We start from the raw sequence: 57,671 nt of genomic DNA on the forward strand, positions 1-57,671 counted from the left end.
TGGGTTGGATGCCCTTTTCTCAACTTAGTTTTACATACTAAGTTCGGTAGACCCTCAAACTGAATATCAATTTGTTGGGTTTCATCTTCTAAAACGGAAAGGAGGACTTTTTGTTGTGCTTCTGCGCGATCGTCAGCCGTTAATCGCAGAGGATCGACTTGCGGCCAAATTTCCTCGAAGCGTTTAACATAAGCATCGACGGTGGTTTGATAATCTTGAGAGAGCTTTTCAATAGATTTTGCGGATCGTCCGGTGCGATCGCGAACCCGATCGAGTTCTGCGAGTAACTTTTCCACGAGATCGACATTAGCTTGAAATTCTCCTACTTCGTAGCGAAACCAGATCGGTTCTTCAATAGAAGCAATCAGCTTTTGAGGATGGGCGCGAATTTTCAGGATACAGGTTTCTAAATTATGAAGTAGTGTTTCTTGTTGAGTGGCGATCGCGAGATTTTCTCGGGCTTGGTTTTTGTGATAGTCACCGATCGCTAATCCTAACATCGTCCCAGAAATTGAAATGCCAATCGCCAAGGAATTAGCATAAACAATTTTTTTGGAAATACTAAAAAGTTTCCAGTGAGCAAACCATTTTTTCACTTGTTTTAGCTCCATTTTTGCCGATCGCGCGAGAATACTTCTCGATATTCTTTCTAGTAACGTTTTTTTATAAATAATTCTCTTCGCCGATCGCTTTATATCCCTCGCGAATGAGATCGTAATCTTCATCTTTTGCCGGAACCATTTCTGATTCTGCGTATTTCTGATTCGCAGGAGAGACTAAAATTGCATCCATCACTTTCTGTTCGTTCTCTACAATACGCGATCGCATTTCTTTAATACATTCAGTATCAAGGGAAGGATTAGCAACAAGAATATCGTTAGGAAGTTGTTCCCCTTGAGCAATAATGGCGAACTCGGATTCGCTGAGATTCTTTTCGCCTAAAACGCGCTGATAGCGAGTGCTGGCATCTGCCCAAGCGTCTAACTTACCTTCTTTAAGTTCGATCAAGCCGCTATCATCGCCAATAATTTTCGTGTTGAAATCTTGATTTAACTCAAATCCAGCCTCTTTTAACAGGCGCAAAACCCCTAAATGTCCGGCGGTAGAGCCTTCTTCGCGAATACCGATGGTTTTGCCTTTAAGGTCTTCGACACGCTTTATATCAGTGTCGGCGATGCCGAGAATGACAGTATGATAGCCCGGACGGGTAATTCCCACGAGGGGGACGGCGTTAGCTTTAGCATTCATCAGGACGTATTCCGAGGGACCGGCGAGGGCGAGATCGATGCGATCGAACATCAAAGCTGGAGCCGCCGCAACATGGGTACTGACGGGGAATAGTTCGATAGGAATGCCCAAAACTTCTCCAAGAGTCGTTTGAAATGCACCAAATTCATCTTTGAGGCGTTCTTCCCCGGGAATGTCCGTGACAGCGAATCTCAATTGTTCTGGACAACTTGCGATCGCTTCGGCAGAGTTTGCCACCGAGGAGGTTGAAGTAGAATCACCTCCAGTGGAACTACAAGCCATGACAAATAGTAAAGGCAGTACGAGTAAGTTTTTGCTTTTCATTGCTCATTTTCTTGACTGGATTGCTAGTATTTTTCACGTTGCGGTTTCCACAAGGAAGGAAAGCCTAGAGACAGAAGTTAACCCCTTATCCGTATTTTCCAATTTTTAAGGAGCTTGACCGATCGTTGTATGTTTAGCTTTATCAATTATAGCTTTTTGATTTAAAAGATGAATTAAGGGTTATTACGTAAATATCAATTTTATTGACAGCAATAAAGTTAGCCGCGATCGCAATCAAGCTCAACCCGATAAGAAGTCATTGGCGATCGCAACAGATCATTTTAATGACTTTTAAGCCTGTAAAACTTAGTGTATTTTTTAGGTTTCGATCCCGATGAATAAGATAATTTGAATAAATTCAGTGCTGGGAACTTGCCAGATGTTTCTCTTTCTCTCTAAATTTCTGCCTCTATTTTTCTATCCTTTAGGACTTTCGTGCCTTTTATTAATGATTGCTTTTATTTTGTCTTGGCGGCGATCGCGTTGGACTCCTTTACCGATCGCCTTGGCTTTGACTATTGCGATCGTTGCCAGTCATCCGAGTGTCAATGCTTTTCTGATTTATTCCCTCGAAGGTCGGCATATTCCCACCCAAGAACTGCCCCGAGTCGATGCGATCGTGGTCTTAGGGGGATGTATTAAGCCCGCTACTCCTCCTCGTCCGATGGTGGATTTAACCGAAAGCAGCGATCGCCTTCTCTATGCCGCACAACTCTACCGGCAAGAGAAAGCCCCGGTAATTATCGTGTCGGGAGGGCGGATCGGTTGGGGGGACAAAGTTCCCCCGGAGTCCGCAGATATGGCACTCTTGCTGGAATTTTTCGGGGTGCCGCGATCGGACATCATTGAAGAATCAGAATCTCTCAATACTTATCAGAATGCCGTCAATGTAAAGAAGATTCTCAAAAAAGAGAAACTCGATCGCATTTTATTAATCACGTCGGCAATGCACATGGCGCGATCGTATCTTATTTTCAAGCATCAAAATATTAATTTCATTCCTGCCCCCACTGATTTTTTGACGACGGAAAACCTCAAGATCGAAACAGATTTTAATTTACGGGTTTTCTTACTCTATTTAATCCCGAGTATCGATCGCATGGCCAATACCACTCAAGCCTTACGAGAATATATTGGTATTGTTGTCTATTGGTTGCGCGGCTGGTTGTAATTGAATGGGCGCTTTTTGCGAAACTGCCAGAAAGTCGCATATTTTTCAAGAGCAAAAATCTCTTCTTAAACTAAAAAGTCATCAACTTTCGTCCTCCCACAGATCTTTCATGTTTTCTTGTTCATTTTTTACATCCTTTAACGTTTCTACTTTCTCTTCTGGTGGAGAGGAATCTAAAACCTCTTCTTCCGTTGTCAATTCTAAAAACACGTCTTCTAAGGTGGGTTGAGTGCGACGCATTTCATATAAACCCAAACCATTTTTAACGATCGCCGTTGCCAAGTCGCGACCGAGTTCGGTATTGCTATCCATCGCAATTCGGAGTAAAGAACGATTGGGGCGTTCGGGAAAGGGTTTAATTTCTACCGATCGCACGCCAGAAATCGCTTTAAGAATTGGTTTCACTCTCAATACATTCCCTTCAACTTCCATCTCGTAGCCAGATTCTCCCGTTAATTCTGCCATTAAATTATCGGGAGTGTTGGTGACAACCACTCGACCGCGATTAATAATGGTAACGCGATCGCAGGTCATACTCGCTTCAGGGAGAATGTGAGTACAGAGTACAATCGTATGTTCCCCTGCCAAACTTTTGATCAGGTTGCGAACTTCAATGATTTGTAAGGGATCTAAACCGACGGTAGGTTCGTCGAGAATAATCACCGGGGGATTGTGAACGATCGCTTGGGCAATGCCCACCCGTTGGCGAAATCCCTTGGAAAGTTTGCGGATTAAAATCTTGCGCTTTTCTTCAATATTGCAGCGTTGAATGGCTAAATTAACGCGTTCGATGCGATCGCCTGCCGAAATGCCTTTAATTCGCGCCACGAAATGCAAAAACCCCTCTACTGTCATTTCCGAGTACAAAGGCGGCGTTTCGGGTAAATAACCGATGCGCTTGCGGATTTCCATCGATTGTTCGTGAACGTCGTAGCCCGCAATTCTCGCTGTTCCCGATGTCGCCGGCAAATATCCCGACAATATCCGCATGGTGGTCGTTTTCCCCGCCCCATTTGGACCGAGAAAGCCGAGAATTTCCCCGTCTTCCACAGAAAAATCGACATCTTGGATAGCGGGGGTGGTGTTATAGATTTTACTGAGATGCTCGACTTCTATCATGCCGCAACGGGTTATGGTGAATCTTGCCCATCAATCATAATACCAAAAGGGTTAAGGGGAAAGACAGGGCAGAATTGGGGATTGACTATCCATCTAACTCGTTTTCTAGGATTGTGGCAATAGCTTGTTTGGAAGTCGATTGAAATTCTTTGACATTAACGCGATCCAAAATAGCGATCGCGACGAACATTCCCACGGCTTGGAGAACAAAAACAGAACTATAAGCAAGGAAAGGGGTGGCAAAGAGCGATCGGCCCAAATCTAAGATATAGCCTCCCGACCAAATCGCGATCGCCCGGGCGAGGGCTTGGGCGAGTCCCCAAACGCCGATGAAGGTGCCGGCGGTTTCGGCGGCGGTCAGATCCAGCATGAGGCTAATGGCTCCAATCGTGGCAAAACCTGCCGCGATGCCAAAGGCAAACATTGCCCCTTTTAAAGCGAGAGGGTTTTGGGTAAATCCAGAGCCGATAATTGTGAGAAAACAGAGTGCAACTAAAAAACAACCGAGTTTGGTGGTATTTTTCTTGCCCAAACGCGGGACGACTAAAAAACCCGTAATACTGTAACCCAATAATATCCCCATGCCCCAAAAGGAATTGAGAGCCGTCGTTTCACCAATGGACATTCCGAAAACTTCGCCTCCGTAGGGTTCTAAGACCGCTTCTTGCAAAAATAAGCCGATGGTCATAATTAACAAAAAGGAGAAGAAAATACCCGTTTGACGGCTGGAAGTGAGGACTTGTATTGCTTTCTTTAAGGTAATTCCATCTGAGCGATCCCCCGAGGTCGAACGGGAGGCAAAAAGGGAATAGCGTTTTTCGACTCCCCAAGTGGCGATCGCGGCGAGTCCCCAAACGATGCAGGGAACGACGAGGAAGAGGGTATTAATGGGACCTTGTAGGGCTTCTAAGGGGGTACTCGTCCCCACTTGGTCGATTTTTCCCAGAAAAACTTTGCCGCTAATACCTCCGATGACAATGCCCACCATTAACATCGACCAAACAATGGAGACAATTTTCGAGCGATTATCTTCTTCGGAAATATCCACCAACATCGCTGTAAATGGGGTGGAACTGGCACTAATTGCTAAACCATAAATTGCAAAAATGACTGCCAATAATATTGTTAAAAATTGAGTTTGTTCGTTCCAGACCCAACCCCCAGTGGTTTCCATTACTTTAGCGAGTTGCCAGACAATCTGCACGGCGGTAAAGACCATGACCCCAAAAACCGCCGTTCCCATGAGAACATAGCTGGTGCGGTGGGTGCCAAAGAGAGGCTTAGAGTCGGAGAGTTGTCCGAACCAAACCCGTCCCGGGGCGACAAAATAGGGAGCCGCAATGACTCCAGCCGTCACACTTCCGGGGATGCCCAATTCGCTAATCATGACGCGGTTGAGGACGGCGACTGTGAGGACGGACATTAATCCCAGTCCGAGGTTAAAGAGTCCCAGACGGAAAATTGTCGGCAGTTCGACTCGAGGTTTGATGGGTTTGGGGGGAATGAATTCCGGGTGAAGTAAATCGTCGGTTGTCATCGGATTTTATGATTGCGATCGCGTTATTGAATTTTACTTTAAACCGAAAGTCGCCCCGAAAAATGCGATCGCGACTCAATCTCGACGCAAAAATATTATTTTTAAGATCGTTCTCTCAATCTTATTCAAGATAGGGTTTACACTATCACAATTCAAAATTAAAACCTTTTTGTTTGAGAGATTGATATTTCTTCTCATCAAATTGATAGAGTCGCGCTGCACGATGGGGAACATCTTTTTGTTTTTCGTCGAGTTCGATGAGTAAATCCATTTTCAGGATTTTCTTGCGAAAATTGCGCTTATCTAATTCTTGTCCCAAGACAATTTCATAGAGTTTTTGGAGTTGGGAGAGGGGAAATTTTGTCGGTAAGAGTTCAAAGCCGATGGGTTCGTAACGCAATTTCCCTTTTAAGCGTTTTAAGGCTGTCTGAAAAATCATCTCGTGATCGAAGGCGAGGGGAGGTAAGCGATCGCAAGCAAACCAAGCAGCTTCATCGGCATCTGTCGCGGCGGTAAGCTGATATTCTCCGAGATTCACTAAAGCATAATAGGTTACGGTAATGACGCGATCGCGGGGATCGCGATCGATCGCGCCAAACGTATACAACTGTTCCAAAAAGATATTTTTCACCCCCGTTTCTTCCCCCAATTCCCGCAAGGCAGCTTCTTCAAGGGTTTCGTGGATGCGGACGAACCCTCCCGGTAACGCCCATTGCCCTTTAAACGGGGATAAATTGCGCTGAATAAGCAAGACTTTGAGGATATGTTGTTCGTCCAAACCAAAAACAACGCAGTCTACAGTAATTGCTGGGCGAGGAAATTCGTAACAGTGAGCCATTCGCGATCGCGTTTCGATGTGTCTACACCTTAGAATACCAGTTTCCCAAACGCTTATTTTTCAAGAGGTGCGATCGCAATAACCAGAATATCTCATCGTTTGAAGGTGAGATAAGGCACTGACTCGCGACGTAATGGCGATCGCATCTCAAGTAATTACACTGACAATTGCGATCGCTTTGGGAATATCTCTTCACAAGTTCGAGCAATCGCTGTCAAGAATTTGAGAATTGTGAAAGCAAGCGATCGATATAAATGAGTTTATCTTCAAAAAAATCTCTGTTTTCAAGTAAAATAAGATTTCTTTTTCTCCTCTCTTTCCACATCTTTAACTCAACTTGCTAGTTATTGAGTCGATCCCCTAAAACCCATTATTAATTAGGTTTGGGGGAATTTAGGAGCATCGAACACATCCTATATGTAACTAGCAACTCGGGTATCTTTACAAAAAATTCATAGGTAATTTACAGTATTTTAACAATTTTTCTGTTACTTTCGTAAGTAATCATTCGTAAGTAATCATTCGTAAGTAATCATTCGTAAGTAATCATTCGAGAATGAAAAGACTGCGAACATAGACCGCAAGAAAAAAGTAACAGAAATTGGCAATGAATGCTTTACAATCCAACTCTTTCGGTATCTTGACTGCTTTTACAATGATTCTCAACTCAATTACTCAAGTGAAGTTTTCTTAATTATGCAACGTCTTGGTATTCTCATTTCGACAACAATCGCCTTACTTTTTACAGTTTCTTCCTCAGCAAAAGCAGGAACGATTACTTTTGAATCTGATATGGGGATTGCAGGTTATGTCCCTCAAGATGATTTGGCGATTAGCAATCAATTTGAAGCTGATTTTGGTGTCACTTTTGGTTTAGATGTTAATGGTGACGGTCTTGCCGATGCAGGGCAATTTCCCACTTTAGAAAAAATTGGAACGTATCCGGGCGATATTGTTGCATTTCATTCGAGCGCAGGAGTCGATCGTGCAGCACCTGGATTTGAAGACCAACTGGGAGAGTTTTTCCTGAAAATGCCCGGAGTTTCTGATAATCAACATCGATCTCTAATTATTAACTATTCCAATCCTACTACTGCTGCAAGTGGAGAAATTTGGGATATTGAAGGAGTAACCGGACTCGAACAGTGGAAGCTAGAAGCACTCGATCGAGATTTCTCTGTTATTGAGACTTTAATTAGTTTGAATACTTTAAATTTGGATGGACAGCCGTGGGAATGGTCGTTCGATCGCGGTGGTATCGCAGATATTTTTGCCATTCGCATCACTCCAGTTGGGGGAACCGTGGGTGGTTTTGCTTTGAATAACTTTTCACCTGCTGGCCAGCCATCCGAGAATGTTCCCGAACCTGCCAGCATCATCAGTTTATTGCTTTTTGGAGGTGCACTTGTCGGTCTGAAAAGAAGATTCAAAAATTAGCTCAACCTACTTTAACCAACAAAAATAAGGAAAGGCTGTTACCTAAAATAGCAAAAATGAAGGTAACAGCCTTTTATGATTATTTCAAGATCTTATTTGCCCAATGTTCCCGCATAAACGGCGCGATCGCCTAACTCTTCTTCGATTCGCAACAAGCGATTGTATTTCGCCACCCGTTCGCTGCGACAGAGAGAACCGGTTTTGATTTGTCCGGCGCGAGTCGCCACAGCCAGATCGGCGATCGTGGTATCTTCGGTTTCCCCGGATCGATGGGAAATCATGCAGGTAAACTTATTACGGGTTGCGAGGGCAATGGTTTCCAAGGTTTCTGTTAAACTGCCAATTTGATTGAGTTTAATCAAAATCGCATTGGCAGATTTTTCATTAATACCTTTTTGCAAGCGAGTGGGGTTGGTCACAAACAGATCGTCCCCGACTAACTGAATTTTATCCCCCAATTTCTCGGTTAATAACTTCCAGTTGTCCCAGTCTTCCTCATGCAGTCCATCTTCAATAGAAATAATGGGATATTTGTCCACTAATTCTGCTAAATAGTTGATGAAATCTTCGCCACTGTGAGGAGAACCATCATAAACGTATTGACCATTCTTATAAAACTCACTGGCGGCGACATCCATCGCGATCGCGACTTGTTCCCCGGCTTTATATCCCGCCTTGGCGATCGCACTCATCAGCAGTTCTAATGCCTGTTCGTTGGATTGCAAATTGGGGGCAAATCCGCCTTCATCTCCAACCCCACCGGAGAGGAGCTTTTCGGCCGCTAAAACGCTTCTCAACGAGGCAAAAACCTCCGCACCCCAGCGCAAGGCTTCGGCAAAAGTGGGGGCACCAACGGGGACGATCATGAACTCTTGGAAATCGACATTATTATCCGCGTGGGAACCGCCGTTAATCACATTCATAAAAGGGATAGGCAGCAAATTGGCTAAAGGTCCCCCCAAATAACGGTATAAGGGCAGCCCGAGTTCTGTCGCCGCCGCTTTGGCCACAGCGAGAGAAACGCCTAAAATTGCATTGGCCCCTAAATTAGATTTATTGGGAGACCCATCGCGATCGAGCATGATGCGATCGATTCCCATTTGATTGAGCGCATCTTGTTCGATCAGTTCTGGAGCAATTTTCTCAGTAACATTGCGGACGGCTTTGAGAACGCCCTTTCCACCATAGCGATTTTCTCCATCCCGCAGTTCGTGTGCCTCAAAAGTTCCTGTAGAGGCACCGCTTGGCACTTGTGCCAAACCGCTTGCGCCGCTTTCTAGGCGCACTTCAGCCTCTAATGTGGGTCGTCCCCGAGAGTCGAGGATTTCTCGGGCGGTAATTGCTTCGATGGTTGCCGGTTCGTTAAAAGCCATTGTTGTATTTGCCGTTGAAACTGTATCCGTATCACCGCTACTAATACCCGATCGCTTGTCGATCCTCGCACTTGTTTGCATTTAATTTAAGAATTGCCCTATCTTTGGGTTGGCTGTGACGTTTGAGTCAATGAGTATATTCTTTACCAGTACATCAGCACAATTAAAATCACTCTGAGTATCAAGACTCAAAGTGATTGAGGCGTTAGCGATCGCAATATGCTCGATCCTCAATAATTTCAACAGATTGCATTTTTAAATGGGCAAAGTGTTTTAGAGGATTCTGGATTTTGTTGCTAACGATATACAATCCATCTTGAGATAAAAGCTCATGATTTTTTATTTTCCTCATTTTTTCCGATTAATAAATAAGTTTTCATGTCTCCTTTTCCTTTGATAGAAACCAAACCTCTTTCTTTAAAAAGATACTGGATTTGTAGATACTGATAAGTTATTTCGCTGACTTGGATATGTCCCGGTATGCCGTGAGATTCCATCCGGCTTGCGGTGTTGACCGTATCACCCCAAAGATCGTAAGCAAACTTTTTGAGGCCAATGACTCCTGCCACTACTTCTCCGGTATGAATGCCAATCCGCAGATTTAAATTATACTGGCTGTGTTGATTAAATTGATTTAAAGCAATCTGCATATCGAGGGCCATATTCGCGATCGCATGAGCGTGATCGTCTCGTTCTTCAGGCAGTCCAGAAACTACCATATAAGCATCGCCAATGGTTTTTATTTTCTCTAAACTATGTTTTTCGGCAAGGCGATCGAATCGGGAGAAAATTTGATTGAGGAGTCCGACTAATTCTGTGGCCGAAATGCGGGCGGAAAACTCGGTAAATCCGACGATATCGGCAAATAAAACAGTAACATTACTAAAACTATCGGCGATGGTTTGACTTTCATGTTTGAGACGACAAGCGATCGAATCAGGAAGAATATTTCGTAATAGCTTTTCCGATCGCTCTTGTTCGGCTGCTAGTTTTGCTTGTTCTCGCTCTAATTTTTGATAGGCAATTTCTCTTTCTTGCCGTGCGGCAAATTCGGCCTTGGTTGTTTGTTCGTAAAAATAAACAGAAAGGGTCGCAACAAAGGCCATAATAAAGAGAGAGAGCGCCCAACCAAGAGGAGTCCAGAGATTGGGGATAAAACGTTGTCTTAAATAGACTTTAATGCCAAAATACGTCCCATAGGTGATAATTTGCGAGATAAGGTGCAATCGCCAGCGAACGGGAATTAAGGTGGATTGGATAAAGAATGTGAGCATCCAGCCAAAAAAATCGTCGAAGAGATCGAAATCTATTCCTCCCATTGCGGTCTCGGCAATTTGTTCGATGATATTGATCGAGCCGGTAATTCCCAAAAAACTGAGATTAGGATGACGGCGACCCCAAGGCGATCGCAGCCAAATCAAACAAATCCCTAACCCCAATTGAACATAGATATCGACGTGCCACCAAGTCGGTAGAGGTTGTCCGCGCCAAATATCGTAAAGGAGACGAGGAAAGGTAAAAGGTAAAAAGATAAATAAAGACAAACACAAAACAAAATGAAGCCGCCGGATGAAAAAGCCGCGTTGCCACGTTCTATAATTGGTTGTGGAAATTTTTGGAGTCCAAGTAAAGAGGGTCTGAAGTTTTTGTCTCCAATGCCAGAATTTTTGGACATTCATAGATTGCCGTGAAATGGGAGAAGGTATTTCTTCTTTCATCTATTTTGCGAGTCTTTCAGAAGATTGGCGAGAGAAAATTGGCAGATAAGGTTATTTTCTGTTAACAAATTATTTTTGATTGTTCTTATCAGTTCCAAAATTCAAAATCTTGAAGGAAAATATTAATATGATGATGAATTGTACCTTATCGATTATTTTCCTATTATTGTCCATTCAAAAATCTTATCTCTTGATGTTCCCGAACAATTCTCATGTTAATAGGTACATTTTCTCAGTGTTTTCTCGGAAAACCAAAAAACTTTACAAAAATAAAATAAATAGCTTTTGACTTTACCAAATCTTGTAAAAAATAACAGCGAAGGAAACTTATAATAATTTTGTAGGTTTTTTTGAGAACCTTTTCCGAATGTGGAAAACAGGAAAATTAAGGGTGTTGTGTGCCATGACATTAATAGAAGATATCAATAAACTACTGAGTGAATATTATGGTGAGATTGTTACTATAAATATTCGCAAACTACCAGAGAATAGCTCTCACGATCGCATTCCCTCGAAGACCAAGAACTTGAAGAGAGATCGTTTAACAAAGGCGAAAGAAGCGCTCGCACTTTCCTCAAATACGGTTCTGATTGGTATTGGCGAACAAAATATCTGTGCGGATCGAGGGTTTTCGATTTTCCAAGATACGACTTATTTTAATGTCGATCCCGAAGCGATGTTTTTGCTTGCTTAGAATTCTGATTGCTGAGTATCAATCCTCAATAGGGTCAAAAGTACCGGCTCGATTGAGGGCTTTTAGCACGGGACACTCAGGAAGTCAGATCGAAGCACAGGAAAACTGGATTGCTTAAGATGAAATTGTTAGTCAAATCAAGGAGATAGCGGCGATGAACCGACCTCTAATCTGTGCTTTAACGGCAACGGTATTTTTATTGCCTTTCAATGCTGATGCCAGTTCCTTCAATTCTATTGGCTTATTTGCCAATGATACAGCTTTTAAGGAGGCGATCGCTCAACGCCCGTCTAATGGGAATTCTGATAATAATCAACGACGACGGCCACCTCGCTTGGATTTAAACCGGGCGGCGGAAACCCTCGGTGTCACAAAAGAAGAACTGATCGAAGCCCTAGGATTGCCGGAGAAGCCACCGGAACGAGATTCTAATACCCGACCCCCTCGCCCGGATTTTGCGGGGGCTGCTGAGGAATTGGGAGTTAGCGAACAAGAGCTCAAGGATGCCCTCGGCCTTCAAGGCAGACCGCCAAGGCGCGAAGAAAATCAGTAACGCGAGTAACGCATAACAATTATTCGGAATCCCTTGGTGGTTTATTCACATTGGGAACCGGTGGATTTTGTAACATTTCTTGCCAAACGGCGATTTGCGATCGCGCGGTGGCATAGGAAGGAGTATTGGCGGGGACTTGTTGAGCGATCGCGATCGCTTGTCGTAAATTTTTCCCAGCTTCTCCTCGCGCCAGAGATAAAATTTCCGCACTCCAAGTAGCGATCGCTTGTTGACTTTGTCTGGCAACTTGGGAATTACGAGGAATGGTGCGAGCGGTGTCAATCGCGGCTCTGAGGGCATCGGGAGTGCGAGGAGCAGCTTGTTGGTAGGCACGCGCTAAGGTGACTTGGGATTGGGAGTTTCTTTGCCAGCGATCGCGGCGATTTTGCGCCTCAAAATAGAGAGAACTCTCTCGGTTAATTTGCCCCAAGATTTGAATGGCCTCAGAATAGCGTCCTTGATTGGCCAATGCTACCGCTTCATCGAGGAGAGAGCGATCTCCTTGGGTGGCTTGAATTTGAGGGCGATTGTTGGGAACTCGATCTCGATTGTTGGGGGCGCGATCGGGTTGGGAGTTTCGCGAATTCGCGTTCGATCGGGGCTGTGGGGTGTTGGCTGAGATAGAGGAAGGTGGGACATAACCGAAAGTATTGAGGGGGGAATTTCTCCCCGCTTCCGTACTGGCGAGTTGAACCCCTCGATCTAACGGAGATCTGGCTTTCAGGGTCTCGACGCGGCGTTGCCAGCGAGCAATTTTTGTCTGTGCTTCGCCATAGCGGGGGTTATTGGCAGCAATGAGGCGAGCTTGGGCGATCGCGGCCTTTAAGGCACTCTCTGAGCCTTCGCGGGCGAGGCGATCGGCTTGAGCCAAATTGGCAATCCCTTCAATTTCGGACTGCCATTGTCGGATTAGGGTTTGGGAACGACTGTAGAGGGGACGACCCGGAGCAATGTCTCGGGCGAGAGCGATCGCGTCTTCCAAATTGGCGATCGATCCGTAACTTGCCGTGGAAGCAGCATCAGCCAAATTGTTAATATCAATAATTTCGTCATTTAACCCTAACTTGGCGGGAATGCTATTGGCCACTGTCATGGCTTCCTGCCAGTCTCCCAATTTCAATTTTTGGAAGGCCAGATCGATGAGGCGATCGGAGGCTTCTCCGATGAGCGATCGTGCTTCGGCATAAGCGGTACTTTCTTCGGCGACTTCCTCGGCGATCGCGATCGCGGCCAACAAGCTATCTAAATCCCCTCGATGTAGTTTAGCAAAGGCTTTATCTAACTTTTGACTTTCCTGTCGTGCTAAATTTAAGCGCTCGTACCATTGGTCGTAACGAGTTCCACTCCAATAGCGATTGTTCAATTTTGTCAGTTTGGCCGCAGCTTGAAAGGCTTGTCCCCAAGCCGATCGCTCTAAATGATCTTCGATTTCTCCTTCGATTTTCTCTCCTTGAGACCAAGTGGACTGCCACTGAGCAACCCGTTCTTCAATCAGGGCTTTATCGTGAAAATGCAGGGCAACTTGTCTCGCGAGAGCGATCGCTTCTTCTAACTCTCCGGCTTGATATTTATCTTCTCCCCAGCGCAAGGCTTCCGAAACCCAGTTTGCCATCATGCGATCGATCTCGGGGCGCAAGGGATGTTTTGTGGGGAGATTTTGCACCAATTGAATGGCATAGAGCAAGTTTTTGGCATCCTGTTTATTGGCAGCGACTTGAGCGCAGTAGAGACGCATAGAAGCCGAAGCCGTGGGGAGAAACATTTCCGGACAGTTGGGTACCGCCGGTAATTTCAGCAGCAAGGCCATCGCAGCAAACCCTGTCGTACTGGAGATTAACACGACAAAGCTCCCCCATAATTGCCAGCTAAACAGCCAACCCAAACGACGTTTTGGAAGCGTTGGCAGCGTTTCGGGTTCTGGGGGTAAAACCGGAGGAGCGGGCTTTCTTTGAGGAGGATTGGCAAATTTCGAGGCAGGTTGGGGTGCTTTTTTTGAGATGTTGGAGGGCTTTTGCCGAGAAGATGGCGCGGGCGTTGTTTTCTTGGGGCTGGTTTTTTGGGAGCGTAGAGAGGCAACCCGATAGAGACCGTCCTCATGGCTGTGGGGACGAGGACGACGGTCGGCGCGATCGCGTTTCACCCGTCCCGGATCGGCGGCAGGAGGATTGCGATGTTTTTCGGGACGAGTGCGATCGGGACGTTTTGGCGGCTTATTCATTGAGTGCTGCAAGGAAGAGAAAATGAGGAAGAGAAAACCTCTCAAAACCTGTATTCGGCAAACCTAGCTTATGATAAGTTGTTTTTCTCCAGACTGACAAGAGAAATTTGGGGTGAGGGGAGTGGGGGAGCGAAGGAGAGGAAGGAGTTGAGAGAGTCAATCGTAAATTTTTTAGCTTTCTTTCGTGGTTCATTGTTCATTGCTCATTGTTCATCGAAAGGCTGACACCCCTAAATTGGTGTGCTTTACTGAATTATTGAGAGTTTATCCACGAGTAGCGGTACGGAGATGTCGGTGTTGAGCAATTATCCGAACAAGAATTTCAAGCGGGAAGACCGGAAAAGTCTATTTTATTCTTTTCTCTTGACCCGTTTTTCAGGACGAGTCATTCCCTATATCTTTCTAACTTTAATACTGGGGCTATTTCCAGTTGAAGCACTGGCACAGCGCGATCGCGATTTTTCCCGCGCCCAAAATCGTTTCGGGGTGGTGAGGAGTCAAGAAAATGTCCGGCAGTGGTCGAGTATTGACGAACGCTTGCAACAAACCGGACTGGCTTACTGTACGGTGGATCTCTCGGAAATTCGACCGGGGGGTGCATTTAATATTCTCAACAGTCCGGTAGAAGTTTTGCTGTTGCCCAATTTAGAAACCCTGACCGGCGCTCACGCCAACGCTCTCGAAGCGTGGATGCGTCGTGGCGGGAAAGTCATTGTGACAGGGCCTGCCGGCAATTTATCGCAACCGCAAATTAAAACCCAATTGCGATCGCTGTTTGGAGCTTATTGGGGTTTTCCTCTCTCTTCTCCCTCAACCCTACAACCGCAAACGGAGGATAATCCAGAGGCGGCGGGTTTTACTCGTCTTTCCACCACTGTGCGTGGCGGTGCAATTATTCCCACGGGAACTAACAGCGAAACTGTCGCCATTTGGCAAGCGGAAGGAACGCCTCCCGCCGTAATTCTGACGGAACAATCAACGTTTCTTGGCTGGCGTTGGGGTAACGATGAAGTTGCATCAGCAGAGGCAGATAGTGCTTGGTTACAAGCGTCTCTCGGTCGTTATGGGCGTTTTCCCCAAGCTGGTGCTGCGACGGGAGGATCTTGTCGGGATGCCCAACCAATCGCCACGCAAACCGATCCCGATACATCTTCTGATTCTCGCGTTTCTCGAACGTCCCCATCTCCGCGAACTTCCTTACCGCCGCGAACGTCCCCACCTCCACGAACTTCCCTACCACCGAGAACTTCTCCACCTCCACGAACGTCCCCACCTCCTCGCTCACCTGCTTCAACACCAGCCGATCTGCGGGTTTTGCAAAGGGAATTAACCAATTTGCGGGGACGTTATGAAAGCGCGTTGCTCATCGTTGAAGCCAATAATCAAAATGAAGCGATCGCGCTGACTGATGCGATCGAACGAGTGGCAAATGGTTCGCTACCAACAAGTGAGAATTCCCTCAATACACAATTGGCAGAAGTTCGCGAACAGTTACAAACCTTTGAAAGTTTAATCCAACAAGGGGATTATCCTCAAGCCCGAGCGCAAGGACGCTATCTTCGGGGTTTGATCTGGGATCGTTATCCCACGGAAGCACGGCTGCATTACCCGGAAACCCGTGCCATGTGGCTCGATCGCGGTACGATTGTCAGAACGCGATCGAAGCGAGAACTAGGACGGATTTTCGATCGCCTTTCCAATGCGGGAATTAACACGGTATTTTTTGAAACGGTCAACGCGAGTTATCCCATTTACCCTAGTGAAGTGGCTCCCGAACAAAATCCCGCTATTCAAGGTTGGGATCCCTTACAAGCGGCGGTGGAATTGGCACAAGAGCGAGGCATGGAGCTTCATGCTTGGGCGTGGATTTTTGCGGCGGCGAATCAACGACACAACCAAATCTTAGGACAGCCGCGCACTTATCTCGGTCCGGTTTTAACTCAGCACCCCGACTGGGTGGCAACGGATCGAGCGGGAAATCCTTTTCAGGTGAATACCAAAAAAGCTTTTTACGATCCGGCAAATCCAGAAGTACGCGAATATTTATTAACGCTTTTGGATGAAATCGCCACGAAATACGATGTGGATGGCATTCATTTAGATTATATTCGCTATCCTTTCCAAGATCCGAGCCGGGGCTTGAATTATGGGTTTGGGACGGCTTCTCGACAAGAATTTTATCGCTTGCGACGGGTGGATCCTCTGAAACTTTCCCCGGGAGATCCCCTCTGGTCTCAGTGGACGCAATTCCGCGTGCAGCAAGTGAGTGATTTTGTCGGGGAAGTGTCGGCGTTAATGCGAGAAAAACATCCCGAGATTGTCTTGTCGGCGGCGGTTTTTCCCATTCCTACTCGGACTCGGTTGGGACGCATTCAGCAACATTGGGAGGAGTGGGTGCGACGAGATTATCTTGATGCCATTACACCCATGACTTATGCGGATGCAACAGATGAATTACAACAGTTAACGCAACCTCTCCTTGATGAAAATGTGCAGGGATCGACGTTATTTTTCCCCGGAATTCGCCTGTTAAGTTTACCGACAATGGTGGCGGTGGATCAGATCCAGCATTTGCGGGATTCGCAAACGGGGGGGTATTCGTTGTTTGCGGCGGAAAATTTGAGTCTCAATTTACAAACGATTCTCCGCAATACCCAAGGACGGCGTAAGTCTAATCCGGACGAGCCGATCGCGCATCGCCAACCGTTGGAAACGGCATTAGTTCGCTTTGATATTTTGCAGCGAGAATGGGCGCTTTTATTATTAAGCGGTCAGTTAAACATGGATGAACGGAGTATGCGAGAGTGGGGTAAGCAGTCTAAAGCTCTAGAAATTGTCCTGATGGAATTGTCTAAAGAGCGATCGCCGGAAAATCTACAGCGTGTAACGAATATTTTGGCTGGGTTTCAGCGACAATTTGGAAGTTGGATGGGACAGCAGGCACGAGAACATCCTTATCAGGTACAAGTCTGGCAAAATCGCTTATTGGGGATCGATCGCTTGATTCGCTATGGGTCGCGCGATCGATAATTTTTAATGGGTTTAAGAAGCACTTACATGGGGGAATATTGGTAGTGGCAGATCGCAATCAGATTGAAGGCACATTCGATTAGATATTGTTGAAAATTGCGATCGCTTATACGAACTCGAATTTCTCTGGTTGCGAGCAGGGGCAGACTGTTCGCAAGGGCTATTCTAGATGTCTAAAAACGCTTTTAGAGCTTCATAAAGCCACATAAGGGCAGGTCCTTTTGGTTGATTGTTAGGCGTAACGAGATCGACTTTTAGACTCCATGTTTTGTGGTCAAACTCCACAGGCAATCTGATGAGCCGTGCATTTCCACTTGGTTGATTAACAAGATGCTCGGGTAGGTAGCTCCAGCCAATCCCGTTTTCCGCGAGTAATTTTAGGCTCACAAAACTATTCGCGAACCATGTTTCCGCCGAAATCACTGGAAATAAAAGTCCACCCTTCTCATTTTTACCACATAATACCAATTGTCGATAGGGAATCAAATCCGCCGCTTTGAGGGTTTTTGCCTTAGCCAGTGGATGTTCCGCAGAACAAACAGCATGAAAGGGTAGATCGCCAACATAGCAAAGTTCTACATCCTGCTGAAAGGAAATATCACAAAACATCAAGCCAATATCAACCGCACTCTTTTCAAAATACTCGAGGATCTCATCGCTGACAGAGGAGCGAATTTCGAGGGCAGACGCGGGGAAACGTTTGCCAAATTCAGCAAATATTTCACTGAGCTTTGGCAACAGCAACGCATTATCAATAACCAATCGAATAAGCGGCTCTTCTTGCCGTCCAATGGCCTCTACAACGGTATTCAGTTCGTAGGACTGCTGCAATACGGCTCTGGCATAGGAGAGTAAGCGTTTGCCTTCAGCTGTCAGGCTTGGTTTTCGCGTGCTGCGATCGAACAACTGTACGCCCATATCGATTTCCAGATTAGCGATGCCTTGACTAACTGCTGACTGTACTTTGCCGAGATTTCGCGCTGCACCAGAAAACGAACCGGATTCGGCGGATTCAACAAACATCCGCAGTTGCTCGATATTATACATATCACTAAAACTGATAGTTATTAACTTGCTATCAATACTTATAGCGATATGATGAGGTCTATGCAAGAGATTCTTTCCTGCAACTTTGACATTGAATATATAGCTGTGGGGCAAAGGCGATCGCGATCGAAATCTGCATGAATTATTTAAATGGGATATCAACAATGAAGACATTCGCTAAAACAACACTCATCATGGTATTAGGAATGATGGGATGTACTGCCGGCACTAACGCTCAAAATCCCAGTACCGAGATACAACGTCTTCAACCTCCCGGGGTAGTTGATGCTAGTGCTTGGGGATTTTCACAATCCGTTGTTGTACCGGCAAAGGGACATTACGTATTCGTCTCCGGTCAATTCAGCAGTACGGAAGATGGGAAAGTAATCGGTGCTACACACGAGGAACAAATAAAGCAAACTTATCTGAACCTCAAAACAGTTATCGAGGCCTCTGGCGCTAAGCCTTCAGATGTCGTGCAAATTCGCACGTTGATCAAGGACTACGAACCGAGACATATAGACATACTTGTTAAAGAGTCATCAGCATTGTTTGGAGAGCATCTACCAGCCAGCACATTAATTCCCGTTCCTCGCCTAGCGATAGACGAGATGCTCTTTGAGGTTGAGGCAACTCTGTTTGTTCCGGCAAACAGGCAATAAAGGGCTTTCACGGGCTATAAGAAGACAATGTTATGTGTCTCCTAAGCTGAATATACTGATTACAAAATGAGGTTAAGATATGGATATAAACGCATATCTCGAACGTATTGGGTACGGTGGGTCTCTCGAACCTACAGCAGAGACACTGAAACAACTGCACCGAGCGCACCTGCTTGCCGTTCCCTTTGAAAATCTGGATATTCTTCTCGGCCGCCCGATCGCCCTCTCTCTCCCATCATTCTACGACAAGATTGTTCGGTATCGGCGAGGTGGTTTCTGCTACGAGCTTAATGGATTGTTTGGGTGGCTGCTCGAGCGGCTTGGTTTTACAGTAGTGCTCTTGTCAGCACGAGTGTTTAATGGCGATCGACCCGGGCCTGAGTTTGACCATCTAGTTCTACTGGTTGAGATGGAGGAACGTCTAATCGCAGATGTAGGGTTCGGAGATTCGTTTCTAGAACCACTGCGGCTTGATGCTGAAGTAGAGAATGTGCAGCATGGTTGCTCATATCGCTTGATAGGATCGGGATCTGAAAGATTACTCCAACGTCGGCGAGAGTCGGATTGGGAGTCACAATATGCTATTTCATTGACACCTCGCCAACTCCCAGACTTTAGTATCATGTGCCACTATAAACAGACATCTCCAGAGTTAATATTTACACAAAAGGCACTATGCTCGCTGGCGACACGAGATGGGCGCATCACGCTGTCGAAGAATCGTCTGATTGTAAGGACTGGAGAACAGCGTAAAGAAAAGATTTTAGCAGATGAGAAGGAGTATCGAAGACTTCTGAGAGCTAACTTCGGGATAGAGTTTAAAGAAGGAGTGCGAGTAGATACTCTTATGGGTCTAGCTGTTGCGTCAATAAAGAAATAATTTCATGAGTATTGATTCCCTTGAGTTTATGATTGACTCCTCCTCTTAATGTTTCAAAGCTAAAGTTAATCCATCAGAAATTGGCACGAGACTGAGGGTAACATTAGTATCTTGAAATAATTTTTCATTAACAGCACGAATGGATTTTGTGCGATTGTCTTGTTCTTGGGGATCGGCGACTCGTCCCGACCAAAGAACATTATCGATCGCAATCAGTCCCCCCGATCGCACCAAGGCGAAAGCGCGATCGTAATAGTTGCCATAATTACTTTTGTCGGCATCGATAAAGGCAAAATCAAAGGTTTCTCCTTCTCCCTCTGCCAGCAAGCGATCTAAGGTGTCTAATGCTGGGGCGATGCGGAGGTCAATTTTATGAGCAACCCCTGCTTTTTGCCAGTAATGACGAGCGATCGCAGTATATTCGTCGCTGACATCGCAAGCAATAATTTTCCCATTTTCCGGCAGAGCGATGGCGACGGCGAGGGAACTATAGCCGGTAAATACGCCGACTTCTAATGTTTTCTTTGCTCCCATCAACTGGACTAATAATGCCATAAACTGCCCTTGTTCCGGTGCAATTTGCATTTGTCCCATGGGATGGGTTGCGGTTTCGCGACGCAATTCTTGTAATATTTCCGGTTCTCGCACGGATACCGATCGCAAATAATCGGTAAGGCGATCGTCCAGTCCAAATGTGTTCCTTGCCATTACTGTTTTCCTCGTAAAAACCAACCCAAAATATTAATATCGCCTCGCATGGATTCCAGTTCCGCTTGATGCTGCTTGGCAACTTCATAATACCACTGGCAATATTCTTGGTCTTGCTGGCGATATTCGGTTTCTCGCCGAAATTCATAGGCCAGTTGATGGGGTGCAAAAATATCTGCTGTTGGCGGCAGTTGGGGAATAAGATAATGAAAATTCTGGAGCATGATTGGGATGAGAGACAAAATCGCTCTTTGCTTCTCTATTGAGAAAACTTAGTGCTTTTATTCTATCGCGATCGCCTTGAGTTTTTCTATTGCGAATTACGAATTTTTATTACAGCCAAGGATTGCTCGCTTGGTTCAATTTGTCAAGATCTTCTGGGTTTAAATTCCATCCCAATGCGCCGGCATTATCGATAACCTGTCCGGCATTTTTTGCTCCCGGAATCGGAATAATATCACCTTGGGAAATGAGCCAATTTAAGGACACTTGCGAAGGTGTTTTTTCATAGCGATCGCTTATTTCTTGTACGAGATGAGCTAAGGGCATAATTTTTTCTAAACCGCGATCGCTAAATCTCGGATCTAGTTTTCTGGCTCCATCAGGTTTAATCTTATGTTTTGAGGTATATTTTCCCGCGAGCAATCCTTGTGCTAAAGGACTGTAAGCGAGTATTGTTATGCCTAATTCTCGGGCGGTTTTTAAAACTCCATTACTTTCAATTTTACGATGTAATAGAGAATACTGAACTTGATTGACAGCGAGAGGAATATCGCGTTTTTTCAAGATTTCATAACTTTCTCGCATTTGCGCTGCGGAATAATTACTCACGCCAATTGCCTTAATTCTCCCTTGGTGTACTTCGTCAGCTAAAGCATTCATTAAGACTTCTTGACTCATAAAAAAGGCAAATGGCCAGTGAACTTGGTAGAGGGTTATGCTAGAGACTTGCAAGCGTTTGAGACTGGCTGTGACGGCATCGGTGACAGAATTGCCAAACAGTCGCCAAGGTGCGGGTCCGTATTTTGTCGCAATATCAATAGTTTCTGAATGTTTTCGCATAAATTGTCCGAGAAGGGTTTCAGACTTTCCCAACCCGTAAACCTCTGCGGTATCAAAAAAGGTAATTCCTGACGCGATCGCGGCATTAAAGGCTTCTTCAACTTGAGTGGCTCCATAGGTTTTACCATAGTTCCAAAAGAGAGTATCTCCCCATGCCCAAGTTCCAATTCCTAAAGCTGTAACAGGAATACCCTTTTTTCCGAGAGTTGTCGTTTGCATAATCATTATTATTCCATTTATTTTATCGTATTTTTTACTCAGAAGATTGAGTAGAACAACCAAAAGGATAATGAGGATAATAAGTTGAATCGCGTTTTCCGAACCATTGATAGCGATTATCGCGAATTTGTTCGTAGGTGCGATCGCCAAACCATTTCATTCCCGGGATAGCGCGATAAGCATTAATAAATAACTCTCCTATCGGTAACAATCTGGTGATTTCTTCGGCTGCATCGCTACCTTGCCAGCGTTTTTCAGGAGTATCGCGATCGATTAAAATCATGCCCATTTCGCAATCTTGTGGGGTAATTTGAAAATACTCTAAATTTTCCCGATCCTGCATGGGAATGTAATCAAATAATTGTCCGCGATCGAATTGTTCGAGAAGTTGGCTAAAAGTAACGCAGAGATTGCAATTTCCATCATAGATTACATGATATTTAGCAGTATTATTATTCATTTTTCTTCTTTTTGGGTGAGTTCTAAAAATAAGTTTTCCAGATCGTTTCCCGTATAAAAAACTTCGCTGGGATAAATTTCGCGATCGCACAGACACTTAATCACCATTTCGCTATCCACACCGCGAATATCGAGAGAGTCTTTATTTTTGCTGATATACGCCACATTCGGCAATGTTTCTAAAACAGCATAAGCCTTCTCTAAATCTTTCACTTTAACCCGCAGATTCTTTTCCTCTCCGCGCATTTCGGCAATTGTTCCTTGAGAAACTAATGCACCACGATTTAAGACGGCGATGCGATCGCAAACTTGTTCCACTTCATAGAGTAAATGACTGGATAAAAAGACGGTTACTCCTTCATTAGAGAGGGTTTTAATGATTTGGCGCATATCCTGCATTCCCGCCGGATCCATACCATTCGTCGGCTCATCTAAGATTAAAAGCTGGGGTTGATGTATAATGGCTAAAGCCATCCCCAAACGTTGTTTCATGCCAGTAGAAAATTTTTCCGGTTTGCGTCGGGCTGCATGAGCTAAACCTACCATTTCTAAAACAGTTTCGACGCGATTTTTGGGTAAATCGGGATATAAGCTCGCCATTAATTGCAAATTTTTTCGAGCAGATAGATGAGGAATTAAAGCGGGAATTGCTCCCACTAATGCCCCTACATGGCGTAAAATTTGATTGCGATTGGGAGTGACTTTTTGCCCTAAAATCTTGACCTCACCCCCGGTAGGATGGATTAATCCTAAAAGCATAGCGATCGTTGTGGTTTTTCCCGCCCCATTGGGACCCAAAAAGCCAAAAACATCGCCTTTACGAACGGTAATATTGACATTTTCAACGGCTGTCAATTTGCGATAATTTTTTCTGAGATTGTGGGTTTGTAAGATAATATTATTTTCCATTGGGGAACGAGGAAAGTTTGTCTTTCCTACTATAATCGAGAATGGCAATCTCGCACCTCGAATTTTCCCTTGTATTTATTCATCGAGTCCCACTTGTCCGCGATATCCCGTACAAATGCGCGTTCCATCTTTAAGAATATGAATCTCTGTTTGATCGCTGGCCCAAGTAATTTTATCCTGAAAAGCAGGATTGAAAATATGCACCCGTTGATTGCGAGAAGAAACGGGAGAATTGGGGGAATGAATGGCTAGGGACTCCATATAAGGACCATCGACTAAAATATCAAGTTGTTCGAGGAGTTCTTTTGCACCTAAAGGGGAAGTTTGAGAGCGTAATTTTTCGAGGGTAAACCCCGTAAAGGACATTACATTTAAGCCTCGATCTTTCACTTTTTTCGCCAATCGTGCTAGCGATCGCGCTTGCCAAAATGGTTCTCCCCCGGAAAATGTTACGCCTTCATTACGCGGGTTGCTGAGAATTCTTTCCACGAGAGTATCGACGGAAACTAATTGATTGATGGCAAAAGACCAAGATTTCGGATTAAAACAGCCTTGACATTCTTGAAAGCATCCTTGAACCCAAATCACCGCCCGAGAGCCGGGACCATTGACTTGAGATTCATCTACATATCCCATAATATTGAGATGATTGGGGGGGATTTGTTGTAAGGCTTCGTAAGCTTCCGTAAATTTTTGGGAAAATTGGGACAATGTTGTGTGACTCATTTCAATGAACAATGAACAATGAACAATGAATAGTACTTTTACTGCTTTTGTTTTGTTGGAGAAAATTATGGCAGTCACCCTCTTTCATATAGTTGTAGCAATTTTTGTAGCGAGTTATACCCTAGGACAGAAAAACTTTATATTCTTTTCCGTTCTTACTCACCTCGCGATAAACTGAACGCAACAATTCACCATCTAGATCGCCGTGACTGTTCGCCGTTCATCGCTCATTACCCATTGAAATGACTAATCGCCTTTCTCAATCTGAAAGTCTCTATCTCCGCAAGCACGCAGAAAATCCCATTGATTGGTGGTCGTGGTGTGAAGAAGCTTTAAATAAAGCGAAGACGGAAGATAAGCCCATCTTTTTGTCGATCGGTTATTCGAGTTGTCACTGGTGTACGGTGATGGAGGGGGAGGCTTTTTCTGATGAAGCGATCGCGCAATACATGAATGCCAATTTTGTCCCCATTAAGGTCGATCGCGAGGAAAGACCGGATATTGATAGTATCTATATGCAGGCGCTACAGGCTATGACGGGACAAGGAGGGTGGCCGCTGAATATTTTCTTAACCCCGGGCGATCGCATTCCTTTTTATGGGGGGACTTACTTTCCCGTAGAACCCCGTTTTGGTCGTCCGAGTTTTCTCGATATTCTCCAAGGGATTGACAATTTTTACAAGATGGAAAAGGAGAAGTTGCAAGGGGTTAAAACTGAAATGTTTAACATTTTGCAGCGATCGACGTTACTTCCCTCAACCCCTGAAGATAATCTCACAGAAACATTATTGCCAACAGGAATTGAAGTGAGTTCTCGCATTGTCGATCGCAACGATCCGGGATCTCCCAATTTTCCCATGATTCCCTATGCAGATTTGGTGGTACAAGGAAGCCGCTTTCAACAGCAGGAAGAGGCGAAACAAATTGCCCAACAACGAGGGGACGATCTCGCTTTGGGCGGCATTTACGACCATGTAGCAGGAGGGTTTCATCGCTATACCGTGGATGCTACTTGGACGGTGCCGCATTTTGAGAAGATGCTCTACGATAATGGGCAGATTTTGGCTTATTTGGCTTCTTTGTGGAATGCAGGGATAGAGGAATCTGCATATTTGCGTGCAGTAGAAGGAACGATCGCATGGTTGCAACGGGAGATGGTTGCACCACAAGGATATTTTTATGCGGCACAAGATGCGGATAGTTTCGAGACTCCTGAAAATGTCGAACCCGAGGAAGGGGCGTTTTATGTGTGGACTTATACTGAATTGCAACAACTTCTCGATCCCGCAGAATTAGAGTCATTAGAGTCTGACTTTACTGTAAGTTCTGCGGGCAATTTTGAAGGCAAGAACGTCTTACAGCGTCGGGGAGGAGGTAAGTTGTCGGCAACCAGCGAGAAGGCACTTTCTCGGCTATTTTTGGCGCGTTATGGGGAGTCAATAGATGCGATCGCGACTTTTCCTCCCGCACGGGATAATCAGGAAGCAAAAACGACCCAATGGAAAGGACGCATTCCCGCAGTGACCGACCCGAAAATGATTGCAGCTTGGAATAGTCTAACCATTTCGGGGTTGGCGCAGGTTTATCAGGTTTTTAAAAACCCGATCGCTTGGGAATTAGCTCAAAGTGCTACTCAATTTATTTTAGAGCATCAGTGGGTGAATGGACGTTTTCATCGCTTAAATTATGAAGGAAAAGCGCGAGTTTTAGCACAGTCGGAAGATTACGCCCTGTTTATTAAAGCCTTATTAGACTGCGATCGCGCTTGTGCGATAATGGGAGAAACCAAGGGGATTTGGTTAGAAGAAGCGATACGAATACAGGAGGAGTTTGATGAGTTTCTCTGGAGTGTAGAAATGGGAGGCTATTACAATGCACCAATGGATGCAAGCGAGGATTTATTAATTCGAGAACGCAGCTATATTGATAATGCCACCCCTGCGGCTAATGGGATCGCGGTGGCAAATTTAGTGCGCTTGGGATTATTAACCGATAATATCAGTTATTTAGAGCGAGCAGAGGCAGTTTTGCAGGCTTTTAGTCCCGTGATGAAAGAGTCTCCCCAAGCCTGCCCGAGTTTGTTTTTGGGGTTAGATTGGTATTTGCATTCTACGCTGATTCGGACGACCAGCGATCGCGTTGCTCAACTCGCTACCCGGTATTTTCCCAAGAGTGTTTATCAAGTTGAAGAAAAAGTCCCTGAAAATGCGATCGGTTTGGTTTGTAAAGGGTTGGCTTGTTTACCAACGCCCCAGAATTGGGAACAGTTGCTCGCTCAAATTGAGAAATGTCATGGGATAGGATAATAATGCGATATCAAACAAATTTGTGCAGGAATTCACCAATTAAGTCAATGCGCCCTTTGCGTAGGATTGCCGGATCGAGTCGTTGGGTTGTGTTACAAGTTAAGAGAACAACTAATTTTTGTTGGGTTTGGCTGCGAGATTCATCAATCACGCTGCGATATAATGTCCCATCCAATAAACTTAAAATATGCTCGGTTTTGTTGCTATTTTGAGCAGGAAGGCTACTGCGATCTTGTGCTAAATTGTCAGCTTCATTGACAATTAAACAAATTCGCTCTAAATAACTGGGAGGAACAAAGTTTTCGATCGCATCATGGTCGAGAATAAAAATGGTATACCCTAACGGTACTAAAATTTCCTTAGCTACGGCTTGCGTCCATGCTGTTTTTCCCGTTCCCGGTTCTCCTTGTAATAATACCGCCAAGCGATCGCGGGTCATAATTTCCTGTTGTACTTTGTCGGTAAACCCTTGAATCTCTTGAGGAAAAGAACGAATTGCATATTCGCTTTGCACTTGTCCTACTCGACTCTGATAGCCACTAAGAACAACGGCTAAATTATAAGTTGCTTTGTTGACGAGGGAGGTAATATCCTTGGCAATTAAAGTATAAGTTCGTCGCCCTCTTTCATAAGAATAGATTTCTAGCCAAACCTTATATTTTGCCCAGTAAACATAAATCGTTCCCAAAACTTCCAATCGCTCCCAATTAACAAAGCGATCGACTGGATAATAAAAATAGCGATCCAAATAATGTTGCAGAATAGTATCCGGTTTTCCTAATAAATCTAAGATTTTAAATAGGGTAATTTCTTGTAAGCGATTGAGGGCAAAATCAATGGGAATACTGTGGCGATTGACCATTTGTACCACAGGAGTTTCTACGCTTAAAACTTCCCCATTACGATTATCGGGAAAAGGCGGTGCAGGGGTAATATATTCCCAGAATTCGTTAAATTGACCTTGGGTTTTTTCAGAAAATAAATTGAGAATATTTGCCCACCACGCATAATTATTACGTCCGACAGCATCCGCAAGATCGCTGGCGCAATCTAAGGCTTTTTGTGCCACTTCCCAAGGATCGTTCTGGACTAAATAAGAGAAATAATTAAAGTCAAAATTACGCTCTAAAGGTCGCCATCCCGCCCCTAATAAACCTTGACTTTGTTGCGGGTTGTTATAATTATTATCCTCTTGCCAATATCCTGAATTCATATTTATTTAAGTTCAATATTTTACAATTGGGTTAAATATTCTGGAGGAATGCGATCGACTAACCAAACACCATTATCGGTAAGATAAAATACATATCCAGCTTTCTGCATAGCTTCGGTATCAATTTGAAAAATAATGGGTTTCCCATGACGCTGACCGACTTTTTTTGCCATTCCCCGATCGCTGGATAAATGAACGTGATGGCGAGACATTTTTAATAACCCTTCTTTGAAAATAGTTTGAACGGCTTTATGTCCCGTGCCGTGATACAATACAGAAGGAGGAATCTGAGGTTCTAACTGTAAGTCAATCTTAACGCTATGACCCTGATTGGCACGAATTTTACTGCCATCTTCATTGAAAGAAAAGCGCTTTTTGTCGTTGCGATCGACAACTTCTTCTAATTCAACCGGTTGAATTAGAAACCTCTTTTGACAACAAGCCGTAAGGAGTCGAGTGACCTCTATCCACCCCCCTACTTCGAGTTCTAAACCCAATTCCTCGGGTCGGTGTCGTAGATGGTAGCTTAAATATTTGCTAATTTTCCGCAAGCGAGATTCACTCAGCACGATCGCTCCCTTTTTGCAAGTCGTATTACATTATAATACAAAAAAAGGGAATGACACGAGAAGACAAAAATAATTTTTCAGTCATTATTTTTTCACTGTTGCATTCGCAATTTTTTCTTCCAAATAAGTATCAATAGAAATTGCTTCCGAACCCCCTCGCGATAGTAACTCTAACATCGATCCGAGTTGCACCCACATTAATAAAGCCGTCGGTAGGACGACAACGAGGGCAAGGCCGCCAGCAAAATTATTCCCAATTTTGAACACAGAGAGACACTCTCCAACAAACAAGGTTAGAAAAAAAGTGAGTCCTAGATAAGATATCAATAATTGAGGTTTTTTGTAATTAATTTTTTCTTGCGTTTTACGATTTTTTGCCCAGAAATCGACTTGATATTCCAACATATCCTTGAAGATAAATCCCAAGGCGATCGCAAAAAAAGTCGTCAGTAAAATAGCAGTACTAATTGCAGGTAAAGAGTGAGCTTGAGGCAACATAATCTAAAAAAAGTTAAGAATTGTTAAGTTTTATCATAACACCAAAAAGGATAAAAGGCGATCGCTGCGATCGCCTTCCTCATTTTCTCATTCCTAATGAGTGAGAAGATATCCGTTAATTGTTACTTCAATTTTTGTTTGATAAAAGTAATCAATTTAGTCATTTGTTGTTTGAGCGTATTGATTTCCTTTTGCATTTTGGCCATGCGAAGTTTCATATCTTCAACTTCTGCATGAGAAACCGCCGCACCTACCATATTTTGAGGTACAGCCGCAACCGTAGCAGATTGTTTTGTTTCGGTCGCAGGCTTTTCCTTTTTATGTTTATTGGCCTTTTGAATAGCCTCTTTAATTGCTGCTGCTAATTGTTTCTTTTCAAAAGGCTTTTCGACAAAAGCAAAATACTGAAAAGGTTCCGGTAATTTCTCCGTGACTTCTTCCTTGCGCCCGGACATTAACATTAAAGGAATGAACCGCAGTTTTGCATCTTTCTGAATTTCTTGGTAGACCTCCCAACCACTTTTTTTCGGGAGCAAAAAATCCAGCATGATTAAAGTGGGATTAGCTTGGCGAACCTTTTCTAATCCTTCATTTCCATCTTTTGCTTCAATCACTTCCACATTACCCACAGGGAGCATATCTTTAACCATGCGTCGGATAACCCGGCTGTCATCAATAACGAGGATCTTTTGACTGGCCACAACTGACTCCTTGAGAGGCGAATAAAGCAGATAAACTGATGTTAACTCAGTTTAGTCTCTGGGAAAAGGGCAGGTCGCGAATGTCCGCGATCGCACTGAAAACACTATTTTGCCACAAGATAAGAGTCTCTGACGTTTACAATGAGAGCAAATAGACGTGAATTTGACTCTCATGCCCGATCGCCTTGAAATTCCCGCCACAGTTAAACAGTGGCGAGAGGAAATTACCACCCTCCCTCAGTGGTTGCGCCGTCCTTTGGGGAAGGCCAGCGAAATTTCCACTGTACAAAGAATTATTAAGCAGCGACAGATCCACACCATTTGCGAGGAAGGGAGATGTCCCAACCGAGGAGAATGCTATGCCCAAAAAACGGCGACATTTTTGTTAATGGGGCGAACTTGTACCCGTGCTTGTGCATTTTGTCAAGTGGATAAGAGACATTCGCCGATGCCTTTAGATCCTGAAGAACCGAGGAAGGTGGCCGAGGCCGTAAAATTATTGGCATTGCGCTATGTGGTTCTCACATCAGTAGCGCGAGACGATCTACCGGATGGGGGATCGGGGTGGTTTTTAAAAACCATGACCGCCATTCGCCAACTCAACCCCGAGACGCAAATTGAAGTTCTCACGCCGGATTTTTGGGGAGGGAAAGGCGGTGAAGCTGCCCAGAAAGAGCGGGTAGCGAGGGTCGTGGAAGCTCAGCCAGCCTGTTACAATCACAATATCGAGACCGTGAAGCGATTGCAAGCTCCCGTGCGTCGGGGGGCAAAGTACGATCGCTCTTTAGCGGTGTTGCGTTGGGTCAAGGAAATAGATGGGGCGATCGCTACCAAATCGGGTTTAATGTTGGGTCATGGAGAAAGTGAGGAGGAGATAGTACAAGCGATGGAAGATTTGCGAGGAGTGGGCTGCGATCGCCTCACATTAGGGCAGTATATGCGCCCTTCCTTAGAACATTTACCCGTTCGTAAATATTGGACTCCCGAGGAGTTCGATCGCTTGGGAGAAACTGCCCATTCTCTAGGATTTTCTCATGTTCGTTCCGGTCCGTTGGTTCGCAGTTCCTATCATGCAGGAGTCGATAATTAATAATGCAAAATCAAGTTATTTTTCTATTTAAAATCCTGATCCTTTCGGGATTAATTTCCGCATTCATTAAATATGTTGCCCCTTTTTTCGCGATCGCCCCGACTTCTTTTAATGCTGCGATCGCGATTTCCGTCCCACCGATGGTTTTAGCCGGGTTATTATTATGGCGCGATCGTACTCACTGATAACTGTTCACTGATAACTGATAACTGAAATGAATATTCGTATTGGTAATGGGTATGATATCCATCAACTCGCTCCCAAAAGGGCGTTAATTTTAGGAGGAATAGAAATTCCTCACGAGGTCGGTTTATTGGGCCACAGCGATGCTGATGCGCTGACTCATGCGATTATGGATGCCATGTTAGGGGCATTAGCCTTGGGAGATATCGGTCATTATTTTCCCCCTTCGGATCCCCAATGGAAAGGGGCAAATAGTTTGGTTTTATTAGCAAAAGTCAATGAATTAATTCTCTCTAAAGGTTGGCAGATTGGTAATATTGATGCGACGGTTATTGCCGAACGTCCGAAGTTAAAGCCCCATTTACCTCAGATGCGAGAAACCTTAGCCAAAACTCTCAATATTGAGTGCGATCGTATTAGCATTAAAGCAACGACGAATGAAAAGTTAGACGCAGTGGGACAAGAAAAAGGAATTGCCGCCTACACCGTTGCTTTGTTGGTGGCGCGATAAACTAAATTAGGGGCGTTAATTGCCCTTTTGTTATCGGCAGATGCTATTCACGTTGCTTAGGACGAACTTCAAATTCAGAACGCGCACGAAAGAAACAGACATCAAACTCAAAGAAGAAATTAGCCTGTCCCAAGATCAAAGGCACATTGGTTGCTTGTGTCCAAGCAAATGCTAGATTAACTGTCGGGAATGAACTGACTCGAGCATTAACAATAACTGCGCGAGCTTCAAATTGAGCTAAGTTCCCTGCTAACACCACTGAAAGTGTTTCCTCTTCCCAGATTAAGCCTAATTCCAGTCCCAACTCGTAGGGCAAAACATTAACGCTTGCACCTGTATCTAATAAGCCTTCGGTGTTTGAGATTCGATCGTTAAGGCTAAGTGTCAAGGGCAAATACGCCATTCTATCGACCAGACCAAGATTGCGATCGATAATTTTGTAGGGAAATTTTTGAGCGTCAACCATCTTGCGATTGTTGTTTTGTTGCCAGAAGATTCATTAAAATATTGGCAGCCTCAGAGCAGTTGTAGGGCGACCAAACAGGATATTCTTGGTTTGCAACAAAGAAGTTTGCATCTTCTTCTTTAATCAGTTCTGTTGCCAGAAACTGCATCAGCCGAAGCTTATCAATTTTTGGCAGTGTCTGGATTTGTGATATGAGTTCGGCTAATGGCATTTGAGAATCTCCTTGTTTGAGATGCGATGAAAAATTTGGCTATGCTGACTTATTGCGGAGGAAACGCGATCGCTACCATCTGTTTATTTTAACAACAGGAGTGCGATCGCTAAAATTCAATAATGAGTTGGTGCGATCGTTTCTCAATTTTGTTGCTGTCTAATGGTTAGGTGCTGTCTATATTTTCCGCTTGAGAAAGCTTCCATGCCTCAAAATCACGGACTCGTAAGTCAAACACCTGCTCAAATTTTTCAGGATCAAAATATTTGAGGATCATCTCATTATATTTGAAAAAGAGTGAAATAAGTTCGCTCCAAATCCCTAAATTTATGTCACCATCAATACGCCAAAGTTTGACTTTAGAATGACTCTTTAACTCTTTCGGCATGAAAGTATTTTTTCTGTTTTGATAACTATCCTTAAGATATACCTTAACTGCTCTGTCCAAGTGTCGAAATACTTTTATTTTAATATCACGCTCACTATGTACATATCGATTAAAGTAATAAGGTTCAAATGTATAGTTATCACTTGAAATTTCCTCGATTTCAAATGTTTTTATATCATTACGATAACTCCAATTGAATTCAGTGCGATCGAGACTACAAGTCTGCTCAAATAATGAATTCTTATTTCGTTCCACAACAGTCAAACCAATGTAATTTGGATCGTCTTCATCTGCTTGACATACCGAGAGACATTCACAAACTTCATCTATTAACTCAACTAAAAGAGAGGTCAAAGGATGATGTTTTTGTCGCACCTCTGGTATGTATTGAGAAAGATAGATTGGAGAGATATTATAATGCCTAGCTTGCTTGATTAATTCTTCGAGTTTTTTAGGATTGAGAGGCAATGTTTGTAAATTCACTAATGTTACAAGATTCAGATATTTAAACTATAGCGATCGCGTTGTCAGAAAGCAACATTACCTTGGTTTGTCTGAAATTCATTGACTACATTCGCGATCGGGTAGGCGATCGCCTCAATAAAAGCGATCGCCATTCTCTCAAATTACAATTACCCAACCAAATAAGGACCGGTTAACTGTTCCAATTGTTTGACCAACAAACTGAGGAATAAACCCACATCCGTCACGATGCCCACGGACTCCACAGAACCGCGATCGCTTAACTTAGTGACAACAGCAGGATTGATATCCACACAGACCATTTTCACCCCGGCTGGAGTCATATTGCCGACCCCAATGGAATGTAGCATAGTCGAAAGCATGAGAATCATTTCCACCCCTTCCAAAAGTCGCGAATAGTCCTCTTGTGCCTTAATCAAATCCATTTGCGTATCCGGTAGGGGACCGTCATCACGAATGGATCCCGCCAAACTGAAGGGGACATTATGTTTCACGCATTCATACATCACCCCTTTCGTGACGACACCCGCTTCCACCGCCTTCGCAATACTGCCATAACGACGGATGATATTAATGGTTTTTAAGTGATGGCGATGTCCTCCGCGCACGGCGATTCCTTGCTGCATATCCACCCCGAGGGACGTTCCCATGAGAGACTGTTCGATATCGTGGACGGCGATCGCATTGCCCCCTAATAAAGCCTGCACGTATCCATCCCGAATGAGACGGGCGAGATGCTGACTTCCCCCGGTATGAATGACCACAGGACCCGCAGTTACCGCAACTTTACCGCCGCGATCGCGAATTTGTCGCAATTCCCAAGCAATTTTCTCGACCACCAATTCTACCCGACGTTCGCTGGAAACCCCAGATCCCATAAAGGTAAACTCTTCCGTTGAAGCGGCGCGATCGCGATCTTCCACCTTGCGGACGGTACGAATACCCTGTACCCCCACAACCACATTTTCCCCGACTTCGAGATCTCGCAACAACTTGCACCGCGCAACGATCCCAGTTGAAGATTCTCGCACTGCGATCGCCCCATCCATGCGTTGATTTTGCAACCGCACCCAAGTCCCTTGAATGCGGACTTCCGTGGGATAAATAGTGGTGACATAGAAATCATCTGGTGCAACCCCTTCACTGGGAACCGGTTCTAAGGTCGCATCTCGTTCCTCTTCCGGTACATCCACCGCCCCAATTTCGATCAGATCCGTGACGATATCTTCCATCACCTCGCGATCGGGTGCGGAAACTCGGACTTCTGCCGTTGAGGTGCTTTGCCGTTCTGCCCCTAAACTAAAATTAAGGACCTTAAAACTACCACCGCGATCGACAATAATATCGAGGGCGCGGTTCATAATTCCTGCATCAAGGAGATGGCCTTGCAGTTGTAGCGTGCGAGTTTCCACGGAAATCACCGCATGGAGTTCTTCCCGCACTGGTTCTGTTGTTCGCAAAGTCAAGCATTTCGCCGCCCCTCCCGCTTTGAGAAATTCTGTTAGGGGGGTTTCGACGACTTCATACCCGAATCCCGTCAAACGTTGTTTTAACTCCTCACTGGCCTTATTCATAATCACCGTCTTGTTAATATTGACGGAATTACAGCCAAAATTCACCGCGTCGATTTCGCTGAGAACAATGCGTTTTTCCTCTGCGACTCGCCGTTCGATAATGTGATTGGAGTAGGAGTCAAAAGCGGGAGGATAATAGAGCAAATAACCGCCACTAAGAGGACAGAAACAAGTATCGAGATGATAAAAGCGGGGATCCACCAAACGCAAGGATAAGACTTCAACATCCAACCATTTTGCCAATAAAGGATGAGAATCGAGTTCCGTGCGGAAACCATATCCCGCCCATAACCACCGTCCTTCCCGGTCTAAGAGGGCATCTCCCGCCCCTTCAAAAGGTAAATCCTTGGGGAGTTCGTACACCGTATAGCCGTTTTCTTCAAACCATTTTTTAAAATAAGGTTCTTCTCCCTGACGTTCTGGGTGCAAAAAGCGACTGAGAACGACATTTTTCCCCAAAAGCAACCCTGCATTGGCGGTGAAAACCAAATCCGGCCAGCCTTTTTCCGCCGGAATCAGGTCTACGATCGCCCGCTCTTTGATAATGTGATATAAGTTTTGCCACTGATCGACGGCGCGATCGCGGGATGATTTATGGATATTGCCTTCCATCCACGGATTGATGACATAATCTACGTCATAATGGTCGGGGGCACACATGAGAAAACGAATAGAATCAGTCATTTCAATGAGCAATGAGCAATGAACAATGAACAATAAAGAATATCTCTGCACCAAGTCAGAAATATGAAGTCTGGAATACTTGCAAAGAATACAAGTTAGTCAAGTTCGATACTGCGCTTCTCAATGAGGCTGTTGTCTCAACTTAGACGCAACTTTTTATTGTATCATGTTTTCTCAATGGAAAGATAGCGATCGCGACAGAATTGAAATTCACACAAGCGATAATGCGATGGATGTCTCCAAGCACAAGCTCGCTTTCCTCACCTGTTCTAAATGTTGAGGATACAACTTAACAATATTGAGTATTTGTACCGAAAGATTACAAATAGTAAAAAGGGGATTTTTCAAGAGAAAAAGTGCTAGAACGAGAAATATAAACTTGCGATCGCGGAGGTAGTCGTATCATGGAAGCTACTAAAGTCAAAGAGGCGATCGAACGCGCTCTAGCCGATGGGTGCTTATCTCGCCAAGAATCTCAGAATATCAAACGCGCCATGTATGCTGATGGGAAAGTGACTCCCGAAGAATGCGAACTATGGCGACAATTACAAGACAAAATTTGGAAAGGAGAAGTATATCTGGAAAATTAGAGAGATTTTCTCTGACGGGATCGGAGTATTTGCTCAAGGAGAAATTGCTATTTCTGAAAAAAGCTACAAATATATTCTCCTGCATCTTCTGAGGTAAAAGAGATGGCTTTTTGCTATTTTTGGCAAGACAAAAGCGATCGCAACAACTATAAATTTCTGTGGGTCTGACTCAGCCATTGATGCTCACTTTGGCTCGATATTACCAGTAATTTTTCGCACTGTGCTTTAATCTGGAGAATACAAATCTGGCGATCGCCTCTATACTTAATATTTACACTACATCAAGATTTAAGTAGAATGACACAAATCTCACAGATCGGTAGTTTTTCTTTACTTCAATGCCAGCATATAGCTACAGCAATTACATTTGTGCTCATTCCTAGAGGAAACTATCTGATAAAAGGAACAGATGGCAACAATAAATGGATTTCAATCTCTCCTTTTCTAATGTCCCAATATCTTGTCACTCAAAAAGTGTGGATGCAGGTTATGAATGATAATCCATCTTACTTCCCAACAGGTGACAATCATCCTGTAGAAAATGTTTCTTGGTATCAGTGTATTGAATTTTGCAACAAAACTAATCTACGCTTACCCAGTGAATCAGAGTGGGAATACGCTTGTAGAGCCGGAAACAATGATGATTACGGTTTTGGCAATAACTCTCAAATTCTTGACAACTATGCGTGGTATGGTCAGAGCTGGAGATCCGGTCATCATGCTGTAGGTCAGAAACAGATGAATGCCTTTGGCCTCTATGATATGCACGGGAATGTATATGAATGGTGTCAAGATAGTTACCAGCCAAGTTACTTAGGAATACCTGACGACGGCTCTCCCCAGATTGTTAAAGATGCACCTTACAAAATACGTCGAGGTGGTAGTTATCGAAGTAGTGCTACGCTATGTAGATGTGCAGAACGCTTTTATGATACACCTGATACTTGTGGGCGCAATATTGGTTTCCGCGTCTGCAAAAGTTTATGAGAGGAGAACTATTCATGGATAAGTATGATATTTTAGTTATAGGTGCTGGTCATTTTGCCAAGGGATTTTGTTATCATCTTGCTTCCATCTACAAAGAATCTCTTAGCGTCAAAATTTTAAGTAGAGACAAGAAAAGGGCTGAAGAAATTGCAACAATATCTAATGGGAGCGCCAGTTTTTTAGGATCGAGGATTAAATTTTATTCAGGGACAATCGATTGGAGTAGCAATCATACACTGCAACATTCTCTAGAAAAAAATCCCAGTAAAGTTATCTTTAATACTGCTAGTTTGCAATCTCCTTGGGAATTTTATAACTCTAGTTCTGAATGGACATTGCTCCTCAAGAAAGTAGGTTTTGGCATTACTCTACCCTTTCAAGCTCTTTTAATCTTGAGAGTAGCCAGAATAATCAAAGCAATGGAAGCTGAGACTCAAATCATTAATGCTTGTTATCCTGACGTTGTAAATCCTTTTTTAAAGGCTTGTGGATTAGAAATTTTATGCGGAGTTGGCAATATTGCCTTCTTAATTCCGGGCGTTTTATCTGATGAACGTTTTGATTCAAATACAAAAGTACATATGCTTGCTCACCATTATCATACGAGTACGGGAAGTTATGGCCCTATAGAAATAGGTGAAGCCTCTTCTCCTAAAATATGGGCAAACGAGAGAGAGCTTGAAAACTCCAGTGTTTATCTCCAGAAAATCATTAATATATCTCCAATTGAACAAGACCATTTGGCTTATTTAACGACAGCAGTTTTGTTTACTTATTTTTTTAGTGGTAAAGAACACTTTACGCATGTCGTCAGTCCGAAAGGTCTACCCGGTGGGTATCCTGTGAGAGTCAAAAATTTCAATATTCAAATTGAACTACCCAACTCTATCTCTTTGGAAGAAGCAATAGACTGGAATAAAAAAGCATCATTATTAGATGGAGTGATAATCGATGATACTGAAAGCAAAGTCCGCTTTAGTGAAAAAACTTCTAACTATTTACAACAAAATAATCTTTCAGATTGCATTTCTTTTTCCTGTGAAGAATTACCTGAAATATATGAAAGATTTGAGGAGTTTAAAAGGCACTTAGAAAATAGCAAAAATTCAAGTAATTAAGTGTACGATGTCTCGCTTATTTTCTGTAAGAACCAATTTACTGAGAACTTAAAGTTGTACTTCGCGTTGGTATAGATAAGAGGCATCTCTACCAACGCAAGGTTTCAGAAAAACAATTTCAAATTACATGAGTGCAAATATTGCTGTATACTTTCAGTAACTAAACTATTGCCTTCTCCAAAATATCTTCAGACAAGAGAAAAGCAGGGTTTTGAGTTTTGTTGAATTGAAGCAAAGCTTCCCTAAGTTTAGATTCATATCTTTCCCGACCCGTAAAGTCATTATTTTGATCTGTTAAATCTTCATTCCATAGGCCAGTGTAAATTTTAGTCCCTTTGTGATGAGTCTCATAAACGACTCGAAATACATCTTGGATACGAGGAGGTTTGTAGTCATCGAATAGTCCCATCTTCTGCAAGTCAGATTCAATTGCGACGTATGTCGGATTCAAATAGATTATTAACTCTATATTTCTGGGTGTACATAACTGTCTCAAATAATCAACTGTTTTCGTAGCCTCTTCTATAGCTTCTGTATCACTCATAGTTGGCCATGGCTTGAGCATGACATAAACTGTCAGACGTGCATTCAGTTTTGCGATTAGATCTATTTTACTTTCAAAAAATTTTTTACTTATCCCTTTATTTAGGTTACGGCGAATTGTATCGTCTTGCGTCTCCAATCCTACTGTAAGATCCAGTTTAGTATTTGGCATTTGTTTTTGGATATTACTAATAACCTCTTGCTTAAGATATTCTAAACGAGTTTCCAAGGAGATAACTTTTAGCTTGGGAATCTTTACTTTTGCCTGATTCAATATATAGTCCATCGCTATTCTGGGAAAACGTTGTTCATCCAAAATTGAACCTTCATTACCAAAAGAAAGTTGTTGCAATTCAGGCAAACGTTTTTTATGTTTCTCAAAAACCCAATCAATCTGTTGAATGATTTTTTCAATAGAAACTGATGTATTAGATGAACGGCTTGGGAGAGAACAAAAAGTACACTTAAATTGACATTTTTCGGTGTAGAAGGAAACCACTAGATCTTTTGAACCTAAGAACAGGCGATGACCATTATATATGGGTAAGAAATCTTTATTGTTTGACATGGTTAAAATCCTCAATGACATTAGTAATGAACGATCGAGCGGCAGCAAGTATGACTCTTTTAGCAAGGTAAAGGGAAGTGACCGATGCACTGATTAGTTAGGTATGAGAGTGGAATACCGACTTATAGAAATGCCCTGAAATAATAACAGTTTGTCTGGCTTGAACACAAGTATTTTTTTTATATTACTTTACATTTAAGACAGCATCAAAATGATTGTTCAGTTTTTTTATTCTTCCTACTCCAAATATTATTGGTTGACTTAATTGATTTGCAGAATATGGGATATATGTAGTTAGGTCTATTCAATTTATGGCATAGGTACAGATGAATGCTTTTGTTTCTGGAATATGGCTCAGTTTTTCTTTGATCGTTGCAATTGGTGCTCAAAATGCTTTCGTTTTAAGGCAAGGTTTAAAACAAGAATATGTTTTTGTTGTTTGTACTATTTGTGCTGTATCAGATGCCATATTGATTGCTATGGGTGTTTCTGGGTTTTATTTACTTGTCCAAGAAACTCCTTGGATAGAAATAGTTGCTAGAGATATTGGAGCATTGTTTCTTGTTGGTTATGGTATACGCAGTTTTTGGTTAGCAGCCAGATCGTCGGAGTATTTAGAACCATCTGCTGATGAAGCGACATCTTTTATGTTAATTGTTGGTGTCTGTCTTGCTTTTACATGGCTTAATCCACACGTATACTTGGATACAATTTTTTTACTCGGCTCTATATCAACTCATTACTCTGATAGTCGGTTATTATTTGCTCTCGGAGCAATGTCTGCTTCATTTGTCTTCTTTTTTAGTTTGGGTTATGGTGCTAGAATGTTAATACCAATATTCAAAAATCCGAAGTCATGGAAAATTCTTGATGGAATTATAGGCATGATTATGTGTATTATTGCTGCTAGTTTGTTTTGGTAATAAATGGGTATGTCCCAATGTTGAAATAGGATCGTAGGTATCAAAAAAGGGAAGGCTGTTCGTTACTTATCAAAATGCGATCGCTAGTGGAAAAAGCTACAAATATATTCTCCTGCATCTTGAGGGGTAAAAGGAACGACTTTACCATTTTTTTCGATCCGCAAGCGATCGCGACAATTATAAATTTCTGTGCGTCTGACTTTACCATCAATGCTCACTTTAGCACGATATTCCCAGTAATTTTTCGCACTGCGTTTAATCTGGAGAATGCAAATCTGGCGATCGCCTTGCTGACGACAAAATTCAGCCCGAGCCGGAGAGGCGATCGTCAAAGACAAGACTAACAACAAGATTAACGCAACAAATTTCACAAATCACTCTCTTTTCAATCACTTTATTGTTGTACCACAAAAAAATAGAACATCTGTTAAAGGATGTTCTATTTTTTGAGATGTTCTATCTATCCGATCTGTGAATTTGTTGCTCGATCTCGCAGGATGAATTAACGATGAGACTCGCGATCGTACCATTCCCGGTCTTTATCTTTGTGCTTGAGAGCGTCGGATTCTTCTTGGAAGCGATTAGATTCGCGTTCGTACCATTCCCGTTTCTGATGGCGCTTGAGAGCGTCGGATTCTTCTTGGAAGCGATTAGATTCACGCTCGTACCATTCCCGTTTCTGATGGCGCTTGAGAGTGTCGGGTTCTTCTTGGAAGCGATTAGATTCACGCTCGTACCATTCCCGTTTTTGACGGCGCTTGAGAGCGTCGGATTCTTCTTGGAAGCGATAGGATTCGCGTTCGTACCATTCCCGCTCTTCATCTGTCCCTTTGAGCACATTGGGTTCCTCGCGGAAACGACGAGACTCGCGATCGTACCATTCCCTTTCCCGACGCGCTTTGATGAGTTCAGTTTGAGTTTCTTTCGCTGTAACTTCGTTATTTGTTTCCACGCTAGCCGCTAATGCTGTCGGAGCGATCGCAGCAGTTAATAAAATCAGAGATAAACCTTTAACGAATAAATTTTTCATGACTCACCCTCCTTGGTGTTGATTCGCTTTTTCTTCTTGATTACTAGCATCGAACTTGGTTCTGAATTTAAAGTTAGATCGAACTGAAAAGTTTCTAAAATAAGACTCAGAGGAATTTAATCTAATAAAATTAAATTCTATAAAACCATATTTAACTTTCACTTAAGCAAAATAAAAATTATCATAATCCCCAAATATGACGAGCGAGAATTTTCTTACATCAGCACAAAAAAAAGATTTACAAAAAGCATTGAAATATAGTCAATATCCAGAAGTGAGAGAAAGAATTTTAATATTTTTACTCCGCAATGAAGGTAGAACTCAAGCTGAAATCGCAGAATTCTTAGGGTGTTCTCGTAGAACTGTTGCTTATTGGTGTACTCATGGAGATCCGAATAATATCGCAAGTTTACAAGATCGCAAGCATCAAGGAAATAATAGAAAAATAACCGATGAATATCATCATAAACTCTTAGAAATCGCCAAGAAAAATCCTTTAGAATTAGGACTTGATTTTGAAAAATGGACTGCAGATAAACTTGCAAACTATATGTTTGATATTTTTGAAATTCAGTTGAGTAGTTCTCAAATCAGAAGGATATTGAGGTATAAAAGTCAAGACTGAGACTTGAAATAAAGTTGCTGTATTCCTTGAAAAATAAGGTTTTTTGCGAATCAAAAGATAATTTTCTTAAGAAAAATCAAGATAGCATAAATTTAAACTTTGTATTCTAAGGGCTAAATTGAGAAACCAAAAGATTTGGTTTTTAACGATTGCTCAAAAATAGCTATCTTTGTTTTTAAGAATTAAATATTTTTTATTTGTATTGAATTTTAGAATCATTCTAAGATCATGGACATTAAAAATATTTATCTATTCCTAGTCTCAAGGCGATCGCAATTTAAGCCTTTGTCAAATAGTTGATATTGGCGGCTTATTTGAAAAAGAGAATATGATTTTTAAAAAAATAGCATCAAAAATAATTTTCTACTAGAAAAAAACATTAAAATAAGTAGAAAGAAAAGAACTTTGCCAGCGATCGAGTTATTCTTGACGATACTTTCAACTTCAAAAATGAATTAATGTAATCTGTGCAACTTAAATGCACGCCATCTTATGCTAAAGCACATTTTCTTGCTTGTTTAAATCAATATTTGCAATAAAGAGTGGTTAATGAACACCAAAAAGGCGATCGCTTCCTCCATTCAAGGAGGATAAGCTAAGCTGATGACCGAGATTCAGAATTCTAATTCGGGTAATTTGTAAATAAATGTTGCAAAAACGAAATTTTTCTGTTACATTTATTTACATAGAAAAAACATTTGAGATATTTAACCATCCAAGACTGTTAGATTATTGCAGTTTGGAACGGCATCAAACATCTCAAGCATCTCCTCCCAATGCAGCAAGCTCAGCCAACAAGCCGTTATTCTTCGGCTTGCTTTTTTTTTGCGAGAGGTGTTATCTCAAATTTCTAAGAGATGTTAAGATTCATTGAACTTTACCTCACACACACGAATCGAATGATAAGCATAAAATTTTTCAGCAAAATAGTTGGCGCGATTTTAGCGGGTTCAGCGATCGCAATTGTTACTCCCGCGATCGCATTAGCGTCCTCCCTAGAGAGTCCTGCGACAACCCCCGAGCCTCTTTTACTCGCTCAAAATGCCAGCAACCGACAATTAACTCAGCTTTTACGTCAAGGTCGGGAACTGTCAGAGGCTGGAAATTATGACGGGGCGATCCGCGTCTACGAACAAGCGGCACAATTGGATCGCAATAACCCGCGCATTTTCTCTGGGTTGGGCTATTTACAAGCAAATCGAGAAAACTACTCGGCTGCGGTGACTGCCTATCGCAGAGCCGTAGAACTCGAGAGGAATAATGCCGATTTTTATTACGGTTTGGGTTATGCTGCTGCAAAAACTGGAGATTATACAACCGCAGCAACTGCTTATCAACAAGCGATCGTCCTCGCTCCCAATAATAAAGATAACTATCTTGGTTTGGCCGTCGCGCAATTGCGATTAGGGGACAGCAATGGAGCGATTCAAACCTATCAGCGCATCATCCAAAACTTTGATAATAGCGGCGATATTTACGGTACCATCGGTGTCGTTCTTCTCGAACAAGGGCAACTCCCTCAAGCGATCGCTCTGTTACAGAAAGCCCAGCAAGAATATCCTCGCGAAGTCAAAATCAAACTTCCTTTAGCGGTCGCTTTGCTCAAACAGGGAGATTACGATAGTGGGGTAGCAATTTTAGAGGAAGTGTTGCGTCTCGATCCTCAAAATCCTCAAGTTCAGATCCAGATTGGGAAAATTCGTCAAGCACAAGGGGAAGAAGAAGCTGCCGAAGACGCATTTCGTCAAGCTTCTTATCTCGCTCCCAACTCTCCAGACGTTCATTTGGCTGTGGGAACATTTTGGATGAGTCGAGATATGTTTTTAATGGCCACTTCTTCTTATCGTCGGGTCATCGAACTCGCTCCCAATAATGCCTTAGCTCATTACAATTTGGCCCTCTCCCTGAAAGAAAGACGACGCACAGAAGAAGCGATCGCCTCTTTAAGAACCGCTCTCAACCTTTATCAACAACAAAATGATTCTGAAGGAGTTGCCCGAGCCAATGAATTGTTAGAAAAATGGGACTAAATCAGCGAACAGTAAACAGCGAACAGTAAACAGTAATTAAGTAGTTGTGACTGATAACTGATAACTAATAACTGATAACTGTTAAAGCGGTTTTTTAGCAGGAACGCCAACTCGACGCGGATATCGAGCGGGAGTTGGTTCTTTTTTTTCTAAATAAATGCAATGGCGAATAATGTTAGTTAAAGGGGTTTGTAATGATACAATTTCTTTAATTTCTCCTCCTAATTTCTCGGCAACCCGAGTTAAATGTTCTGTTTCTTCATCATGCCATTGTCCTCGATAGAGAATTGCCGTACCGCCTAATTTGAGTAAAGGTAACGCATATTCGGCACAAACGGAAGGTAAACCCATCGCTCGGATCGAGACGAGATCGTAAGATTCTCGATGGTTGATATCTCGTCCGATCGCTTCAGCACGTTCGCTTAAAGTCTTGACATTTGCTAGATTTAATGCTGCGATAATTTCATCTAAAAGCAGCATTTTTTTACGCACCGAATCGAGTAATGTTATTTGATAATTGGGGCAAGCGATCGCGATGGGAATCCCCGGAAAACCGCCCCCTGTGCCAATATCGATCGCTGTTTTTGTTTCCTCTTCTTTCTCGAGTATTTCTAAAGGTTCAATTCCTGCGATCGCATCCCAAATATGTTTTTCAAGGAATTCTTGTGGTTCGGTAATTCTAGTTAAATTACTCAATTCATTTTTGAGCAGGATTTGTGAATATAATTGCTGAAATTGTTGTAATTGTTCGTCTCGAGCTTGCCATTTTAGGATTGCAAAAATTTCTCGGGCGAGTGCAAAATCCAAACATTTTTGATTCATCATTAATTACCACTTATGTTATTAATTCTCTATTTTTAGTATCTAAAAACTTAAGTTGTCGATAAAGCAAAGAGATTTTAGGCAATTCAATCTCTTTTTCTCTAGCCATTCTTAAAGCATTTCCTAAAATTCCTTCGATTTCTAAAGGTCGTTTGAAATTATAATCTAATTTCATACTGGTCAAATAAGGTTTCATGGCATCAGTATAAGATAACATTGTTTCAATAAAACTGTCAGGGATTTCTCGCTGAAAACGGCTTGCCCCGATCGCAACTTCTCGCATGATTTCTTCGGCGAGTTGACGACTGTGGCAATCGTTCATTATTTCTTGTGTTGTGGCATCTAAAATCACGGATAAACTATTGTAAGGAATATTCCAAACCAGTTTTTCCCAACGGCTTTGTAATAGGTCTTCTTTGAGGACGGTTTTTATATTAGCTTTCGTAAAATCATTTGCGATCGCTTCCATTCTTTCTGTAATTCCACAAGGCTGATAGTTGTGGGCGTATTCGGCTAAAGATACTGTTTGATAGTCGAGATGGCGAAAATAACCGGCTCCAAGTTTATTGATACAAACAAAACATAATCCTGCCATTAGAACAGCCTGTGGAAATAGGGCTGCAATTTCTCGTTCATAATCTATCCCATTTTGCAAGAAAAGGATAATGCTATTTTCTCGAACAAGAGGTGTAAGTAATTGAGAAAGAAGATGATTTTGAGTTGTTTTTAAAGCGACAATAATAATATCACATTGAGGCATTTTGCGAGGATCGCTGTAGGCATTGACTTGAGGTAAAGTAAAATCCCCATCAACTGACTCAATGATTAAACCTTTTTCTTTAACGCGATCGTAATCGCGACGTAGGAGAAAGTGAACCGGAAATCCTGCTTTTTGCAAACAGCCTCCATAATAGCCACCCACGGCACCTGTTCCTATAATTGCGTAACTTTGCATCATAAAACAGTATGAAAAACTAGACGTTATCAAATAGCAATCAAAACAGTAGTCATCAAAACAGAAACGCGATCGCAATTTACAATACTAGATATTTGAAAAAGATTAATGTACTCATAGGGGCTGGAATCATTTCCCCTCGAAAGTCAAGCAGTTCAACTAAAATCAAGTAGACAAGCGCTAAGAAAATAGAGATTGCGCCAGTAATAATAGCGAGAATTTTACCGCGAGTCATGTCAATGAATAATAAACCAGAAACAATTATTATACCTCATCTCCTCTTTTCGTTTAACTCATTGCGACACAGAGCGCGATCGCGATCGCGTAATGTTTCATTCGTGTTTAAATAATCCTTCATCCAGCGACAGCCCTTATTTAATAAATCCTCTAAATCTAAATTCCATAAAATCACAGTGCGATCGCGACTGGCAGAAGCCAAAATTTTACCATCCGAACTAAAGCTCAAACTTTCAACACTGTTTTGATGACCTGTAAATGTCGTTAATAAAGTACCTTCTCTGCTCCATAGTTTTATTGTGCCATCATCGCTTCCCGATACCAAAAGTGTTCCATCGGGACTAAAGACCACAGTTTTAACCTTATTAGAGTGTCCCCGCAAAATTTTCTCGGGCTGAAGAGAAAATCCATTGTAGCCTTGTTTTTGCCACAGTGCGATCGTACCGTCGTCACTTGCCGAAGCAAGGCGATCGCCGTCCGGACTCCACGCAATTTCCCAAATATGGCTGTTATGTCCTCTCAGGGTTATTGGGTACGACGATGAATTCTCCCTTGTAGACGTACCTCGGCTCATTCCCTTCGGCCAAATCTTCACAGTATTATCGTTGCCTCCTGTTGCCAACCATGCCCCATCGGGACTCCATTGCACCTGTCGCACTGCTCCTTCATGTCCGCGCCATGTCTGCAATATCTTTCCTTCTCTACTCCAAAGCCTGACCGTGCCATCATAACTCGCTGACGCGATCGCCTTCCCATCAGGGGAAAAACTTATCCCCGATATTTTACTGCGACGATCTTGCCATGTTTGCAATACCTTCCCGGTAATTGTTTGTACCTGTATTGTGCCATCTTCTGACGCTAAGGCGATCGCTTTCCCATCGGGAGCAAAACTTATATCATTAACCGTTAAATCCTTGGCCAGTCCCTTCAATAAACGACCGTTACGCTGCCATAACAGCAAGTCTCCTGCAAAATTTGCTGACAGCAGACTTCGATCGTCTGGACTAAATTGAATGATATTTACGGGTGCAGAATGTTTGAGGACAACTAAAGAACGACGATGGGGATGCCAGAGTTTAATGGTCGTATCCGCACTTGCCGATGCCAAACTTCGACCGTTGGGGTGAAAGTTAATGCTATAGATTGAGGCGTTATGTCCGGAAAAAACTTCTAATAAGTCCCCTTGTAAACTCCAGAGTGCGATCGTGCGATCGGCGCTTGCGGTTGCCAGAGTTTGACCGTCTGGACTGAAAGTCAGTTCCCAAATTTTCTGGTCATGTGCTTCCCATGCTGCCGCGATCGTTCCATCGAGATGCCATAATTTAATGCTGCCATCGCTACTGACAGAAGCTAACAATTGACCATCCGGACTAAATGCTAAATCATTAATCCCTTGACTGTGACCGGAAAAAGTATTCAGGTGTCTCCCTTTTAAGTCCCACAGTTTAATCAGGCGATCGCTACCAGTAGAGGCTAATATTTTACCGTCGGGATGAAAGGCAATATCGTGCAACCACGACTGACGCTGATGCCCTTGAAAAATATGATTTAATTCACCATCGCGACTCCAAAGGGCAATTGTACCTTGATTTCCCACCGATGCCAAGTTCTGACCGTTAGGATGAAAAGCCACTGCTGTGACTTTATCAGCGTGACCTTGTAAGGTTGCTTTCGGAATGCCATTACGCTGCCATAACTTGACGCTGCCATCATAACTGGCAGAGGCAAAAAGATTGCCATCCGGACTCCATGCGACTTCTCGCACGCGATCGCGATGTCCTTTTAAAACTTTTAATAATTTGCCATCTTTCCGCCACAAGCGCAGGGTATGGTCATCGCTGGCAGAAGCAAGGAAATGACCATCCGGACTAAAAGCAACATCAATCACCGTGCCTTCGTGACCATTGAAGCGATTGTATTCTTTTATCCCATAAACGACTTGTTGCAAGGTCGCCACTGCCCGGATGCGATCGTGAGGGTTGACAGCCCGAGACCATCGCAAAGATTGCGCCGCGCGAATGCTTTCTATGAGACTTTCTAGTTCTTTTTTCGAGGCAAAAAGCTGTTTTGATGCCGCACTCAAGGCATGAAATTTCAGGCCAATATTGCCGATAGTGGCACGATGCCATTGCCATAAGGCGATCGCACTCAAGGTTAAAGAAACACTGAGTCCCGATACCAATAACAAGAGTAAGCGATGTTTCAAAGAAGCGCGATCGCGGCGATCGCGTTTCCGAAAGGCTAAGCTTGCCTCAATTAAGCGTTTTTCTTTAGGACTTAAATCCTCTTCTCGTTCTTCATACCAGCGCTGCGCCTCTAATAAAGGCGTGCCATATAATAACAAACCTTCTTCTTCACCGGCATTTTCCCAAGCACTGGCATTGACTCTCAAGCGGTCTTGAAAAGTGCGAAAGCCGCGATCGTCTTCGATCCACTGTTGTAGGCGAGTCCAGACGCGAATGAGGGCTTCGTGAACCAATTCGACGGTAATCTCTGATTGGGAATGAGTCGCCGCCAGAACAATCAAACGAGCATCAACGAGTTTTTGCAATAAAGTATCGCAATCTTCTCCTAATTCCTGACGGGTAGCAACTCTACGGGTATCGGCGATCGCATCTCCCAAATGAACGAGTTGTAGAAAAATACGCGGCGATCGTGCTTTTTCTTCTGGGGTTAGGGTTTGATAAACTTGCTCTGCATGACTCGCTAAGGCTCGTTCTACGCCGCCAATACTCTCATAAGCCTGATGGGTTAAAACGCCTTCTTCTTGTTTCTCCCAAAGCAAAGTGAGGGCAAATTCAAGGAGGGGTAAATTTCCGGGTTCTTCTCCTACGGCATCGAGAATGCGATCGCTCAATCCTTCGGCAATTTTAACATCGAGTTTTTCTGCGGGTTTTTCAATTGCCTCTCGCAATTCTTCGCGGTTCATCGGTTGCAAAAGTTCGGGAGGATATTCGCATAAAAGATCGGCAAAGGGACGATAAGATAAAGCACATTCTAAAAAATCCGCCCTTAAGGTTAAAATTAAAGTGAATTGAGGTTTTCGGGCAATAGATTGAAAATTAGAATTTGTTCGCGCAATTAACGGCGCAATTAAAAGTTGTAAAAAATTATGCCGCGTCTCTCGATCCGAACAAAGTGTATAAATTTCTTCAAATTGATCGATAAATAGAATTAAACGCTTTTTTGAGGAGTCTTTTTGTAAAAGGCGATCGCTAAGATTTTCTAAATTTATTTCCCCTGTAACTAAAGCCGTTGTCAGTTTATTAATTTCAATGAGTCGCTCTGTTTCTCCGAGGTGCGGCTCTAAGCGATCGATAAATCCTTCTGCCAATCTTAAAAACGGACGATCTCCGGGACGGAGATCGATAATAATCGCTTCCTCTTGAATTTTAGGAATTGTACCGGCAAAGACAAGGGAAGATTTACCACTTCCCGATGCACCGATAACAGCAATACAAGGTTTGGTATAAACGGCATAAACTAATTTTTCAATCGTTTTCTCTCGGCCAAAAAAGAAGCGCGCCTCTTTTTGAGAAAATGCCGATAATCCTTGATAAGGACAAGGAAGAGATAACTGGTTCTTATTACCAGTTTCGAGTGTTTCGTTCTCCAACTGATGACGGGTGACAGGTGATGGGTGACGGGTTAATTCTTGCCAAGTAATCGGCAGTTCTGTTGGATTTTGATAAATAACAGGCAACCAAGAAGCGCAAGGACATTGATTTTCTAAAACTTGCAAGCGTTCTCGTGCCTCTCGCACTGCCAAATAAAAAGAATTTCCGCCGGTAAAAGCAAGCAAAAAATACTTTAAAAATTCTTGGGCAACCAGATCGGGGACGGGTTCCCGCATGACAATTGTTTGGGGAATATGCAGGTTTTCTAATTGTCGTGCCAGTCCCAAACCATCACAAGAGTTAAAAATTGCTATTTTCACCCCTTGTTTGACGGCTTTTTTTAAAGCATGGTTAATCTCGCTAATATCAATTTTTTCTTGTCCGTTAATTTCTAAATAACCCTTTTCTCCATCTTGATAGCTGGCACTATGTCCGGCAAAAAATAAAATATCCCAGCCTTTTGCATCCCATAAATTTTGATAGAGGAGTTTGCGAGGAGGTTCGACAAGAAAAATGGTTTCGGTGTCGGGAAGTTGAGCGAGGAGATGGCGATCGCTTTCGATATCAATCCCTTGGGAATGTCCTAAAATTGCTAAAACCCTCGGCTTCTCTCTCGGTTTGAAGTGAGTTTCTACTCGTTCGTAAGCTGGGGCGCTGAAGGCTAATTCTGCTTGGGAATAGCGATCGAAAAAGTCCCATAAATGCCAAGGAAGACGACGAATAATAGCATCTTCGACTTGAAAAATAACGCGAATTTCTTCGCTGGGAGAAAGTTTTTCGAGGAGTTTTTCTCGAGGGGGACGAAAGGATTCCGATCGCAACCATTGATTGAGTTGACTGACTAATTGTTCTGAGGTTTGGCGAAAGGCAAGTTCTAACTCTCGGGGGGATCCTTGAAAAATTTGCACTTCTGTCTCCTCGATACGACCGACAAACCAAAGATTGCGATACAGCGATCGCCAAGTGCGATACTGTAGCGCCAGATCGGGCATAGGAGGTAAACGGCCCTTAGTGCGGCTTTGGGTCGAAAGAACGTTGTCTTCTGAGCGTATTTCTAGGGAAACAGCCGTATCTTGCTGCAAGTCCCCATTGAGATCGAGGATGACCAGTACCATTTTGCGGACTGTTTGGGAGGTTTTGCCTATTTACCAGTTGTAGCGCATCCAGTCCGGAAATTTTCTCTCATTGTAGGGTTTTTGGCAAGGGCGATCGCGATATACTGAAACATATCGAGAAAATGACTGAAATTTTCTGGCAATATTACGGCGATCGATAGGAGTCAAAATGAGATGTTTGTAGAATCACTTCCAGATCCAGTATTTTGAGAGTTTGAGTCAGAAACAATTGTTGTCAATATTGTAGAATCTTTTGAGCAAGACTTCTTAGGCATTTTCCCAATCTTCATATTTTAACTCGTCAACGCGACTAAATTCAGCCACATTATGCGTCACCAAAATCAAATTGTTAGCCAATGCGATCGCAGCAATTTGTAAATCGTAAACCCCGATGGGCGTTCCTTTTTTATTCAAGCGATCGCGAATACAACCGCAAATTTTTGCTGCTTTTCCATCAAAAGGTAAACTGGCAAACTCAGCAAAAAAGAGAGCTAAATTAGCTAAATTCTTTTCTTGTTTTGCGCTTCGATATGCTCCATAATAAAGCTCAAATTTCACAACATCGCACAGAAAAACATCATCTGGAGACAGATGATTAAGGCGAGTAACAATCCGATTATTGTTTGAATTCAAATATTTAATACAAACATTTGTATCCAACAAATAACTCATAGTAAAGGTTCTCGTTCCTGATACTCTGGTTGAGGTTCTCTCATTAAGCGATCGCCCTCCCAGCATCCACAGGTTTTAGCAAAAAAATCTGGCGACCATTGCCGCTTTTTACTTGTAGATTGATAAACGATTGTTGCCTCAATATCTTGGTTAATAATGGGTAAATGAACGGAGAGAACTCCGTCCTCGCCAATGTGCGTTTTTATCTTAACACTCTCCATTTTATCTAGTTCTCCGTATGAAATCTCATCTAGCTCTAGTTTAATGTAAAGACGTTCAATTGAACGTCTCTACATTGTGCAAAAGAAATCTAAATATCCAAGTCCGTGAGATTTAATTTGGGTCCGTAGGTTTCGATGAACTGACGGCGAGGTGCTACCCGATCGCCCATCAAAACGGTGAAAATGCGATCGGCTTCGGCTGCATCTTCGATTTCAACTTTCTTCAACATTCGGGTTTCCGGGTTCATGGTGGTTTCCCAAAGCTGTTTGGGCATCATTTCCCCTAATCCTTTAAAGCGTTGGATGGTATAGTTCGCATTAGACGGGAATTGCGCGATCGCTGCGTTGAGTTCGCGATCGCTGTACAAATATTGATGATTGCGTCCCCGTTCCAGTTTATATAGGGGAGGACAAGCGATATAAACATAGCCTTGGTCAATTAAATCTCGTTGGTAGCGGAAAAAGAAAGTTAAAAGCAGAGTCCTTATGTGAGCGCCATCTACATCCGCATCAGTCATAATTATCACATAATGATAACGTAATTGTGAAACATCAAAATCTTCCCCTTTAATACCCAATCCCAAGGCAGTAATTAAGGATTGGATTTCCGTATTCTTGTAGATTTTGGCATCGTCTGTTTTTTCAATGTTGAGGATTTTTCCTCGCAACGGAAGGATCGCTTGAGTGCGGCGATCGCGTCCTTGCTTTGCACTTCCTCCCGCACTATCTCCTTCAACAATATAAATCTCTGATTCTTCGGGATCGCGAGAACTGCAATCTGCTAATTTACCTGGCAAAGGTGAGGATTCTAAAACCGATTTGCGGCGGACTAATTCTCTGGCGTGTCGTGCAGCTTCTGCGGCTTTAAAGGCTTGAATTGCCTTTTCAATAATCGCATCGGCAACATGAGGATTAAACTCTAAATATTCATTGAGAACTTCCCCGACAGAAGAATCAACAATTCCCCTAACTTCAGTATTGCCTAACTTAGTTTTAGTTTGTCCTTCAAATTCCGGTTCGGGAACCTTAACAGAAATTACCGCCGTTAATCCTTCTCGGACATTTTCCCCGCCTAAATTCGATTCATTTTCTTTGATTTTATTGCGCTTGCGGGCAACAGTATTCATCGTTCGAGTCAGGACTGTTTTTAATCCCTCGAGGTGCGTCCCACCATCCACGGTACGAATATTATTGGCAAAGCCTAAAATTGTATCGCTATAGGCATCAATACACCATTGTAAAGCGACTTCAACCTGTACCCCGTTCTTCTCTCCTTCCACATAAATAATATCGGAGTGTAAAGGATCTTTTTCCCGTGTCATGTAGGCGACGTATTCTTTAATTCCTCCTTCATAACAATAAGATTCTCTGCGTGGTTCTTCTGGACGGCGATCGCCAAAAGATATCTTCACCCCGGCATTCAAATAGGCTAATTCTCGTACCCGTCCGGTGAGGGTATTGTAGTCAAAATCAGTGGTTTCACTAAAAATTTGTGCATCGGGGAGAAAGGAAACTGAAGTTCCCGTGCGATCTTTTTCTTGACTGGGAGTTGCGATTAATTCGGTTTGGGGAATTCCTCGTTCGTAGCGTTGAGTATGCAGTTTATTCTCTCGCCAAACATTAATTTCAACCCATTCCGATAAGGCATTCACCACCGAAACGCCAACCCCGTGTAATCCTCCCGAAACTTTATACCCACCACTGCCAAACTTTCCCCCAGCGTGGAGAATCGTCATAACCGTCTCAACGGAAGACTTTCCGGTTTTAGAATTAATACCCGTGGGAATTCCTCGACCATCATCGGTAACGGTAACAGAACCATCAGCGTTAATATCAATCTCAATATGCTTGCAATACCCTGCGAGTGCTTCATCAATGGAATTATCCACTACCTCGTAAACGAGATGGTGCAGTCCTCTCGGTCCCGTAGAGCCAATATACATCCCCGGTCGCTTGCGAACGGCCTCTAGACCTTCGAGAACCTGAATCTGATCGTCGCCGTAATTGTCAGTCATGGGAATTCCTCAAAATTTGAGTCAGGAGCGTGAATTGCACCCCTCAATAGCAAAATCTTCAAAAATTATAGCACGAAAGACTGTATGAAGTTCTTATCGACTTCTGAAGAGATTTTGATTTCGGGATGCACCCCTACTCTTTATTGAATTTTGAGTTGAATCCGACTTGAAGCGATCGCGGCATTCATTATACCAAATTCTGTCACCCTAGTACAATCGCTTCTCCACTGACTGTACAATTGCACCTCTGTTACATTACTTAACGATTAATTATATTTCTTAAAGATTGATTTATATCAATCTTGTTTGTTTTTTCATTGATAAAACACTATACTCCAGATCGAGCCATAGATTTTTAGCAATGGAAGCCCTGATAAGCTTTGCAAACGTATCGTGTAATCCTGCTAAGTTATGGCTCATGTTTCACCCTTATGGATGACCCATCCTTTGATGAATACCTTTAGTGAAAGTATTTGGATCGTTCCTTGCTATGCCCTGTTGGGGGCGGTATTGGCTTCATTCTGGTCGCCCGGTCTGATTCGGCGATCGGGCCCGAGACCGGCAGGCTATATCAATCTTGTGCTGACCCTTTCGGCATTGGTACATAGTATTTTAGCCTTGCGCGAGGTTTGGTCGGCTCCCCTACATTTTTCCGTGAATTGGCTTCATGCGGCCAACCTCGATATTGCCTTTGATGTGGAGGCTTCAGCAACCACGGTAGGGGCATTAGTGCTGATTTTAAGTCTCAATGCCCTGACGCAAATTTATGCGATCGCTTATCTAGAAATGGATTGGGGTTGGGCGCGATTTTATGCCCTCATCGCTTTATTTGAAGCCGGGATGAGTGCCTTGATGTTGGCCAATTCTCTCTTTTTCAGCTATGTCATGCTGGAAATTCTCACTTTGGGAACTTATCTACTGATTGGTTTTTGGTTTAATCAATCTTTGGTAGTAACCGGGGCGCGGGATGGTTTTCTCACTAAACGAGTCGGGGATTTAATCTTGCTCATGGGTGTAGTTGCCCTGTATCCCCTCGCTGGAACATGGAACTATGATGAATTAACAGTTTGGGCGAGTACGGTTAACCTCGATCCTAAAGTTGCCACCCTTCTCGGTTTAGCGCTTCTCGCGGGACCTTTAGGAAAATGCGCTCAATTCCCCCTGCAACTGTGGCTTGATGAAGCAATGGAAGGACCGATGCCGGCAACGGTACTGCGGAATGCAGTGGTCGTGTCTACAGGGGCTTGGGTGTTGATTAAGATGCAGCCGATCTTGAATTTATCTCCCATTGTGGTCAATGCAGAGATTATCATCGGTGGGTTTACCGCGATCGCTTGTGCTGCGATCGCACTCGCACAAGTCGATATTAAACGAGTATTTTCCTATGCCACCAGTTCTTATCTTGGCATTGTCTTTATTGCTGTCGGGACGGGACGGGCTGAAGCAGCGTTAGTTTTATTATTAACCTACGCGATCGCTATGGCTTTAATGCTGATGAGTATCGGCGGTATTATTCTCAATAATATTACTCAAGATGTCACTCAATTAGGGGGGCTATGGTCTCGTCGCCCCATTTCCGGCATCTGTTATCTGGTCGGTGCATTGTCTTTAGTGGCAATTCCTCCCTTGGGTTGTTTCTGGGGACTGGCAGAAATTGCCAACGGTTTACCCCCTTTATTGCTCATGGTGTTATTGCTGGTGAATGGGTTAACCGCATGCAGTTTGGCACGAGTTTTTGGCTTACTCTTTACGGGATCTGTTACGAATTGGACGCAGCGATCGCCAGAAGGGTTATGGGCTTTGGTATTACCCATGACGATTCTGCTCGGGTTTGCCTTGCATTTACCGCAACTCCTCGCTGTTTTAGGATTGCTACCCGATTTAGCATTAATATGGCAACCCTCAACCTTATTATTAATCGGCTCGAGTCTCATCGGTGCGGGTACGGGGTTATTCCTTTATGCTCTCCCAACAGTCCCCAAACCCATTCGCCTTCCCATCCCCGGATTGCAAGATTTATTAGCTTACGACCTGTACACGGCGCAATTGTACAAAATCACTGCGATCGCTATTGTCAGCTTTATTGCTAAGGCGATCGATTGGTGCGATCGCGTCATCGTTGATGGTGCAGTGAATTTGGTGGGCTTATTAACCGTTGCAGGCGGTCAAAGTTTGAAATACAACACCTCCGGACAGATGCAATTCTACGCCCTCTCGATCTTACTCGGGACGATTCTCTTTGGGTTAGTGCTGTGTTATCCCCTCTTATCCACTTTAAATCTCCCCTTTTAAATCTTCTCTAATTCAATTTTGAATTAACAAAATGCTAACGCCACTCCTTGTCATTCCCCTGTTGGGCGCGATCGCCATTCTTCTTTACCCCAAACCCCAAGCCAGCCGAGGGATCGCGACAGTTTTCAGCTTAATATCTTTTGGTTGGGCGCTCTATCTCCTCAGTCAGTTTGACCTCAGCTTCGGCGGACTCCAGTTTAGCGAATTTCATCGCTGGGTCGATCCCCTCGGCCTCAATTACAGCCTTGGAGTCGATGGGCTATCCTTGCCCTTACTGGCGTTGAATGCCCTCCTCACCCCCATCGCCCTTTATACCGGTCGGGGGACGAGCTTGGAGCGATCGCGCCTCCACGACAGCTTGATCTTGCTAATTAACGCCGGGATCGCCGGGGCATTAATGGCGCAAAACCTACTCTTTTTCATCATCTTCTACGAATTAGAGTTAATTCCTTTTTATCTCCTCATCGCCATTTGGGGGGGCGAAAAGCGGGGCTATGCGTCCACCAAATTTCTGCTTTACACGGCAGTTTCCGGCTTACTGGTACTGGCTGGATTTTTAGGAATTACCTTTCTCACTCAATCTCCCAGTTTTGAGTTTAGCGATATTCACGTCGAAAACCTCGAACTCATTCCCCAACTGATTCTCTTAACTGCTTTACTGGTAGGTTTTGGTATTAAAACGCCTCTGGTTCCTTTGCATACATGGATGCCAGATACCTACGTTGAAGCCTCTCCTTCCACCACAATCTTACTGGGGGGAATTTTCGCCAAGTTGGGAACTTACGGACTCTTGCGTTTTGGCTTGCAACTCTTCCCGGATACATGGCAACTCGTCGCCCCGGGTTTAGCGATTATCGGCACTGTGAGCGTGATGTATGGTGCTATGAGCGCGATCGCTCAACGGGATATTAAACGTATGGTCGCCTATAGTTCCATTGGTCATATGGGCTATATTTTAGTCGCTGCCGCCGCCGGAACGCAATTGAGCGTTTTAGGAGCGATCGCGCAAATGGTCGCTCACGGTTTAATTCTGGCATTACTCTTCTTCCTCGTGGGCATTGTCGAGCAAACCACCGGCACCCGGGATCTCGATGTCCTCAATGGTTTAATGAATCCCATTCGCGGACTTCCTCTCACCAGTGCCTTACTCATTCTCGCCGGCATGGCAAGTGCAGGAATCCCCGGTCTCGTAGGCTTTGCGGCTGAATTCATCGTCTTTCAGGGCAGTTTTGCCACCTTCCCCATCCCCACCCTGCTTTGTATCCTGTCTTCGGGGTTAACGGCGGTATATTTCGTCATCCTCATTAACCGCACCTGTTTTGGGAAACTGGACAACACCCGCGCCTACTATACTCGCCTCACCGTCAGCGAACAATGGCCGGCTTTAGTCCTCACGGCGATCGTCCTCTTTTTAGGCGTACAACCCAACTGGCTCTTGCGGTGGATGGAACCCACAACTAATACTTTTGTCGCTGCATTACATAGCCCTGCGATCGCTCAAATTGCCGAAATTGATAACAGTTACCAATAACAAACCCTAAAACAATGCCTGCAACACTCAACGCACCTGCAACAAAACTGCCACCTTCAACTCACAAATATGCTGAGGTCGTCCATCGCCTCGAAGCAGGTGGCTCGATGTTACCGGATACGCCAGAAAATTTAATGCAAATTATCGGCATTTATAAGGCTTATGCGGTACCGATGGATTTCTACTGGCGAGATCTGCTCTATATTGCCGAGCGAGTTTTTCTCGATCCTTTACCTTTTTTTAAATATTTTTTGCCCCAAGAATATTTAGATCTGCCCAATCATTATGCGGGAGAGACTGCCGATTATCGTGTCTGGCAAAAAGGAGAAGCCAATGCTCACCCTGAATTATTAGAGTTTATGGACAAAGGGGAGTTAAAGAAAAAACTCCCAAAAATCTTTCATCACCTCTGGCACGATCGCATTAATATGGAGTTTGCCGAAGCCTGTATGCGGGCGATGCTCTGGCATCAGGGGATGGGGGGACAGTTTAACGATTACCTTGAAAGCGAGGAATACATCCAAAATAGCGATCGCGCCATCAAAGCCTATTTTAAGGGCAATCCTTTGATGTTGGGACTGTATAAACTTTTCCCAGAGATGTTTTATGAAAAAGTGCGCGAACTCTCCTACTATGCCAATTTGGGACTATTTTGGGAAGTGATGGCTCCGGTATTTTTCGAGATGAGCGATCGCTACGATGCAGGGGATTTTAAAACCGTACCGGATGCGATGGATTTTCTCGTCAATGGGATTTTTATTGCGGCAGGAAGACCGATTTATCATCATGTTTACATTGGGGATGAATGTTACGAAATTATCCCCAAGTCGAAGGGATTTATGTGGCTTTATGAAGCCGCGTTACCCTATGTTGAAGCCGTGTTTTATCGCACCTCTCCTTTCCGAGGAACGAAGTCTTATAATGCTCAAGCAAAGCAAGTTCCCAACGAACAACAAGACTTTCATTATGGC

53 protein-coding genes and 1 pseudogene (1 of these 54 running past the window's edge) are annotated in these 57,671 nt (G+C 43.5%); 21 read left to right on the forward strand and 33 right to left on the reverse strand.

Features of this window, described 5'->3' with window-relative positions; genetic code table 11:
* A pseudogene (locus tag AC6RV6_RS21305) lies at positions 1 to 611 on the reverse strand (hypothetical protein); the annotation flags it as partial.
* A gap of 52 nt (positions 612 to 663) precedes the next feature.
* Positions 664 to 1,572, reverse strand: a complete 909-nt coding sequence (locus AC6RV6_RS21310; RefSeq protein WP_500242893.1) for a PhnD/SsuA/transferrin family substrate-binding protein — start codon at positions 1,570 to 1,572, stop codon at positions 664 to 666.
* 379 nt (positions 1,573 to 1,951) lie between these two features.
* Here AC6RV6_RS21310 and AC6RV6_RS21315 point away from each other — a divergent pair, with 379 nt between their 5' ends.
* The gene (locus AC6RV6_RS21315; RefSeq protein ID WP_500242894.1) at positions 1,952 to 2,743 is read left to right on the forward strand and encodes a YdcF family protein; all 792 of its coding nucleotides are present in this window, start codon (positions 1,952 to 1,954) and stop codon (positions 2,741 to 2,743) included.
* An 81-nt stretch (positions 2,744 to 2,824) separates the two neighbouring features.
* Here AC6RV6_RS21315 and AC6RV6_RS21320 read toward each other — a convergent pair whose 3' ends face one another.
* From AC6RV6_RS21320 to AC6RV6_RS21330, 3 genes are all read right to left on the reverse strand, one after another.
* Positions 2,825 to 3,862: an ABC transporter ATP-binding protein gene (locus tag AC6RV6_RS21320; protein WP_500242895.1), complete on the reverse strand. Its 1,038-nt coding sequence runs from the start codon at positions 3,860 to 3,862 to the stop codon at positions 2,825 to 2,827.
* An 85-nt stretch (positions 3,863 to 3,947) separates the two neighbouring features.
* The gene (locus AC6RV6_RS21325; protein ID WP_500242896.1) at positions 3,948 to 5,399 is read right to left on the reverse strand and encodes a BCD family MFS transporter; all 1,452 of its coding nucleotides are present in this window, start codon (positions 5,397 to 5,399) and stop codon (positions 3,948 to 3,950) included.
* A 145-nt stretch (positions 5,400 to 5,544) separates the two neighbouring features.
* Complete coding sequence (locus tag AC6RV6_RS21330; protein WP_500242897.1) at positions 5,545 to 6,237, reverse strand: NUDIX hydrolase; 693 nt, start codon at positions 6,235 to 6,237, stop codon at positions 5,545 to 5,547.
* 696 nt (positions 6,238 to 6,933) lie between these two features.
* Here AC6RV6_RS21330 and AC6RV6_RS21335 point away from each other — a divergent pair.
* Positions 6,934 to 7,674, forward strand: coding sequence for a PEP-CTERM sorting domain-containing protein (locus AC6RV6_RS21335; protein WP_500242898.1), 741 nt, complete (start codon positions 6,934 to 6,936; stop codon positions 7,672 to 7,674).
* A gap of 92 nt (positions 7,675 to 7,766) precedes the next feature.
* On the opposite strand, the gene eno is transcribed toward AC6RV6_RS21335, so the two are convergent.
* Both eno and AC6RV6_RS21345 read right to left on the reverse strand, forming a co-directional pair.
* Positions 7,767 to 9,047, reverse strand: a complete 1,281-nt coding sequence (gene eno / locus AC6RV6_RS21340) for a phosphopyruvate hydratase (RefSeq protein ID WP_500242948.1) — start codon at positions 9,045 to 9,047, stop codon at positions 7,767 to 7,769.
* A gap of 329 nt (positions 9,048 to 9,376) precedes the next feature.
* A complete protein-coding gene (locus AC6RV6_RS21345; protein ID WP_500242899.1) occupies positions 9,377 to 10,765 on the reverse strand; it encodes an adenylate/guanylate cyclase domain-containing protein in 1,389 nt (462 codons plus the stop codon).
* A gap of 367 nt (positions 10,766 to 11,132) precedes the next feature.
* Here AC6RV6_RS21345 and AC6RV6_RS21350 point away from each other — a divergent pair, with 367 nt between their 5' ends.
* Together AC6RV6_RS21350 and AC6RV6_RS21355 are read left to right on the forward strand one after the other, a co-directional pair.
* Entirely contained in the window at positions 11,133 to 11,459 is a 327-nt protein-coding gene (locus tag AC6RV6_RS21350) for a hypothetical protein (RefSeq protein WP_500242900.1), read from the forward strand.
* Positions 11,460 to 11,613: 154 nt separating this feature from the next.
* Positions 11,614 to 12,012: a hypothetical protein gene (locus AC6RV6_RS21355; RefSeq protein ID WP_500242901.1), complete on the forward strand. Its 399-nt coding sequence runs from the start codon at positions 11,614 to 11,616 to the stop codon at positions 12,010 to 12,012.
* Positions 12,013 to 12,031: 19 nt separating this feature from the next.
* Here AC6RV6_RS21355 and AC6RV6_RS21360 read toward each other — a convergent pair whose 3' ends face one another.
* Positions 12,032 to 14,230, reverse strand: coding sequence for a chromosome segregation ATPase (locus AC6RV6_RS21360; protein WP_500242902.1), 2,199 nt, complete (start codon positions 14,228 to 14,230; stop codon positions 12,032 to 12,034).
* A gap of 363 nt (positions 14,231 to 14,593) precedes the next feature.
* Here AC6RV6_RS21360 and AC6RV6_RS21365 point away from each other — a divergent pair, with 363 nt between their 5' ends.
* On the forward strand, positions 14,594 to 17,260 hold the full coding sequence (locus tag AC6RV6_RS21365; RefSeq protein WP_500242903.1) for a glycoside hydrolase family 10-like protein: 2,667 nt from the start codon (positions 14,594 to 14,596) through the stop codon (positions 17,258 to 17,260).
* A 165-nt stretch (positions 17,261 to 17,425) separates the two neighbouring features.
* Here the strand turns inward: AC6RV6_RS21365 and AC6RV6_RS21370 are convergent, their stop codons facing one another.
* Positions 17,426 to 18,307 carry a LysR family transcriptional regulator gene (locus AC6RV6_RS21370; protein ID WP_500242904.1) on the reverse strand — a complete coding sequence of 294 codons (882 nt, stop codon included), beginning with the start codon at positions 18,305 to 18,307 and terminating at the stop codon, positions 17,426 to 17,428.
* A gap of 164 nt (positions 18,308 to 18,471) precedes the next feature.
* Here AC6RV6_RS21370 and AC6RV6_RS21375 point away from each other — a divergent pair, with 164 nt between their 5' ends.
* The gene (locus AC6RV6_RS21375; RefSeq protein WP_500242905.1) at positions 18,472 to 18,969 is read left to right on the forward strand and encodes a RidA family protein; all 498 of its coding nucleotides are present in this window, start codon (positions 18,472 to 18,474) and stop codon (positions 18,967 to 18,969) included.
* A gap of 79 nt (positions 18,970 to 19,048) precedes the next feature.
* Positions 19,049 to 19,849: an arylamine N-acetyltransferase family protein gene (locus AC6RV6_RS21380; RefSeq protein WP_500242906.1), complete on the forward strand. Its 801-nt coding sequence runs from the start codon at positions 19,049 to 19,051 to the stop codon at positions 19,847 to 19,849.
* Positions 19,850 to 19,894: 45 nt separating this feature from the next.
* On the opposite strand, the gene AC6RV6_RS21385 is transcribed toward AC6RV6_RS21380, so the two are convergent.
* The 6 genes from AC6RV6_RS21385 to AC6RV6_RS21410 all read right to left on the reverse strand — a co-directional run bounded on the left by AC6RV6_RS21385 (position 19,895) and on the right by AC6RV6_RS21410 (position 23,932).
* A complete protein-coding gene (locus tag AC6RV6_RS21385; protein WP_500242907.1) occupies positions 19,895 to 20,557 on the reverse strand; it encodes a class I SAM-dependent methyltransferase in 663 nt (220 codons plus the stop codon).
* The gene (locus AC6RV6_RS21390; protein ID WP_500242908.1) at positions 20,557 to 20,781 is read right to left on the reverse strand and encodes a hypothetical protein; all 225 of its coding nucleotides are present in this window, start codon (positions 20,779 to 20,781) and stop codon (positions 20,557 to 20,559) included. The genes AC6RV6_RS21385 and AC6RV6_RS21390 overlap by 1 nt, the downstream gene beginning before the upstream one ends.
* 109 nt (positions 20,782 to 20,890) lie before the next feature.
* Positions 20,891 to 21,844, reverse strand: a complete 954-nt coding sequence (locus tag AC6RV6_RS21395; RefSeq protein ID WP_500242909.1) for an aldo/keto reductase — start codon at positions 21,842 to 21,844, stop codon at positions 20,891 to 20,893.
* A 28-nt stretch (positions 21,845 to 21,872) separates the two neighbouring features.
* Positions 21,873 to 22,298 (reverse strand): thiol-disulfide oxidoreductase DCC family protein, encoded by a 426-nt coding sequence (locus AC6RV6_RS21400; RefSeq protein WP_500242910.1) that lies wholly within the window; start codon positions 22,296 to 22,298, stop codon positions 21,873 to 21,875.
* A complete protein-coding gene (locus AC6RV6_RS21405) occupies positions 22,295 to 23,206 on the reverse strand; it encodes an ABC transporter ATP-binding protein (protein ID WP_500242911.1) in 912 nt (303 codons plus the stop codon). The genes AC6RV6_RS21400 and AC6RV6_RS21405 overlap by 4 nt, the downstream gene beginning before the upstream one ends.
* Positions 23,207 to 23,281: 75 nt before the next feature.
* Entirely contained in the window at positions 23,282 to 23,932 is a 651-nt protein-coding gene (locus AC6RV6_RS21410; protein WP_500242912.1) for a 4Fe-4S single cluster domain-containing protein, read from the reverse strand.
* Positions 23,933 to 24,174: 242 nt separating this feature from the next.
* On the opposite strand from AC6RV6_RS21410, the gene AC6RV6_RS21415 reads away from it, so the two are divergent.
* The gene (locus AC6RV6_RS21415) at positions 24,175 to 26,238 is read left to right on the forward strand and encodes a thioredoxin domain-containing protein (protein ID WP_500242913.1); all 2,064 of its coding nucleotides are present in this window, start codon (positions 24,175 to 24,177) and stop codon (positions 26,236 to 26,238) included.
* Between the two features lie 10 nt (positions 26,239 to 26,248).
* Here AC6RV6_RS21415 and AC6RV6_RS21420 read toward each other — a convergent pair whose 3' ends face one another.
* From AC6RV6_RS21420 to AC6RV6_RS21435, 4 genes are all read right to left on the reverse strand, one after another.
* Positions 26,249 to 27,451: an AAA family ATPase gene (locus AC6RV6_RS21420; RefSeq protein WP_500242914.1), complete on the reverse strand. Its 1,203-nt coding sequence runs from the start codon at positions 27,449 to 27,451 to the stop codon at positions 26,249 to 26,251.
* Positions 27,452 to 27,471: 20 nt separating this feature from the next.
* Positions 27,472 to 28,017, reverse strand: coding sequence for an RNA 2'-phosphotransferase (locus AC6RV6_RS21425; RefSeq protein ID WP_500242949.1), 546 nt, complete (start codon positions 28,015 to 28,017; stop codon positions 27,472 to 27,474).
* Positions 28,018 to 28,104: 87 nt separating this feature from the next.
* On the reverse strand, positions 28,105 to 28,518 hold the full coding sequence (locus AC6RV6_RS21430) for a hypothetical protein (RefSeq protein ID WP_500242915.1): 414 nt from the start codon (positions 28,516 to 28,518) through the stop codon (positions 28,105 to 28,107).
* 122 nt (positions 28,519 to 28,640) lie between these two features.
* Positions 28,641 to 29,219 carry a response regulator gene (locus AC6RV6_RS21435; protein WP_500242916.1) on the reverse strand — a complete coding sequence of 193 codons (579 nt, stop codon included), beginning with the start codon at positions 29,217 to 29,219 and terminating at the stop codon, positions 28,641 to 28,643.
* A gap of 172 nt (positions 29,220 to 29,391) precedes the next feature.
* On the opposite strand from AC6RV6_RS21435, the gene lipA reads away from it, so the two are divergent.
* From lipA to ispF, 3 genes are read left to right on the forward strand one after another with little or no spacing between them, the layout of a single operon-like run.
* Positions 29,392 to 30,309, forward strand: a complete 918-nt coding sequence (gene lipA, locus AC6RV6_RS21440; protein WP_500242950.1) for a lipoyl synthase — start codon at positions 29,392 to 29,394, stop codon at positions 30,307 to 30,309.
* A gap of 2 nt (positions 30,310 to 30,311) precedes the next feature.
* Positions 30,312 to 30,494, forward strand: a complete 183-nt coding sequence (locus AC6RV6_RS21445) for a hypothetical protein (RefSeq protein WP_500242917.1) — start codon at positions 30,312 to 30,314, stop codon at positions 30,492 to 30,494.
* A gap of 29 nt (positions 30,495 to 30,523) precedes the next feature.
* Positions 30,524 to 31,003, forward strand: a complete 480-nt coding sequence (gene ispF, locus AC6RV6_RS21450) for a 2-C-methyl-D-erythritol 2,4-cyclodiphosphate synthase (RefSeq protein WP_500242918.1) — start codon at positions 30,524 to 30,526, stop codon at positions 31,001 to 31,003.
* A 43-nt stretch (positions 31,004 to 31,046) separates the two neighbouring features.
* On the opposite strand, the gene AC6RV6_RS21455 is transcribed toward ispF, so the two are convergent.
* Positions 31,047 to 31,469: an aspartyl protease family protein gene (locus tag AC6RV6_RS21455; RefSeq protein ID WP_500242919.1), complete on the reverse strand. Its 423-nt coding sequence runs from the start codon at positions 31,467 to 31,469 to the stop codon at positions 31,047 to 31,049.
* Positions 31,462 to 31,680, reverse strand: a complete 219-nt coding sequence (locus AC6RV6_RS21460; protein WP_500242920.1) for a hypothetical protein — start codon at positions 31,678 to 31,680, stop codon at positions 31,462 to 31,464. Before AC6RV6_RS21460 ends, AC6RV6_RS21455 begins: the two co-directional genes overlap by 8 nt.
* A gap of 16 nt (positions 31,681 to 31,696) precedes the next feature.
* Here AC6RV6_RS21460 and AC6RV6_RS21465 point away from each other — a divergent pair, with 16 nt between their 5' ends.
* Entirely contained in the window at positions 31,697 to 31,843 is a 147-nt protein-coding gene (locus tag AC6RV6_RS21465; RefSeq protein ID WP_500242921.1) for a hypothetical protein, read from the forward strand.
* 3 nt (positions 31,844 to 31,846) lie between these two features.
* Here AC6RV6_RS21465 and AC6RV6_RS21470 read toward each other — a convergent pair whose 3' ends face one another.
* Complete coding sequence (locus AC6RV6_RS21470) at positions 31,847 to 32,551, reverse strand: hypothetical protein (RefSeq protein WP_500242922.1); 705 nt, start codon at positions 32,549 to 32,551, stop codon at positions 31,847 to 31,849.
* A 149-nt stretch (positions 32,552 to 32,700) separates the two neighbouring features.
* Entirely contained in the window at positions 32,701 to 34,809 is a 2,109-nt protein-coding gene (argZ, locus tag AC6RV6_RS21475; protein ID WP_500242923.1) for a bifunctional arginine dihydrolase/ornithine cyclodeaminase, read from the reverse strand.
* Positions 34,810 to 35,213: 404 nt separating this feature from the next.
* Here argZ and AC6RV6_RS21480 point away from each other — a divergent pair, with 404 nt between their 5' ends.
* From AC6RV6_RS21480 to AC6RV6_RS21490, 3 genes are all read left to right on the forward strand, one after another.
* A complete protein-coding gene (locus AC6RV6_RS21480) occupies positions 35,214 to 35,399 on the forward strand; it encodes a hypothetical protein (RefSeq protein WP_500242924.1) in 186 nt (61 codons plus the stop codon).
* Positions 35,400 to 35,696: 297 nt separating this feature from the next.
* Positions 35,697 to 36,386 carry a formylglycine-generating enzyme family protein gene (locus tag AC6RV6_RS21485; protein ID WP_500242925.1) on the forward strand — a complete coding sequence of 230 codons (690 nt, stop codon included), beginning with the start codon at positions 35,697 to 35,699 and terminating at the stop codon, positions 36,384 to 36,386.
* Between the two features lie 14 nt (positions 36,387 to 36,400).
* A complete protein-coding gene (locus AC6RV6_RS21490) occupies positions 36,401 to 37,504 on the forward strand; it encodes a hypothetical protein (RefSeq protein WP_500242926.1) in 1,104 nt (367 codons plus the stop codon).
* 160 nt (positions 37,505 to 37,664) lie between these two features.
* On the opposite strand, the gene AC6RV6_RS21495 is transcribed toward AC6RV6_RS21490, so the two are convergent.
* Positions 37,665 to 38,615, reverse strand: coding sequence for a hypothetical protein (locus AC6RV6_RS21495; protein ID WP_500242927.1), 951 nt, complete (start codon positions 38,613 to 38,615; stop codon positions 37,665 to 37,667).
* A gap of 326 nt (positions 38,616 to 38,941) precedes the next feature.
* Between AC6RV6_RS21495 and AC6RV6_RS21500 the strand changes: the two genes are divergently transcribed.
* Complete coding sequence (locus tag AC6RV6_RS21500; protein WP_500242928.1) at positions 38,942 to 39,538, forward strand: LysE/ArgO family amino acid transporter; 597 nt, start codon at positions 38,942 to 38,944, stop codon at positions 39,536 to 39,538.
* A gap of 83 nt (positions 39,539 to 39,621) precedes the next feature.
* Here AC6RV6_RS21500 and AC6RV6_RS21505 read toward each other — a convergent pair whose 3' ends face one another.
* Both AC6RV6_RS21505 and AC6RV6_RS21510 read right to left on the reverse strand, forming a co-directional pair.
* A complete protein-coding gene (locus AC6RV6_RS21505) occupies positions 39,622 to 39,909 on the reverse strand; it encodes a hypothetical protein (protein ID WP_500242929.1) in 288 nt (95 codons plus the stop codon).
* Positions 39,910 to 40,040: 131 nt separating this feature from the next.
* Positions 40,041 to 40,568 carry a hypothetical protein gene (locus tag AC6RV6_RS21510; protein WP_500242930.1) on the reverse strand — a complete coding sequence of 176 codons (528 nt, stop codon included), beginning with the start codon at positions 40,566 to 40,568 and terminating at the stop codon, positions 40,041 to 40,043.
* A gap of 196 nt (positions 40,569 to 40,764) precedes the next feature.
* Here AC6RV6_RS21510 and AC6RV6_RS21515 point away from each other — a divergent pair, with 196 nt between their 5' ends.
* Together AC6RV6_RS21515 and AC6RV6_RS21520 are read left to right on the forward strand one after the other, a co-directional pair.
* Positions 40,765 to 41,193, forward strand: coding sequence for a helix-turn-helix domain-containing protein (locus AC6RV6_RS21515; protein WP_500242931.1), 429 nt, complete (start codon positions 40,765 to 40,767; stop codon positions 41,191 to 41,193).
* Positions 41,194 to 42,092: 899 nt separating this feature from the next.
* Positions 42,093 to 43,223, forward strand: coding sequence for a tetratricopeptide repeat protein (locus AC6RV6_RS21520; RefSeq protein WP_500242932.1), 1,131 nt, complete (start codon positions 42,093 to 42,095; stop codon positions 43,221 to 43,223).
* Between the two features lie 81 nt (positions 43,224 to 43,304).
* Here AC6RV6_RS21520 and rsmG read toward each other — a convergent pair whose 3' ends face one another.
* From rsmG to gyrB, 7 genes are all read right to left on the reverse strand, one after another.
* Positions 43,305 to 44,045: a 16S rRNA (guanine(527)-N(7))-methyltransferase RsmG gene (gene rsmG, locus AC6RV6_RS21525; protein WP_500242951.1), complete on the reverse strand. Its 741-nt coding sequence runs from the start codon at positions 44,043 to 44,045 to the stop codon at positions 43,305 to 43,307.
* 13 nt (positions 44,046 to 44,058) lie between these two features.
* Positions 44,059 to 45,003, reverse strand: a complete 945-nt coding sequence (locus AC6RV6_RS21530; protein ID WP_500242933.1) for a putative 2-dehydropantoate 2-reductase — start codon at positions 45,001 to 45,003, stop codon at positions 44,059 to 44,061.
* 268 nt (positions 45,004 to 45,271) lie between these two features.
* Positions 45,272 to 49,969 (reverse strand): nSTAND1 domain-containing NTPase, encoded by a 4,698-nt coding sequence (locus AC6RV6_RS21535; RefSeq protein ID WP_500242934.1) that lies wholly within the window; start codon positions 49,967 to 49,969, stop codon positions 45,272 to 45,274.
* Between the two features lie 30 nt (positions 49,970 to 49,999).
* Positions 50,000 to 50,137, reverse strand: a complete 138-nt coding sequence (locus tag AC6RV6_RS21540; RefSeq protein WP_500242935.1) for a hypothetical protein — start codon at positions 50,135 to 50,137, stop codon at positions 50,000 to 50,002.
* 99 nt (positions 50,138 to 50,236) lie between these two features.
* Positions 50,237 to 50,707, reverse strand: a complete 471-nt coding sequence (gene vapC, locus AC6RV6_RS21545; RefSeq protein ID WP_500242936.1) for a type II toxin-antitoxin system tRNA(fMet)-specific endonuclease VapC — start codon at positions 50,705 to 50,707, stop codon at positions 50,237 to 50,239.
* Positions 50,638 to 50,862: a hypothetical protein gene (locus AC6RV6_RS21550; protein WP_500242937.1), complete on the reverse strand. Its 225-nt coding sequence runs from the start codon at positions 50,860 to 50,862 to the stop codon at positions 50,638 to 50,640. The genes vapC and AC6RV6_RS21550 overlap by 70 nt, the downstream gene beginning before the upstream one ends.
* 89 nt (positions 50,863 to 50,951) lie before the next feature.
* Positions 50,952 to 52,877 carry a DNA topoisomerase (ATP-hydrolyzing) subunit B gene (gene gyrB, locus AC6RV6_RS21555; RefSeq protein WP_500242938.1) on the reverse strand — a complete coding sequence of 642 codons (1,926 nt, stop codon included), beginning with the start codon at positions 52,875 to 52,877 and terminating at the stop codon, positions 50,952 to 50,954.
* 411 nt (positions 52,878 to 53,288) lie between these two features.
* Between gyrB and AC6RV6_RS21560 the strand changes: the two genes are divergently transcribed.
* The 3 genes in view from AC6RV6_RS21560 to AC6RV6_RS21570 are tightly spaced (at most 31 nt apart) and all read left to right on the forward strand, a layout consistent with a single transcriptional unit that may run on beyond the window.
* A complete protein-coding gene (locus AC6RV6_RS21560; RefSeq protein WP_500242939.1) occupies positions 53,289 to 55,169 on the forward strand; it encodes an NAD(P)H-quinone oxidoreductase subunit F in 1,881 nt (626 codons plus the stop codon).
* Positions 55,170 to 55,200: 31 nt separating this feature from the next.
* Positions 55,201 to 56,700 (forward strand): NADH-quinone oxidoreductase subunit M, encoded by a 1,500-nt coding sequence (locus AC6RV6_RS21565; RefSeq protein WP_500242940.1) that lies wholly within the window; start codon positions 55,201 to 55,203, stop codon positions 56,698 to 56,700.
* A 14-nt stretch (positions 56,701 to 56,714) separates the two neighbouring features.
* On the forward strand, positions 56,715 to 57,671 hold the 5' portion of the coding sequence (locus AC6RV6_RS21570) for a CO2 hydration protein (protein WP_500242941.1). Its footprint extends 345 nt past the window's final position; 957 of the gene's 1,302 nt are visible here — the first part of the coding sequence; the start codon lies at positions 56,715 to 56,717; the stop codon falls past the right edge of the window.

This window comes from Spirulina sp. LEGE 11439 (genome assembly GCF_059821285.1).

Bases quoted from the DNA above. Each gene is read 5' to 3' on its own strand.
- AC6RV6_RS21310 (WP_500242893.1), bottom strand. From the start codon at position 1,572: ATGAAAAGCAAAAACTTACTCGTACTGCCTTTACTATTTGTCATGGCT.
- AC6RV6_RS21315 (WP_500242894.1), top strand. From the start codon at position 1,952: ATGTTTCTCTTTCTCTCTAAATTTCTGCCTCTATTTTTCTATCCTTTA.
- AC6RV6_RS21320 (WP_500242895.1), bottom strand. From the start codon at position 3,862: ATGATAGAAGTCGAGCATCTCAGTAAAATCTATAACACCACCCCCGCT.
- AC6RV6_RS21325 (WP_500242896.1), bottom strand. From the start codon at position 5,399: ATGACAACCGACGATTTACTTCACCCGGAATTCATTCCCCCCAAACCC.
- AC6RV6_RS21330 (WP_500242897.1), bottom strand. From the start codon at position 6,237: ATGGCTCACTGTTACGAATTTCCTCGCCCAGCAATTACTGTAGACTGC.
- AC6RV6_RS21335 (WP_500242898.1), top strand. From the start codon at position 6,934: ATGCAACGTCTTGGTATTCTCATTTCGACAACAATCGCCTTACTTTTT.
- eno (WP_500242948.1), bottom strand. From the start codon at position 9,047: ATGGCTTTTAACGAACCGGCAACCATCGAAGCAATTACCGCCCGAGAA.
- AC6RV6_RS21345 (WP_500242899.1), bottom strand. From the start codon at position 10,765: ATGAAAGAAGAAATACCTTCTCCCATTTCACGGCAATCTATGAATGTC.
- AC6RV6_RS21350 (WP_500242900.1), top strand. From the start codon at position 11,133: ATGTGGAAAACAGGAAAATTAAGGGTGTTGTGTGCCATGACATTAATA.
- AC6RV6_RS21355 (WP_500242901.1), top strand. From the start codon at position 11,614: ATGAACCGACCTCTAATCTGTGCTTTAACGGCAACGGTATTTTTATTG.
- AC6RV6_RS21360 (WP_500242902.1), bottom strand. From the start codon at position 14,230: ATGAATAAGCCGCCAAAACGTCCCGATCGCACTCGTCCCGAAAAACAT.
- AC6RV6_RS21370 (WP_500242904.1), bottom strand. From the start codon at position 18,307: ATGTATAATATCGAGCAACTGCGGATGTTTGTTGAATCCGCCGAATCC.
- AC6RV6_RS21375 (WP_500242905.1), top strand. From the start codon at position 18,472: ATGAAGACATTCGCTAAAACAACACTCATCATGGTATTAGGAATGATG.
- AC6RV6_RS21380 (WP_500242906.1), top strand. From the start codon at position 19,049: ATGGATATAAACGCATATCTCGAACGTATTGGGTACGGTGGGTCTCTC.
- AC6RV6_RS21385 (WP_500242907.1), bottom strand. From the start codon at position 20,557: ATGGCAAGGAACACATTTGGACTGGACGATCGCCTTACCGATTATTTG.
- AC6RV6_RS21390 (WP_500242908.1), bottom strand. From the start codon at position 20,781: ATGCTCCAGAATTTTCATTATCTTATTCCCCAACTGCCGCCAACAGCA.
- AC6RV6_RS21395 (WP_500242909.1), bottom strand. From the start codon at position 21,844: ATGATTATGCAAACGACAACTCTCGGAAAAAAGGGTATTCCTGTTACA.
- AC6RV6_RS21400 (WP_500242910.1), bottom strand. From the start codon at position 22,298: ATGAATAATAATACTGCTAAATATCATGTAATCTATGATGGAAATTGC.
- AC6RV6_RS21405 (WP_500242911.1), bottom strand. From the start codon at position 23,206: ATGGAAAATAATATTATCTTACAAACCCACAATCTCAGAAAAAATTAT.
- AC6RV6_RS21410 (WP_500242912.1), bottom strand. From the start codon at position 23,932: ATGAGTCACACAACATTGTCCCAATTTTCCCAAAAATTTACGGAAGCT.
- AC6RV6_RS21415 (WP_500242913.1), top strand. From the start codon at position 24,175: ATGACTAATCGCCTTTCTCAATCTGAAAGTCTCTATCTCCGCAAGCAC.
- AC6RV6_RS21420 (WP_500242914.1), bottom strand. From the start codon at position 27,451: ATGAATTCAGGATATTGGCAAGAGGATAATAATTATAACAACCCGCAA.
- AC6RV6_RS21430 (WP_500242915.1), bottom strand. From the start codon at position 28,518: ATGTTGCCTCAAGCTCACTCTTTACCTGCAATTAGTACTGCTATTTTA.
- lipA (WP_500242950.1), top strand. From the start codon at position 29,392: ATGCCCGATCGCCTTGAAATTCCCGCCACAGTTAAACAGTGGCGAGAG.
- AC6RV6_RS21445 (WP_500242917.1), top strand. From the start codon at position 30,312: ATGCAAAATCAAGTTATTTTTCTATTTAAAATCCTGATCCTTTCGGGA.
- ispF (WP_500242918.1), top strand. From the start codon at position 30,524: ATGAATATTCGTATTGGTAATGGGTATGATATCCATCAACTCGCTCCC.
- AC6RV6_RS21455 (WP_500242919.1), bottom strand. From the start codon at position 31,469: ATGGTTGACGCTCAAAAATTTCCCTACAAAATTATCGATCGCAATCTT.
- AC6RV6_RS21460 (WP_500242920.1), bottom strand. From the start codon at position 31,680: ATGCCATTAGCCGAACTCATATCACAAATCCAGACACTGCCAAAAATT.
- argZ (WP_500242923.1), bottom strand. From the start codon at position 34,809: ATGACTGATTCTATTCGTTTTCTCATGTGTGCCCCCGACCATTATGAC.
- AC6RV6_RS21480 (WP_500242924.1), top strand. From the start codon at position 35,214: ATGGAAGCTACTAAAGTCAAAGAGGCGATCGAACGCGCTCTAGCCGAT.
- AC6RV6_RS21485 (WP_500242925.1), top strand. From the start codon at position 35,697: ATGACACAAATCTCACAGATCGGTAGTTTTTCTTTACTTCAATGCCAG.
- AC6RV6_RS21490 (WP_500242926.1), top strand. From the start codon at position 36,401: ATGGATAAGTATGATATTTTAGTTATAGGTGCTGGTCATTTTGCCAAG.
- AC6RV6_RS21495 (WP_500242927.1), bottom strand. From the start codon at position 38,615: ATGTCAAACAATAAAGATTTCTTACCCATATATAATGGTCATCGCCTG.
- AC6RV6_RS21500 (WP_500242928.1), top strand. From the start codon at position 38,942: ATGAATGCTTTTGTTTCTGGAATATGGCTCAGTTTTTCTTTGATCGTT.
- AC6RV6_RS21510 (WP_500242930.1), bottom strand. From the start codon at position 40,568: ATGAAAAATTTATTCGTTAAAGGTTTATCTCTGATTTTATTAACTGCT.
- AC6RV6_RS21515 (WP_500242931.1), top strand. From the start codon at position 40,765: ATGACGAGCGAGAATTTTCTTACATCAGCACAAAAAAAAGATTTACAA.
- AC6RV6_RS21520 (WP_500242932.1), top strand. From the start codon at position 42,093: ATGATAAGCATAAAATTTTTCAGCAAAATAGTTGGCGCGATTTTAGCG.
- rsmG (WP_500242951.1), bottom strand. From the start codon at position 44,045: ATGAATCAAAAATGTTTGGATTTTGCACTCGCCCGAGAAATTTTTGCA.
- AC6RV6_RS21530 (WP_500242933.1), bottom strand. From the start codon at position 45,003: ATGATGCAAAGTTACGCAATTATAGGAACAGGTGCCGTGGGTGGCTAT.
- AC6RV6_RS21535 (WP_500242934.1), bottom strand. From the start codon at position 49,969: ATGGTACTGGTCATCCTCGATCTCAATGGGGACTTGCAGCAAGATACG.
- vapC (WP_500242936.1), bottom strand. From the start codon at position 50,707: ATGCTGGGAGGGCGATCGCTTAATGAGAGAACCTCAACCAGAGTATCA.
- AC6RV6_RS21550 (WP_500242937.1), bottom strand. From the start codon at position 50,862: ATGGAGAGTGTTAAGATAAAAACGCACATTGGCGAGGACGGAGTTCTC.
- gyrB (WP_500242938.1), bottom strand. From the start codon at position 52,877: ATGACTGACAATTACGGCGACGATCAGATTCAGGTTCTCGAAGGTCTA.
- AC6RV6_RS21560 (WP_500242939.1), top strand. From the start codon at position 53,289: ATGGCTCATGTTTCACCCTTATGGATGACCCATCCTTTGATGAATACC.
- AC6RV6_RS21565 (WP_500242940.1), top strand. From the start codon at position 55,201: ATGCTAACGCCACTCCTTGTCATTCCCCTGTTGGGCGCGATCGCCATT.